This is a genomic window from Terrimonas rubra (genome assembly GCF_042686025.1).
Lineage (GTDB): Bacteria > Bacteroidota > Bacteroidia > Chitinophagales > Chitinophagaceae > Terrimonas > Terrimonas rubra.
This window is the reverse complement of record NZ_JBHUOZ010000003.1, coordinates 1787146-1844816: the sequence shown is the minus strand read 5'-3', so window position 1 is coordinate 1844816 and position 57671 is coordinate 1787146. Positions and strand designations below refer to the sequence as shown.

The following is a 57671-nucleotide window of genomic DNA, read 5'->3' as shown; positions in this document are numbered from 1 at the left end:
CTGCCAGGTAAGTAGCAGGCATTGTTACGCCGGCTTCTTCAAATGCGGCTTTTATACCGGACTCATATAGATCTTTGGCATTGCCGCCCATGGCCCAGCCACGGATTGCGCCTTCTGCTTTTAAAAAATATACTTCAGAGACACGCATCCAGGGAAGCGGGGTACCGGTTGTAACATTCAGTTCAGAGAAAGGCTGGTAATTGGGTCTTACAATATTAATACCGCTTCTTACACCTATCACTTCTGTAGTACGGCCGGTCAGTGTGGAGTTTTTAAAATAAGCACGCAAACGGGGATCATTGTAGCCTGTCAGTATACTTACAATGGAAGCGCCTGCACGGGCTTCCTGGTAGTTTTGTGTTAAGGTAACCAGGGGGTTATTAAAATTAAATTGTCCATTGCCGGCTTTTAAGCTATGTACGGCATTATCGGCACTTCCGGTTAATAACCCTGCCGGGTGTGCAACGGCTTCCTCTGCGTATTGTTTTGCTTTGGCTGCATCCACATATACAGTGCGTATGGCCAGTCTTAATATGAGTGAATTTGCATAACGTGCCCATTTTAAATAATCGCCTTCATAGATCATATCATAGGCCTGTAAGGGTTTTCCGGCAGAAGCGCCAAGGCGGAATAAGATATTGCGGGCTTTAATAAGATCGGTAAAGGCGTAGGCATAAATACTTTCCTGGCTGTCATAAGCAGGAGTGGCAGTGCCTGTTATAATAGCGGAGTAAGGAACAGGACCGTAACTATCGGTTGTCCGGATAATACCCGTTACTTTAATAATATCGGCCACTGAAAATTGCAGGGAATCCTGTGACTGGTCGGTAAAGAATTTAATACTGTTCCAGGCACGCATTAAAGCACCCGTTAAATTAAACTGTTCATTTACCCAACCTGTGTTAAAGGCATAGGTAAGGTTATTACTGTTTGTATTCCAGTCTCCGGCCTGGCCCATATAACCGGAAAAACAATCTGCTGCCAGGTTAAAAGCTACCTGGTAACTATTAGCAAAATCTGTCAAACCTGGTGCATCTCCTGCAGGCGTAACTGCATTGATCATAGCCACAAAGTTGGCACCGGTAGAATAGTTATCAGGGTTTTGCTGATCGGGTGTAGGTCGGTAAGGATTGGTATTGATCTTATCAAACCGTTTGGTACAGGCTGCTCCCAGCAACAGAACTGCCAGTAAAACAATAAGCCTTTTAACGGTATATAGTAATTTGAATTGGTACATGATGCAATAGTTTTAATTATTGTGCCGGTAATATTTTTTTCACAGTTCCTGTCCCGGCTTTGAAAATAGATAGTAATGGAAGTACGGGCCGGTCTAAAACCGGGCTCTCAGGCTAAATCCAAAACTGCGGTAACTGGGTTGACGGAAATAATCAATGCCCTGGTAATAAGTCCCGGTTGATGATGCCGATTCCGGATCAAACGGCGCTTTATTATAGAACATGAACAGGTTACGACCGGTCACACTTATTTTAATATCGTCTATACGTCCGTTAAATAAACTGCCGGGTATGGTATAACCCAGCGCCGCTTCCCGTAACCGCACATTGGTTGCGCTGTATTGGTAATAAGCGGCCATACCTACCTGTCCGCCGGAAGCACCGCCAATGGTAGCATAGTAGTTTTTGACATCGGCATACATTTTTCCATATATGGCCACACCTCCGCGGTCTCGGTCCTTTGCCGATTGTTCGGATACACCATAAGCATCCATAATGGCCTGTGTATAGGATATACCCATACCACCCACACGGGCATCTATTAAAAAGGAAAGGTCGAAGTTTTTATAACTGATGGTATTGCTCCATCCGATATTATAGTCAGGTGCTGTTCTTCCGATATAACGGGCGGGGATATTTACTTTTTCAATACCATTGGTCTGCGGGTTTACCCATAAGTTACCCTGGTTATCTTCCCGTAATACCTGGGTAATATACAGATCGCTCATACTGCCGCCTACGGCCAGTATGTTCAACAGGTCATTACCCACTGTACCGTTCCTTATACTGTCAGCTCCAAAGACCTCTTTTGTAGCAGGATTCACATAACCTTCTGAAAGTCGTTTTACAATATTCCTGTTGAGAGAGAATATGAGGTTGGAAGAAAGTCCCAGTTCGCCGAAACGATTGTTATAGCCCAGGCTGGCTTCAATACCCCGGTTGGCAATATTGCCGGCATTGTAATAGTAGTTGGTAAACAGCGTTCCGGTTACCTGGTAGTTCAGTAATTGATTATAGGTATTGGATTGGTATACGGTTGCATTAAAAGAAAGTTTATTACGCAGAAACTTTAACTCCATGCCCAGTTCGTAAGAGCGGGTGCGTTCGGCCTGGAATTCGGGAAACGGTGCCGGTGAAAAATTATTGGCACCACCCTGTACCAGCGGCAAGGTAAGTGAGGTAAGTCCCGGTTGCGGTGCATTACCTACTTCGGCATAGGAAAAACGTAGTTTGGCAAACGAAAGGATATTTTTGGGAATATTTATTGCATCTGTAAGTACCGCTGATATACCTGCTGAAGGATAAAAATAGGATTTGGTATTAGCACCGGCTAATGCAGACGACCACTCGTTACGACCGGTCAGGTTAAGGAATAACCATTTGTTATAGTCAAACTCAGCAGTAGCAAAAACGGCCTGCTCCTCATGTGGAATAATAGGACCAAAATTTGTCCGGGGAAGTGACCTTGTATTTTCAATGGCATAAAAATTAGCCAGGTTGGAAAGATTGCCACCAGCTTCGGTGAGCTCACTTTTTTCATTTACAAAACTGGCGCCGGCATTGATATTAAATTGCAGGTTGGAGGATAACTTATGCCTTACGGATGCAATGATATCTGCGTAAGTATTTTTCATACTGGTTTGTGATAAGGTATAAAAACCTAATCTGGAGGCGAACAGTCCATCTGTACCTGCAGGTCTTTTTATTTCTCCTTTGATAGCACTGTTGTCAATGCGTACCCTTCCTGTGATATCCAGCCAATCGGTAAGTTTATATTTGGCTACTGCGCTTAACATATACCGGTCGATCTTCTGCCGGTTCGATTGTGCATGTGTGATCCAATAAGGGTTCTGCATTTGTAAGCCCTGGTTACCAAATGGCCAGAACTGGTCGGGGATTCTCCTGTCAGGATCATAACGCTCATATATTTCATATTTACGGATATCATCTGCAGGAGGAAAAAGATATACCGGAACAATGGGGTTATGATACTGTCCCTGTGCAATCATATTGTTATAATCCGATTTTACATACATGGCATTAAAGTCTGCTGTAAAACGTTCAGTGAACTGTGTGGTCTGGCGTAAATAAACATTATACCGGTTGAAAGTATTTTTTGGTATAATACCTTCCGCATTGTTACTGCCTGCGGAGAAAAATGTCTGGCTTTTTTCTGTACCACCGGAAATACTGATCCCGTTAAAAATGTTGAATCCTGTCTGGAAAAAATCTTTTGGTTTATAGGAAGAAGGGGTACTGAGTTTTCTTCCCCAGCTTTGCATTTGTAAAGGATCTTCCTGGCCGTAGGTATTTTGAAAACGGGGTAGTATAAAGGGGCTGAAGAAGTCGGTGCTATGCGAAAAACTTGCCTTTAAACGACCGGCACTACCTTTTTTGGTAGTTACCATAATAACACCGTTCGCTCCCTGGTTACCATATAAAGCAGCGGCGGAAGGCCCTGTCAGTACGGAGATACTTTCAATATCTTCAGGGTTAATGCTGGAAATACCTTCACCGGTAACCGCGCCCTGGAAGGCACCGGTAGAACCTGTTCCTCCATTTATATTGGGAATAGGAATGCCATCGATCACGTACAGCGCATTATTATTGCCACTGATAGATTTTGTACCACGCATTACCACACGGGTAGCGCCACCAATACCGGAAGAGCTGGAGTTAATGGTAACACCGGCAATCTTACCGGTTAAGGCGTTCACAAAGTTGGCGTCTTTATTTCTTGTTACTTCATCACCTTTAAACTCCTGTACATGATAGGATAAAGCCTTTTCGGCACGCCTGATACCTAATGCGGTAACTACTATATTTTCAATTTCCCGGGGCTGTGATTGTAATGTTATTGCCAGAAAAGCAGCCACATCGGTTATTTTTATTTCCCTGGTGATATAACCTACTGAAGAAATAACCAGGATATCCCCCTCTTTGGCATTGATGGTAAAACTCCCGGTTTCATCCGTAGCCTGTCCGGTAGTTGTTGCTTTCACCTGCACACTGACCCCACTGATAGGGCTGCCGGTAGAATCGGTTACACGACCTTTTACGATAGCAAAAAAATGCTGCTTTTCTTCTGTCTTTAACTGTAGCTTATCCGGCAGGTATAGTTTCCTGCTTATGATAATATTCTTTTCCGTGATCTGGTAATTGAGCGCCTGCTCTTTCATGATCTCATCCAGTGCAAATGCCAGGGGAACATTACTAAGGTTTACGGCTACGGGTACGGCTTCCTTATCAGCATTATTAACATACAGGATACCATATCCCGTTTGTTTTTTTACTATCTCCATCACTGACCTTAAAGACATTTTTTTCACCCGGAGCGTCACGGTCTGGGCGGTAGTGTTGGCATTCAGCTGCGTAATGGCCGCAAAAAAAAGAATAACATAAAGCTTCATAACAAGTTTAAGTTTCTTTAAATACCTGTAGTGGATTAAGGTTGTCAAAAATGTTGAAGAGATCCATTTTTGCGCATAGTTGAAAATACCGCTGACAGCAGTCCTGGCGGGCTTTACATTTTTTTGCATAATTTGCAATCGTTTAGTTGTTCAATAAAGTGTCCTAACTTATGGCAACTGAAAATCAGGCCGGGGGTGCTCGTAACACTTCCGGTTTTTTAGTTACCATGGCTTTGTTCCTGGCAGCAGGGTATTACAGCCTGCCGTTTCTTTTTACATATTATTATTTTTTGGATATCGTTAGTTTCCGGTTTGGCATTAACTGGCAATGCAATCCTGAATATTCCAGTATTTTAATCACACTGGATAAACTGGTATTCCGGTTCATGTCCCCGGAAATATTAATATCTTTTGTGTCCACATGCTCAACCGTTATATCTATATCATACCAGCGTTCCAGTTGTTTTATTATTTCGGGAAAACTAAACAGGTCAAACCTGAAAAAATCACTTTTCCAGTTCAGGGTCTTGGCAAGATCGGCTTTTGAAATAGTCAATGCCCCGTCTCTGTTGGCAGCTATTGCCTGCAGGCCCGGCGTAAGGGTGACTGAGTGAGCACTATTGGAAACCTTTACCGAACCCTCTACTAAAGCCGTATTAATACCGGCTTCATTAGCATAAGCGTTTACATTAAATTTTGTGCCCAGTACTTTAATATCCAGGTTGCCTTTAGTAACGATAAAAGGTTTTGCCGCGTTATGGGCTACTTCAAAATAGGCTTCCCCGTCAATCGTTACACGGCGTTCATTTGCCGGGAATATTACCGGGTAAGAAACTGAAGACCCCGCATTCAACCATATTTTTGTACCGTCAGACAGGGTGATACTGAAGGCCGCACTTCCCCGGGGATTAAATAAGGTATTATGCTGTAATGCCTTTATATTTTCTCCGGAACTGGTTTGATAAATTAATTCGCCGTTGGCTCCTTTAAGCAGTTGTACATTATCAGCGGGGATCAATGTACTGCCCTGTAAAGTGTCAAGTGATACCAGTTCTCCGTTGGCCATCCGGAGAACCGGTTTGCCTGAAAGGGGAGTACTGATACCGGCTATCTGGCTGCTTTCGTCCGGGTGCGTTTTAGTTCTCAGGCTATTACGTAGTATCAGTAAGCCGCCCAGCCCCACCACCATAATCAGGGAAGCGGCTGCTAACCAATATTTCCTGTTTAACCCTTTTACCGGGCGCAATGTGTTGTTAGTAATACTTTTTTTAATTCTTTCTTCTACCCGTTCTTTCGAGGCATAAGAAGCCTGTACAATAGGTCCTAACTGTTCCGGATCCGTTAGCTCCGCGTATAATTTTTTATGACTTATATCTTCTTCCAGCCATCGCTGCAGGAAAAGGGCTTCCTCTTTTTCAAGGGTTCCCTTAAGTTGTTTAATGATCAGCTCAGCTATATAGTGATATGGCTCCACGGGAGAATTTTTTATGGTGTAACCATATAAAGACGTGGATCAGGCGATTTTGTACTCAGCAATCAGAAAAAAAAGTAATAATAAATCCTTTTTTCCCGATAAGGATAGTTTTAACAGCGCAACGGCTCTTGTTTTATGGTTGCGGACGGACTGGTTACGGATACCTAATAATGCGGCTATGGCTTCATTACTCATGCCGTCAATATAGGCCAGCTTAAAAACTTCTTTTATTTTGGGAGGGAGCGCATCAATCTCTTTGTGGATCAGGCTTATTACTTCCGCTTTTATTTCATCATAACTGTTTTCGCGAAAATCTTCCTGTTGTATCCTTAGCAGTTCCTGTAGTTTTTGTGTTTCTTTTTTTGATGCCCTTAAATTATCAATACAGGCATTGCGTGCGGCTACATGCAAAAAGCCGGATATTCTTTTTTCCGTATCCAGGTAACTGCGGTTATTCCATAATTTAAGAAAGGTTTCCGTTACAATATCTTCCGCCTGTGCGGTATCAGCAATATATTGTTGAACAAGGAAGAATACTTTTGGCTGGAACTTTCTATAAATTAAGGTAAAGGCTTCCGATCTCCCCTTATTGAATTGAGCAATCAGTTTTTCAGTCATGGTTTAGCAAAACAGCGTAACGCAAAGTAGATTTTTTTAATTTAAATAACAAAACATTGTTGTCTGCCGGAAAATACGCGGAGGATATTTTGCTGAATATAGGTTTCGCTGCTACGGCAACTTATAATATTATTAATTTAGAATATATATAAATGGCATTTAACAGGGTAATTAAAAAAGGCGGCCGAAGCCGCCCTAACTGTTAAAGATGGCAAACTGCTATGCCATACGTGGGGATCCTGTAGACACAGGCTCACCCACGGACTAAAACACACTTGCTATGATGATGAGAAATATTATTCCACCGCATTCAGTTCTCCCATGCCTGCATAACGTCCGTCAGTGGTTTTGGTAATACTAAATTTGAAATACCTGGCCGTAACCGGCTGGAAGAATTTAACTGTTTTAATATCGGGGTTGGCCGGAGAAGAGCCGGAACTGGTGGTCGTGCCATTATAGGTTCCCTGCGAAGTCCAGGTAATCCCATCGTTACTGGACAATACTTCCATTTGCAGGAAATTATCCACCCGGCCATATTCGTAGCTCGGTACTATGGGAAATCCTTTTACTGTTTTGGCTGTTCCCATATCCAGTTGTACCCAGGCAGGAAGGTTTCCATCAGAGTCCCAGGCAGTGCTATTGTTTCCATCCAGCACTCTTGATACATCATTACCGGGATAGCTTCCGCTGGTAGTAACACTCCATCCTGCGCGGCTTATTGTAGTACCCGTGAGGCCGGTATTGGAAGGATCTATATTTTGCACACTCACTGTAACCCGTATATATACATGCTTATTGGTACCTGCATCTACATTACCGCCACTCTTAATGGTTAATGGTAATAAATAAGTACTGCCTACTGAAAATGAATTGTAATTGGAAAACTGAACCCGGAAACTATCTGTAGCCGATGTAGTAGCCCCGGCCGCAATCGTTACATTATCTTTTGAAACCGTAAAACTGCCTGCGGGAAAAGCGATATAACTGGTACCATTGGCAGCGTTGTAGCTGTCAACCAGGCTGGCATCATAATTAACACCTACCTGCACCGCCGTATTGAGCACATAATTTAATGCCGCACCAAAACCGGTTTGGGCCGGGCCGGTAATATTCCCCGTTGGCGGCTTGATGAAAGCAATATTGATGACGTTGGAGCCTGATGCCGGTATAGCAGCCAGCGCCAGCCGTGGTGTAATAAGAATGTATTTCACATTATTGGTAGTAGCCGGGGCAATTTCGCCCTCGTCTTTTATTTTGACCGGCAGCAAATAGCCGGTGCCGGCAGTAAGTATGCTCAGGTCAGGCACCTGCACTTTTATACTATCGGCCGAGGTGGTAGTGCCTGCATTGATCGTTGCACTGTTTTTCACAAAAGTATAGGAGCCTGCAGGCAGTACACTATAGCTGGTGCCATTAGCTGAATTATAAGCCGCTACCAGGCTGGCATCATCTATGGCTGTTATGGTTACATTTTTTGCAATGGCAGCGTTGATCAATACCGGGAACCCGATTACCGGGCTGGCCTTAAAACCAGCAGTAAACCCTACCTGTTGCGAAAGCAGCCCGGTGGATACCCTGCTGGTTATTTTCACAATCCCGGTGCGTAAATACATTACCTGGCGGGTATTGCTCACCGGTATGTTTTGCGAAGAAGCGGTAAGCCTTACTGGCACAATATAGGTTTTTGTAAGGTCCAGTCCCACTGTATCAGCCAGCACCAGCCGAACCGAGTCGGAGGATGAAGTCTGTCCCTGCCTGATCGTTACCGTTTGGTCGGCCAGTTTAAAAGCCGAAATTTTAAACCTGGGGGATGTCACTTTATTAATGCTGTCATACACCGCCAGCAGGCTTGTATCAATCACAGCGGTTACCTGCACTTCTTTTTCAAAACTGCGGGTAAGTAATACCGGGAAAGAAAGGCCGGAGCCTGCCACTGATTCGTTGCGCAGTACGGCAATATTACCGGCACTGATATTATAAGCAGCTGTTCCCGCCGGGGCATACACCAATACCTCTTTGGTATTCAGTTCATCGTTTTTGTTGCAGCATACAAATAATATAGTGATCGATGCCATTATATAAAGCCGGTAAAAATGGCGTAGTTTGATTATGATCATAAAAAAAGTTTTGATTGTGGTGCTTTTATAAAATCTGTTTATTGCAGGTATCAATAGGGTACAGGGTTCTGGATCTGGATGCCTCTTCTCAGGTAATAATAATATCCCTGTGTAGGATTAGAAAGCGCATCTGTTTCTATGATATATGCTCCAAAGCCGCCTTTTCTTCCCTGGGTTGCATTCCAGTAAGCCATACCCAGTACCGACCCGACATTTGTTCCATTGTACACGAACGAAGTTCCGCTGGGGCCATACTGCTGCATATTTTCAGTTACAATAAATTTTTTAGCAGGTAATACGCCCCCTCCATAGGTATTAAGCCTGCTCTGAAGTTGTGCAGCAGTGGTTGAACCATAAGCCTGCTGGGCCAGGTAATTCACATAAGGCTCAATACCCCGGTCAAATTGCCCGTCGATCATCAGTATGTTATCTGTACCCGACATGGGGCCCATATATTGGGAAAGTGCTTTAAATAAACGCTGTGTATGAGGGTCGTTGGTAACGCTGCCATTGCTGTTCTGATCACCAAAAATGCTTGGATCCCCAAAATTGGGTTCATAATCCAGGTCAAAGCCGTCAATCTGGTATTTTTTTATGGTATCGTTCATGGATATGGCCAGACTGTCAATAGCGGCCAGTAAATCCCGCTGGGCAAGTTGGGGGAAGTTCTTACGTAAAAGCTGTTCGGTGCCTGAGCCGAACATACACCACACAAATTTTGTTCCCTTCCTTTTACGTACCGATTGCATTTCGTCCCAGACCGGAGTACCCGGAAAAGGAATGCCGCCCCATAAGCTTACTATATCCATACTATCCGGCAGGCCCTCATAACGGAAAGCCATATCAGGGGGAAAGTCTTTTACACCGCTTCGGCCCCACCATCCGAAACAAACAGCATGATCGCTTTTTTTATAGGCCCGTAGGGCGGCATAATACTCCTCGCTGCCAACAATAGGGTTCAACTCCTTAAAATTGAGTGGTTCCGGAATATTTTGCTTACTGCAGGATGCCAGTAATGCAACTATACCTAACCCCATACAAATACAAATTATTGACTGTTTCATAATTAATTTTTTATTTTTCATACAGCTCGTTTTAACCGGCTGCAGCAGTAGTAATCGTTTTAATTTATTACGGGGGTATCTAGTTCCCCGGACATCTTACACCGGACACAGGTGTAATCTTGGACAGGTTATCGGTGCCCAGGGTCAGGTGATTATTGTTCCCGCTCACATCTCTCAGTACGCCGCCCGGTGCATTAGGATTGAGCGGCCAGTAAGCAACCAGGTCCTTGTCGGTGGAATCAACTGCACACATGAAATTGTTGATCTGGTTACGGCTTCTTGCTGTTCTCCAAACCCTGTATTCCGCAAGGGTTAGTTTTGCAGAGCCGGAACTGTGGCCAAAATCACCTGTTCCTGTACGCGGTGCATAGCTGCTTGTCAGCATCGGCGTACCATTAATATAATAGGTAATACTTCCCGCATTATGAACAATAGCAAAATGATACCATTGCCCGAGTGTAAGTTTTTGTACCAGGGAACTTACGGGCCCGCTGTTTGGTTGCAATTTTCCGTCGGAAACAAAATGGAACCAGGTAGCGGGCTCTGCAAAAACAACGTTCTGCCACATATTACCTTCACCGTTCCCGTCAAATATGCCGGCACACATAAAACGGCCCTCCAGGGTATAGGTATTATGAGGCCCGCCGGTAGCCGCGTCAGTAAATACGGATGCCGGCACATTAAAGCCATCACTCCACCTTTTGCCGGGGGAATTGCCAATTTGTGCGGTAGTGAGGTTAATAACCGCATTCAGCTGGATCAATGCTATATCGGCACCCCCAATGGTTGCGATGCCGTTATCGGCCCTCACAATTTTTACCGGTATCACATAAAGCTTACCTGTTTGATAAGCGCTCCATTTGGTTACATCTACGGAAACCGTCAATACATTTGACAGTGCATTGCCGGTGGGGATAGTTACCGATGAGGCGGATAAGGTATAGGCCGAATCGGATAGTAAACTATAACTTGTATTGTTCACCGTATTATATTCATTTAAATAATCGGCGCCCTGTACAGCAAAGTCCACCTTCACATTCCCGTTCACGGTATAGGCCGATGAAATGGTAAGATTGCCGGTTCCAACCCCGTTCTCTATTTTTAACGGAACAATTTTAGAAGATACCGCTTCAGCAATAAATACACTATTGGTAAAGCCGGTACTCTTATTGCAATTTATATGTAGTATAAACAACATCATTAAAGGGAGGAAGAAAATGCTATTTTTTCTCATACGTTTTATAGATTGCTTCATAATTAATTTTTTATTTTCGAGCATCCATCATTGGTTTAAATTATGATCAGGATATCTAGTTCCCCGGACATTTAACACCAGGAATAGGTGTGATCTTTGACGGATTCTCCGAACCCAGTGTAAGATGATTATTGTTGCCGCTGGCATCTCTTAACACACCACCGGGTCTATCCGGATTGAGTGGCCAGTAAGCAACCAGGTCTTTGTCAGTTGAATCAACAGCACACATAAAGTTGTTGATCTGGTTGCGGTTCCTGGCTGTTTTCCATATCCTGTATTCGCCAAGCGTCAATTTTGCTGTGCCCGAGCTGCCACCAAACGAACCCATACCGGTAGCTGGAGTATAGGTGACGGTGAGTAGGGGTGAGCCGTCAATATAGTAGGTGCGGCTTCCTGCCTGATGAACCATGGCAAAATGATACCATTGCCCGAGTGTAAGTTTTTGTACCAGGGAACTTAGCGGCCCGCTGTTTGGTTGCAATTTTCCGTCGGAAACTATATGAAAGAATGCGGTAGGATCTGAGAATAGTATATTGGCCCACCTGTTACCGTCTCCATCAAATATGCCGGCACACATAAACCGCCCTTCAATTGTATAGGCAGTGAGAGGACCACCGGTAGCCGGGTTGGTTAAAATTGTTGCGGGAGTTTTAAACCCATCACCCCAATTGGTGGATGTCGAACGTCCAAGCTGAGCAGCGGTCAAATTAAGAACCGCATTCAGCTGGATCAATGCTATATCGGCGCCACTAATGGTTGCGATGCCGTTATTAGCCCTGACAATTTTTACCGGTATCACATAAAGCTTACCTGTTTGATAAGCGCTCCATTTGGTTACATCTACGGAAACCGTCAATACATTTGACAGTGCATTGCCGGTGGGGATAGTTACCGATGAGGCGGATAAGGTATAGGCCGAATCGGATAGTAAACTATAACTTGTATTGTTCACCGTATTATATTCATTTAAATAATCGGCGCCCTGTACAGCAAAGTCCACCTTCACATTCCCGTTCACGGTATGGGCCGATGAAATGGTAAGGTTGCCCGTTCCAACCCCGTTCTCTATTTTTAACGGAACAATTTTAGAAGCTACCGCTTCAGCAATAAATACACTATTGGTAAAGCCGGTGCTTTTATTGCAGTTTATATATAGTATAAACAAGGTTAGTAAAGAGAGGAAGCGAATGATATTTTTCATTTGCATAAAATTTTAACTGGTTATTATCGCTGACATCAGGGTTTTTTATCCCACCAGAGTTTGGTTCCTCCCAGGTCGGTTCCTCCCAACAGGGTAACACCCCTGATCACATTGATATTATTGTTCTGGTATTCGCTGGCAGGGTAGGGCAGGCGTTTTACCTGGATAGTGTTTAAACGCGGGTCATTACCCTTGTTGGATTTGATGGGAAAAATCTTTGGGTAGCCGGTACGCCTGAATTCGCTCCAGGCTTCCTGTCCGTTCGGGTACATGGCGATCCATTTCTGCGTGATCACCTGTTCCAGGTTTTTTTCAAAACTGCCGGCCTCGTCCCATTTGATAGTGATAGTACTTAAAATGGGATCACCGGCCGCAACATTGTTAGTACCGTTTACCGGGTCGGTATAGGCCCGTGGTTTATTGGTGCTGTTGGCTATATATGCTGCTGCACCGCTTACACCCCACTGATCAAAAGAGGCAGTGATGCCCGCTTCGTAAAACTGTTGTGCCGTGCCTCCCATATTCCAGCCGCGTAATGCTCCTTCGGCCCGTAAAAAACTGACTTCCGCCGCCGACATCCATACCAGGTTATAATTGTATTGTAACATGGAAAAGGGCTGGTAGCGGAGACCGTCCGCAATGATGCTGCCGCTCCTGATACCACGATATACACCACTGGGATCTCCGGCAATTTTTGACGGCTGGAAGTATGCAGGCAGCCGCGGATCGGCGTAACCCATGAGGAAAGATTCCATGTTCGCACTCATACGTGCTTCCTGGTATGCATCGGTAACGCCCCACAGCGGGTTGGTATAGGTAACACCCTCTGTTCCCTGCAGCGTGGCATTATCGCCCTTGGTGGTGATGAGAAATGCAGGATCACTTACAGCCGCTTCGGCATAACCCCTGGCTTTTTCCGGCTCTGCATAAACGATACGCATGGCCAGGCGTAACTTAAGCGCATTGGCAAACTGCACCCACTGGCGGTAATTGCCCCGGTAAATGGGGTCAAAGTTTTTGAGTGTATTCACCCCGAGGCTTATATATTTCTTTAATGTAGTGGTAGCTGAATCAATGTCTTTAAAGAAAGAAAAATAAATACTGTCCATAGGATCATATACTGCACCTGAACCCAGCGAACCCTGGGTTTTAAAGTAGGGCACAGGGCCGTACATATCCACCATGCGATGGGCGGCAGCTACTTTAATGATCCTGGCTACGGCAATAATATCAGGATTATTGGCCGAGTATTTACTGATGGTATCATAGTTCTTAATGATACGGGAATAAAAAATATTGTATGCAGCGCCGTTCCAGCCGATGCTGAAGTTATAAGTGGTATTATCACCGGCTGCGTTCCAGTTATGCGTTTGCCCGTTGTAGCCGCCAAATATATCACCTGCCAGGTTTTGTACTACCTGGTAATCGTTGATGCCAAGGGGAATGACATTTTCTCCCATCTGTTTAAAAAAGCCACCCAGGTATACATTATCCCAGTTGAGGCGGTCGCCGGGTAACGCATTAGGATTGGTATTCATGTCTTTAAAACCCTTGGTACAGGAGCTAAGCAGGATAATGATAATTATCCATAACCAGCCGGTTCGTTTGTTATTTTTTAAATAATGCATATCAAAAATTATTTGTTGTTCTAAAACTGTGCGTTAATGCTAAACCCGAAGCTGCGTAAACTGGGCTGCCTGAAATAGTCAAAACCCTGGTAATAGGTACCGGTTGAAGCCGTGCTTTCCGGATCAAAGGGGGCTTTGTTATAAAACATAAAGAGGTTGTTACCGGTAAGCGCTACTCTAAGGCTTTTCACAACATTGTGTAACAGTTTACCGGGAATAGTATATCCCAGTGACAGCTCTCTTAATCTTACATTGGTAGCGCTGTATACATAGTGGCTTAATGCTCCGCCGATCCCGCTGCCCATTTGTGTATAGTATTGTCTTACATCTTTATATTCCGATCCGTTTAACGGCACATAACCCCTGTCCCTGGCTTCTGCGGTAATTTGCGATACGCCATAGGCATCCATCATGGCCTGTGTGGCCGATACGCCTACACCACCTACACGGGCAAATACCAGGAAGTTAAGGCTGAAGTTTTTATAGGAAAAGCCGTTATTCCACCCGATGGTGTATTTGGGATCCGCATTTCCGGCGTAGATATAATGCTTGTCGTCAATACTAACGCCGGGGTTAAGCATGATATAACCATTCTGGTCGCGGAACAACTGTGCACTGGTATAGATAGCGCTTAAATTACCGCCTACTGCGGCTCTTTGCGAATAACTGGCCGAAGTACCGTTGGTAATCACGGTATCAACATCGATCAGGGTTTTCCCGTCCGGACCAGGCGCGGCATACAGTTTTTTTATGGTGTTTTTATTAAGGGTGAATACAGCATTCGATTGCCATTGTAAAGGCCCGATCATTCCATTGTAGCCCAGCGCCGCTTCTATACCCTTGTTATTTACCTGTCCCGCATTGATGAGGAATGTACTGTTACCGCCGCTGGTAACAGATTGTGTTACCCTGAATATCTGGTTATAGGTATCGGTATTATAAAGTGTAGCGTCCAGGTTTATTTTATTGTCAAAAAATTTAAGATTGATACCGGCTTCCCAGGATTTGGTACGTTCGGGTTCCAGCGGCAGGTGCAGCAGTGAGCCCTGGTCAATATTGCCGTTATTCAGGTTGAATACCTGTGGACCACCATCATATATACGTGGTGGGTTACCTACCTGTGAATAGTTGGCCCTTATTTTGGCAAAGGAGAGTACCGGTGATTGTAAATGAAGCAACTCACTTACAATAACAGATGCGCCTGCCGAGGGGTAAGCCAGGTATAGTGTAGACTTGTCATTGAAATATAACTGCGAATACCAGTCAATACGGTACCCACCGTCAAGGAAGAACATGTTTTTATAAGAAACGTTTGCACTTGCTATAGCCGATTGAAAGCTGGTGCGCTGCGGTTGCCGGGCATTGCCCGCACCCTGGTTACCGGAAGCGGTAGAAATATTATCGGTAGTAAATATATTAGGGGGAGAACCTTCGTTTATACCGCCACCGCCGGATATATACCGCGAAGAAGATTCTGTGCGCTGTCCACCAATATGGGCATCCAATGCATAATCGCCAAAACGTTTATTGATATTGGCAAACAGGTCGCCATATAATACTTCGGCATTGGTCTGATCAAAATTAAACTGGCCTCCGTAACCCGAGAACAGCCTGTCGGTACTGGCATATCGCCGGGTATCGTTTGATAGTTCTACTCTGTCCATCTTACCCCGGGCAGTAAGGTTCAGCCAGTTCAATACATCATATTTTAAAGAAGCGCCTATTAGTAAACGGCGGGTTGTATTCAACGTTGGTTCGCGGTTGATGATCCACCAGGGATTCTCAGTACGGAACTGGTCGCCCATATAGGGCCAGTATTGTGTAGGAAAAAGCCTGCTTGGGTTATAACGTTCAAATACCTTAAACTCCTCTATATTACCGCCGGGCGGGAACAGGTAAATAGGTACCAGTGGATTGTGATACAAACCCTGGGCAACCATATTCCGTTCCTGCTGGTACATATATGTAGTGTTTAAATCCAACGTAAGTTTATCCTGTAAGAGTTTGGTGGTATTACGGCCGTTAAAATTGTACCTGGTAAGTGTATTGTTAGGTATAATACCATTGGCCTTTACCATCGACCCTGATAAAAATGTTTGATTTTTCTCCGTGCCGGTAGATAGGGTAAGTCCTACTGTTGTGTTATTACCTGTTTGAAAAAAATCTTTTGGCTTGTAAGTAGAAGGGGTTTTGAGTTTTGCTCCCCAGCTGGCATAACTTCCTTCCTCTGTTTGTCCGTAACTATTCTGGAACTCGGGCATTACCAGGGGAGTGAAGTAGGCCGTATTATTGGACAAGCCCAGCGAAGTTTTTCCGGCCTTGCCCGATTTGGTTGTAATGAGTATGACCCCGTTTTGTCCCTGGCTGCCATATAAAGCAGCTGCAGCAGCTCCTGTAAGGGTGGAAATGCTCTCTATATTTTCCGGGTCGATCAGTGAAACGATATCGCTGGCAGTATTACCGGAAAAAATATTATCCATTTGACCGGCCGGCCCGTTTAAACTCAGATCAGTTGTATTCAGTACCGGTATGCCATCAATGACGTACAGTGCATTGTTGTTATTGGATATGGATTTGGGACCACGCATCACTACGCGGGTGCCGCCACCGATGCCCGCCGAGCTTGAGTTAATGGTTACACCCGCTATTTTGCCCACCAGGCCGTTCACAAAATTCGCATCTTTATTACGCGTTAGTTCATCGCCGGACACGCGTTGAAGATTATAACTCAGGGCCTTTTCCTGGCGTTTTATGCCAAGGGCAGTTACCACTATATTTTCATTTTCACGGGCGTTCTTTTGCAATACAATATCCATTTCGGTTTGCCCGGTATTGATGAGCACCTCTTTTGAGGCATAACCGACATAGGAGATGACCAGTATATCCCCGTCTTCAGCGTTGATAGAAAAGCGGCCATCAGTATTGCTGACCACCTGTTTTTTTGTGCCTTTAATTACAATGGTGGCTCCTTCTAAAAGGTTACCGCTGGAGTCTTTTATCACACCGGTCACTTCCCGGAAAATAGTAATCGGGTTGAACTTTAGTAAGATCGTCTTGTTGATGATCTCATAAGTTACCGGCTGATCAGTAAAACAAAGGTCCAACGCGTCTTTCAACGGAAGTTTTTTAAACTTCACGGAAATAGGGCCGATTTTGTTGATAAGGGTATTTTCATACCAGAAATAATAACCGGTCTGCGATTCAATCTTTGTCAGCACAGATTTAGGCGAGGTATTGTTTTCTGATAGTGTAACTACCTGGGCATTACCCGCTGCAAAAGCCTGCGCGACAAAAGCCAGCATAAGCAGCAACATGATCTTCATAATGAGCAGTACTTTAAAAAGACCTTTAATTTGGTTAAACTTTAAGGCCGGGATAGCCGTTAAATGCATAATTTTGATAGGTTTTGAGTGAATAATAGAGCAACCTCAGCATTTGTTTTTATTGTTTACCATAACTTTTATACACCCCGGCCTAGACTCCGGGGTGTAGTTGTTATATAGGTAAACAGTAAAACGTTAAGTATCGGGTATGGTAATGCAGGTATATCTCATAGCAATCGTTTTATAGTTAGTAATTAATTGGGTAATACATAGATGGTTCTTCCTTCCGTTCTCAGGTTGAAGCCGCTTTGTTTAATGATCTTCAGCAGGTCATCTAAAGATGTCTGTCGGCTGATATAACCTGAAAATTTTTTATCCGGCGTATTGCCTGTGTAAACTACATCAACATCATACCAGCGGCTTATTTCCAGCATGATCGTTCTGATGCCGGCGCCGTTAAAACTTAATAAATCGTTCTTCCAGGCCATGGCTTCCTGCAGATCGGCAGGGATAATGGCTATATCCTGGCCGTTTACAACAGCCTGCTGACCAGGGCGCATTATATTTTCGCCGGCCGGCTGAGCAGCAGATACTTTTACGGAACCTTCCAATAAAGTAACTTTTGAAGTAGGCTCATCTTCATAAGCTTTTACATCAAAATGGGTACCCAGCACTTCGGTTGTCAGTGCAGCGGTCTTTACAATAAATTTTTTTGCGGGGTCCCTGGTTACTTCAAAATAGGCTTCGCCCGAAACATTGACCTCTCTTTTACCGGCTGCAAAAATGACGGGGTAGGTAATGGTTGACTGGGCATTTAACCATACATGTGAACCATCGGTGAGTTGTACATGAAGCGGAGTGCTGCCCCTGGGATTATCAATTTTTATGGGAAGTGCACTAACAGCCTCGTTGCCGGTAATACTTTTGTATAATAATTCCCCGCCCGGAGCTCTTTCTATCTGTATACCGTATTGGGCAAGTGTTACTAATGTGCTGATGGTATCTATGCGCAGTTGGGTACCGTCGGGCAGGGTGATCACCGCCTGGTTGGTAACCGGGTACTCTATCTTTTCCTGTACAATAACCGGTATGTTTTTTTCGGGTTTGGTAAAAATGAAATACCCGGTAATACACAGGCCCGTGAGTACAGCCGCGGCGGTTAATCTTTTTAACCATACCAGCTTCATAACTTTTGCAGGTGATGATGCCTGGGATTGGTGAATCCCTGACATTAAAAGTGCGAGGGCTTTTGCTTTTTCTTCCTTTGTTTCAAAGTGCTCAAATTGTCCGCTCTGTAAGGAGTGCAGCATATCATCGCCTATCAGATTTTGAAACTCCTGATCCTGTAATGCCAGTAAAAACTCATCCACCTCTGCGGGGGATAATTGCTGGTTAAGCCAGCCCTGTAACAAATAGGTGTACCTGTTTTTACGCATAATTCAATCATTCATTTATATGTATTCCTGCCAATAAAAAGAGGGGGGGATGGACAATAAAAAAAGTTTCAGAAAGATCAGGGTTGCCAGTATTATTATCTCGTCCTTATGCTGTAAAAGCATTTTTCGCATGGTTTTCAAGGCGTTCACCATGTATTCTTTTACCGTATCGGGGCTTACCGCCAATGTTCTGGCAATTTCGGCATAGGTCATTCCTTCATTCCGGCTCAGTTTATAAACCTGCTGCTGGCGGGGGGATAAAGAGTTGATGATCTGTTCTATCCTTTCGCCCTTTTGTTTATTAAGCAGTTCCTGCAGCGGTGAGGCTTCTTCATAGGCAAACTGTTCTTTGATATAGGTGATATAAGTTTGCCGGGAAGATTCTTTTCGCAACAGGTTCATGGTCTGGTTACGGGTAACGGTCCATAACCAGGATTCGCCGTTTTCAATGGTGGCCAGTGAAGCCCTTTTTTCCCAGACAATGGAAAAAACCTGCTGGACTATATCTTCTGCAAGACTTCTGACCTTACAATATTGCAGTGCAGTAGAAAATATGCGGCTATAGTATTGGTGATACAGGGTGGTAAAGGATGGCTCATGTCCCGCAGCAATAGCCAGGAACAGCGCTGATATATTATCGGTTGGTGTAGGTTGCATACTTTTATTATTCCTGCTGTAAGAATAATGAAAGCAAGATAGATGTTAATTATTGAATTGAAACCTGATTTTTGTTAACTGGTTATGTTAAAATACATATTGTATTAACTTCCAAATAATTAATTTTTTTAATAGTGTATAAATGCGGTACGTATGCCTGTAACCCTTGTCAATACTGGGTTTGAACGGTTGTGAAAAACATTACATATTGAATATTTAATATTACTTATTGAACAAATTTGTATGTGTAAAGTTGTTTCCCGAACAAAAAATATGTCATTTGTTTACCGGTGTTTTATAAAGGGTTAAAGTGTTATCTGTTACTATAATTTCATAAGTACATAAGCGGTCGGTTTAGCGATGGGGAAATGCGTGTTGTACGGTGTTTAAGAAGATGTTAAATATCAGTTTAATTTATAGGGGAGTGTAAAATTCAAAATTTCTTCTAAATCTCTACTCAGCTTTGTCCTGTAATAATGAAGTAAGGACATGTTAAGAGCGAAACCTGTAAGTTTTCTTGTCTGGAGTATTCTCGTCTTTTGGAGTTTGCCTAACGTAGTAAATGCACAGCAAACCGCAGTATCTGTATCTGGTTTAATTAAAGATAAAACATCCGGCAATGTATTGGCATATGTAAATATTGGATTAAAAAAGGCAAAAGACAGTGTTTTTGTAACGGGTACTGTTACCGATGAGGAAGGAAGATTTACCCTGCTTAATATTAAACCGGATAACTATTTACTGGAGATCTCCAGTGCGGGTTATAAAACGGGCTACCAGCATTTGTATGTGGGTAGCCTTTCGGGTTTTTTGGATATTCATACCATTGAACTGGAGCCGAATGCCGGATTATTGGGCGAAGTGGTAGTAAGGTCGGCCGCTGGCAGCGATATAGCTGCTAAAATGGATAAGAAGACCTATTCGATGGCCGATAATATCAGCCAGGCCGGAGCCTCCGTTTTACAATCACTGCAAAACCTGCCAGGCATCACCATCCAGGAAGGTAAAGTGCAACTGCGGGGCAATGATAAGATCACCGTTTTAATTGATGGCAAGCAGACTGCTTTAACCGGATTTGGCAACCAGGCAGGCCTGGATAATTTACCGGCTTCGGCAATCGAGAAAATTGAGATCATCAATAACCCTTCTTCAAAGTATGATGCCAATGGCAACGCAGGTATCATCAATATTATCATGAAAAAAAACAAGCAGGAGGGATGGAACGGTAAATTGGGCATGACTACAGGGCTAGGCGCATTATGGGTAAGGAAGGAAAACCTGCCTGATATAAGACCTCAATACCAGGCTACACCAAAATTTAATCCCTCTCTTTCGCTCAACTATCGTAAAAAAAATATCAATGTTTTTTTACAGGCAGATAACCTGTACACACAGACTTTGAATAAAAATGAATTTGTAACGAGGACCTATGACGACGGCACTATTGTGCAGCAACAATTAAAAAGAAACAGGAATACCAATTTTTTTACTGCTAAAACCGGTGTGGACTGGCAGCTGAATAAACAGAATACCCTGACAGTTTCGGGTTTGTTTGGAACGGAAAAAATAATTGACAGGGGAGATCAGCCCTTTTTTAATAATACCCATTCCGAACGTTTACGCCTCTGGCAGTTTTTAGAGGATGAGTTAAAAACCACTGTGATGGCAACGGCTGCCTACCAGCATAAGTTTAAACAGCCTGGTCATTTATTCAACCTGGGCGTTAATTATACTTTTCACCGGGAAGATGAAAAATATTTCTTTACCAATATATTGCCCACTTATACCGGGAAGGACAGTTTTAAGCTGCTGTCGGATGAACATGTAATGGATATAAACGCTGATTATGTAAAACCCCTGAAATATGGCCGGTTTGAAACAGGGGTTAAACTCCGCTTGCGTAAAATACCAACAGATATGCATTTCTTACCGGGCATTAACTCCCCGCTGGATGTAAATGCAGGCGGCTGGGCCACCTACCGGGAAACGATCCCGGCCCTGTATGGAAACTATATTTTCGAGGATGAGCAATGGGAAGCGGAGCTTGGTTTGCGTATTGAATACGTCAGGCTGCAGTATGATGTAAACCCTGGTCATAATACCTATCAAAGTGATGGCTACAATTATATGCAGCCTTTTCCCAATGTTCGTTTGGCCTATAAAATAAATGACCGCAACAAAATTTCTGCTTTTTATAATCGCCGGGTAGACAGGCCGAATGAAGTGGATATTCGTATTTTCCCTAAATATGACGATGCGGAGATCATAAAAGTGGGCAATCCTGCGCTCAGGCCGCAGTTTACCAATGCATTTGAGCTTGGCTATAAAACAAACTGGTCAACCGGTTATTTTTATACCGCAGCCTATCACCGTTTTTCAGACGGCACTATTACGCGAATATCCGGTATGGTCCCCGGCAGCAACCTTATTTACGCCGTATTTCAAAATGTGAACCGCAGTTATAATACCGGTGCAGAACTTGTTGTATCGCAGGCTTTTCAATCCTGGTATTCCGCTGATGTAAATGCCAATATTTATCGTAATCAGATCAACGCTTTTACCGTACAAAACCGCTATCCTGTTCCACATGAGTTTTCTGCCGGGCGTCAGCAAATAATTTCCGGTAATGTAAAGCTGAACAACAAATTTCACCTTCCTGCAAAACTGGATGTCCAGGTTACTGCTATTTACCTGGCGCCTGATATCATCCCCCAGGGAAGGATCGGCTCACGATTTTCATTAGATATGGGTGCAAAGAAAACGATCCAGAAGGGAAGGGGAGAATTGTTTTGTAATGCTACTGATTTGTTGAATACCATGACCATTAAAAAGAGGATCAATGGAAATGGCTTTTCCTATATCAGCAGTGATTATTATGAAACACAGGTTATTCGTATCGGTTATAATTATAAATTTTAGATGAGTAATTAAACTTGTAGATCATGTTTTTAATAAACAGGTGCAGGAATTTCACATTGAGTGGAGTATTGCTTTTAATGACATATACCGCCGTAATGGCGCAGGATAGTATTACCGTAACGAAAAATGATACCTGGGCTGACAGCACTTTGATCAATGTGCAAAAAAACAGGTTGGGGTATAAAAAACTATTGGTACCGGCTGCATTTATCGGTTATGGTGTGGCCAGTTTGGGTTTTAAGGATATTAAACAGTTGAATTTTTCCACCAAAAATGAAATTGACGAGCACAAGCCGGATCATATTAAACTGGACAATTACACACAATACATGCCGGCCTTGCTGGTATACGGGTTAAATGGTATTGGTATTAAGGGTAAACACGGTTTTGCAGACCGTTCTTTTATTTATGCTACATCGCAATTGATATCTGCGGGTTTTGTTGTTCCTTTAAAAAGGCTGGTAAAGGAAGAGCGGCCCGATGGTTCTAACAGACAATCCTTCCCCTCAGGACATACGGCTACCGCCTTTTCTACGGCCCATTTTATGTTTAAGGAGTACAAGGACGATCACTTTTGGCTGGGGTTGTCGGGGTATTCCTTTGCCGTATTTACCGGCGTATACCGGACTTTGAATGATAAACATTGGGTAGGGGATGTGGCGGCCGGGGCCGGTATTGGTATTTTATCTACTGAACTGGCTTATTGGCTTTATCCCAAAATAAACAGTTTATTCAAGCGGAAAAAAGAACAATCATCAACAATGGTGATGCCTTTTTATCAAAACAAAGCGGTAGGCCTTAGCTTTGTAAGAAATTTTCGGTGAAACATGTTTTACAAATGCTTTGTTATATAACTACTATCAGCGAAATTACACTCCGGATCGGCAGGTATCCTGCCGCTAAGGTTCAATATCAATGTTATAAACTTAATTATCAGTATAATACAACCAGATGGAAGAAGAGACAAACGGCTTTGAGTTAACCATTATTATCCCGGTTTACAATGAAGAAGGTAACCTGGAACGGGTAAAAGAGGAAATCACCAGCTTTTTTCAAAAGTTTCCTAAAAAAGCAAAAGTATTATTTGTAAACGATGGCTCTGCTGATAACAGCCTCTCCATTATACAGCGGATATGTACCGGTACCGACCGCTTTCAATACCTCTCATTTGATCAGAATTATGGCCTAAGTGCTGCGATCAAAGCTGGCTTCGATGCGGCAGATACACCCTGGGTGGGTTATATAGATGCCGATCTGCAAACCACTCCCGATGATTTTATTACCCTTTTTGAATATACCGGTGACTACGACCTTATAACCGGTGTCCGTACCGGCAGGAAGGATTCCTTTGTGAAAAATATGTCGTCAAAGATTGCCAACGGGATAAGACGGATGTTTACCCATGATGGTATGGACGATACAGGATGTCCGATGAAGCTGATACGTACCGACATGGCAAAAAAGATACCGATGTTTAACGGCTTACACCGGTTTTTACCGGCCATGATCCTGCTGCAAAAAGGAAAAATAAAACAAGTGCCTGTAAAACACTTTCCCAGGATAGCTGGCAAATCCAAATTTAACTTATGGAACAGGTTATTAGGGCCATTGCAGGATTGTTTTGCTTACCTGTGGATGAAAAAAAAATATATCAATTATAAGATTGGGGAAAGAGGATGAAAGATTGGATGATATATAGTATGGGCTTCCTGGCACAAATACTGTTTTCCAGCAGGCTGATCTTACAGTGGATCATATCGGAAAAAAACAAAAAAATACTGACCCCTACGCTTTTCTGGGAACTTAGCTTATTGGCCTCTTTCCTGCTTTTTGTATACGGTTACTGCAGGGACGATTTTGCTATTATGCTGGGACAGGTGATCACCTATTATATTTACATAAGAAACCTGCAGCTTCAGCAGGAATGGAAAAAGTTTCATGTTATCCTGCGTTATTTTATTGTTTTCTTTCCTGTCATTGTGATGATATATGGTTATAACAACAATATTTATGACCTCGATAATTTACTCAGGAACCAGCACATCCCGCTATGGTTATTACTATTGGGCATTTTTTCGCAGTTATTATTTACGCTGCGGTTCGTGTACCAGTGGATCTATTCTGAAAGACGAAAACAATCCAGTTTGCCACTGGGCTTCTGGATCATCAGCTTTTGCGGCTCATTACTGATATTGGTCTATGCTGTTATCCGAAAAGATCCCGTTTTGTTTATTGGTCATATAGTGGGAATTGTTATTTATGCCCGGAGTATTATGATAGCTTTAAAAAAATGAAAACAACACAAAAGTTTGGTTACGGTCATGTATTGGTATTAATAAGTATTTTATTATTATTACCACATTTACAGGTGCTGCCTGTGAATATTATGGAGGCCCGTAATTTTATTACTGCCAGGGAGATGGGTGTTGATGGTCATTGGATCATGACAACATTAAATGGTTTGCCAAGATATGAGAAACCCCCGCTGCCTACCTGGCTCACAGCATTTTCGGGTTTGCTGTTCGGCTTTGACTCCCTGGTGGCAATGCGTCTTCCTGTAACGCTGATCACTTTGTTACTGGTAGGTTCGGTGTATTGGTTATCTCAAAAAACAGGCTTATCTAAACGGCAAAGTTTTCACAACAGTTTGATCCTTATCACTTCTTTTTATATCTTTTTTGCCGGCAGGGATAACCAGTGGGATATGTATTGCCATAGTTTTATGATGGCAGGTATATTTTTTCTATGGCGGTTGATAAAAGGCCAGGGACATTTATATACCCAGGCATTACTGGCAGGGGTGTTTATCGGTTGCTCGGTTTTAAGTAAAGGCCCCGTGTCCGTATATACACTACTGCTTCCATTTTTAATAGCCTATGCATTTATTTATAAATTCTCTTTTAAGCAATGGAAACAATACCTGTTCCCGGTGCTGCTGATCGTGCTGCTGATGCTGGTTATTGGCGGAAGCTGGTGGGTATACGTACGATATATGGACCCCATTACTTTCAACAGTGTGGCCGGTAGGGAAGTGTCGCGCTGGTCGGGCTATAATATCAGGCCATTTTACTATTACTGGAACTTTTTTACACAGACCGGTATCTGGACCATTCCTGCCTTTGTGGCATTACTCTATCCTTATATGAAAAAAAGGGTAAAGGACTTGAAGGCCTACCAGTTTACACTGGTCTGGACACTGGTTTCCTTACTGCTTTTGAGTATTATTCCGGAAAAAAAGACCAGGTACCTGTTGCCGGTATTAATTCCCCTGGCCATGAATACCGGTTTTTACGTGGAGTACTTATGGTCGAACTTTACAACACTGACACGTAAGGAAAAATGGATCCCTGTTTTCGCTTTTGGTTTATTAGGCGGAATAGCTGTTCTTTTCCCGGTGGCACAATATTTCGTGGTTAAAAATGTAAGAAGCGGGTTAATGATATGGCTGATAATAGCTTCAACCGGTTTATTTATTTGTGGTTGCCTGCTGATAAGAGCCTTGTTCAAAAATAACTTTAAAATGCTTTTTTACGCTACGGTAGCCTTACAGGTTATGGTAATAGCAGGCGCTTTCCCGTTGGCCCAAAGTTTTCTTTACAACCCTGATTATGCGAATACGCAGCAGGTAAAAAATAGGTTGGCCGGTACTGATACCCCTCTTTATGCTTTCAATGATATTTCCCCGGAAATAGTATGGGATTATGGTACCGTTATACCAACACTTACGCAGGCGGGTAAACCGGCGGGCCCGATGGGAATATTGGTGGCAGCAGCTGATACCGCTTTATTTAAACAAAAATTTGCCGGTTACCATATTCAAAAACAAGGGTACATCGATTTAACGAGCGGCAAAAGTGGTTTGGCAAGCGGTACCTCCAGGTTGTACGTGGATTTTTACCTGGTTACTGACAGATAGCGTTTTCTGTACTGCCTGCAGGACGTAATAACAAATGAATAAACTATATTTTAATACATTTTAGTATGGATAGCGTTGACAAACAAGGACCACTGAAAATACTGGTAACAGGCGCGGCCGGCTTTATAGGGTCGCACCTGGCAGATAAATTATCAACACTGGGACATGAAGTGACAGGGATAGATAACTTTTCTGATTATTACGACCCGGTACTGAAGCAATTAAATGTGGCTGATTTTGTAAACAATAGAGGTACTATTGAAAAGATAGATCTGCGTAATGCTGAAGCATTACAAACACTTCCTGCCGATTTTGATTATATTTTTCACCTGGCGGCACAGTCAGGTATTTCGGCAACATCTACTTTCGAAGACTATTTTTCCAATAATGTAGTGGCTACCAAAAACCTGCTTGATTTTTCTGAGAAAAATAAAGGACTGAAACTGTTGGTGAATATTTCCACCTCCTCCGTGTATGGATTTAATGCTTCTTTTGATGAAAACAAAGTGCCCCAGCCCGTTTCGTACTATGGGGTATCAAAATTGACCGCGGAGCAATTGGTATTAAGTTATAGCCGGAAAAATAGTATTAAAGCCTGTTCACTACGGCTGTTTTCAGTGTATGGCCCCAGGGAAAGACCCGAAAAATTATATAGTTTGCTGATAAGGTCGGGTTTTAACAATACCGCTTTCCCATTATACGAGAACAGCGAAAAACACAGCCGTAGCTTCACTTATGTGGGCGATATTATCAATGGATTGATCAGCGTGATAGGTAAAGAAGAACTTGTCAATAATGAAGTGATTAATATCGGTTCTCCTTATGAAACCACCACACAGGAAGGGATTGATGTGGTGGAGAAATTATTAAATAAAAAAATTACGATCCATAAAATTCCTCCCAGGAACGGAGATCAGTTGTTTACCAGAGCCCTTATTGATAAAGCCAGGAGTTTATTACAGTATGAGCCGCTGACAAGACTGGAAGAAGGAATAAAAGCGCAAATAGAGTGGTATAAGCAATATTTTGAAAGCAGGTAAGAGCTCATAGTGATTTTACGGCTTGTGAAAATATTAGCTGTGGCGTTTATTTCCATACTAAAACCAGTGCTCCGGCAACAATTAAACCCGCCCCCAGAACCGTTTTCAGATTAACAGTTTCGCCTAAAAATAAAACGGATAAAATAATTACCAGTACCACACTAAGTTTGTCAATAAGTGCTACATGGGATACATTACCCAGTTGTAATGCCTTAAAATAAAATAACCAGGACAGGCCGGTTGCAATGCCCGATATAACCAGGAAGAAAATATTTTGCCTGGACAAAGTGCTGATGCCTTTCGTTTCACCGGTGGAAAGAATGATCATCCAGATCATTACCATAATAACAATGGTCCTTATTCCTGTAGCAAGGTTAGTGTTTATATTACTGATACCAACTTTGGCAAAAACAGCTGTGAGTGCAGCAAATAAAGCAGAGAAAAAAGCGTATACCCACCACATAGAATGTTTATCATTTAAAAATAATGGAAAATTGATGCATGTTGTCCCTGAATTGGTAGACAAGCTCCCATTGATGAAGATGACAGATCTCTTTTACAATAGCCAGCCCCAGACCACTTCCGCTATTGTCCTCCGAATGTTTATGAAACCTTTTAAATAAAGCATCGGACGGTAAGGCTTTTGTTCCGGAATTGGAAATAGTAAGCCCCGAGGCTGTTAAACTGAACCGGATCGTTCCGGCCATAGCGGTATGACGGATGGCATTAATAAGCAGGTTATTGATGAGTGTTTCCAGCAGCGCAGGGTTACAGTTAATATTTACAGGGGAACTGATGGCTGCTTCCAGCCTGATCTGTTTATTGTCCATATGTTCCTGCAGGGCTGTGATACATTGCTCACACACTTCGCTGCTGTTAATGGTGATATTCTCCGGGAATTGTTTGTTTTCAATTTTAGCGAGCAATAAAAGATTTTTGTTAATACGGGTGCTGCGTACCAGGGCTTTATGAATATCTTCTATGATCTCGTACTGCCGGGTTGACAATACTTCCTGCTGTAATAAAATATCCAGTTTGCCTTTTATAATTGCCAGGGGTGTTTGTAATTCATGAGAGGCGTTTTCCGTAAACTCTTTTTGGCTTTTATAAGTGGCAATATTATGTTCTATGAGTTTGTTTAATACCTGGTTTAACTCTTCAAATTCCAGTGTATCTGTTTTCTCAAAAGTAATATTTGACTGAGCGTTGAGATTGAATGTTTTTAATTTGGCAAGTGTACTTTGAAATGGCTTCCATAGTTTTACCGACAGCCGTTTATTTAATAACAAAAACCCAATGACCAGTATCAGGAAAAAGACGAAGGTGAGAATGGCAAGGGCGGCAGCCGTCTCTTCCGTTTCTTCCACATTGGTCTCTATATTCAACTGGTAGGTTTTTCCATTGACAGCAATGATTTTTTGTAATCCCCTGAAACGGTCTACCTCATCATGACCGGGGTAGGTGTTGCGATGCATGATGGTGTAAGTACTATCCGGAGAATCCAATGGTCTTTCGCTTTGCTCCAGCCTGGATCCCGGTTGTGTTTTATTCCATAAGGCAATACTTTGGTGTAACTCGTCGTCGGTTAACTGTAACTGGTCTAAACCTCTCCTGATCTTATTGGCCAGGATCTCATTGTGTTCGTCCAGTTCAGAAAGCCAGATAGAGTCTACCAGGTAGAAATAAACGGGAACACTGGCCGCCAGTACAACCAGTGCGTAAATGGTAAACGCGGTCAGCGTTTTATTCAGTAATTTTTTCATCCTTCCCATTTATACCCTGTTCCGTATACGGTTTTTAAAAAATTATCACAACCGGCATCGGTTAATTTTCGTTTAAGATTTTTAATATGTGCGTACACAAAATCATGATTGTCCAACATGTCGGCAAAATCTCCTGACAAGTGTTCCGCTAAAGTGCTCTTTGAAATGACCTTATTTTTATTGCCCATAAAAAAGAGAAGCAGATCGAGCTCTTTTTTGGTAAGTATTACCTGTTGTTTGTTTACAGTTACCGTTTTGGCCAGCAGGTCTATCTGTAATTCATCCTGTTGTATAATATTGGCATTGGCAAATTGTTTTCGGCGAATGACAGAATAAATACGTGCCGATAGTTCAGAAAGATGAAAAGGTTTGGTGAGGTAATCATCAGCGCCTATTTGTAACCCGGCTATCTTATCGTCCAGGGAATCCTTGGCCGATACAATAATGACACCGTCTTGTTTCCCTTCTTTTTTCAGCGCTTCCAGGATCTTCATACCGCTGCCGTCCGGGAGCATAATATCGAGCAGGATACAATCATATTGATGAACGGAAATTTTTTCCAGGGCTTTTTGATAGGTATTGGCAAACTCGCATAAATAATGTTCCCCTGCCAGGTACTCGGCAATGTTCTTAGCTAATTCTTTCTCGTCCTCAATAATTAAAATTTTCATCTCACCGTAAAGATACCATTTGAATTTTGAAGAAATTTTGAATGCCCTTATCCCGGTGTCAGTGGGTTACAACATTTTTACCCTTTCCTCTTCCAGGTCCAGCTGGTATAATTGTGTGCGTATCAGTTCCTCATCAATGGCCGGGTTTTTATTCAGCTCTGCAAGATAGGCCCGCTGGCTTTCCAGCATTTCCAGGAATATCTCTTTGGTTTTCCCTTTCATCCAGTCATCATCGGCCGCTTTCGATTTTTCCTCCCAGTGTTGCAGCATTTTTTGCATGCCGGCATGGTCATGCGGACTGTTATCATATTTTGTTTTCAGGAACTGGTAAATATGTTGGCGGAGATCACGCTTCAACTGTTGTTTTGCCTCGGCATGACCACTTTCTTTGAAAGCATCAAACAAACCACTGCGTTTAATAATATAGGGCAGGGTAAGGCCCTGTACCACTAAGGTAAGTAAGATCACCACGAAAGTGATAAATAAAATAAGGTTGCGGTAGGGGAAATGGGTGCCGTCATCAAGGGTTACGGGGATGGATAAAGCCGCTGCGAGGGATACTACACCGCGCATGCCCGTCCAGCCCAGTAAAAGCGGCATCTGTAAACGTCTTTTGAGAGAAGAGGCATGCGGCACTACCGAGCGCCGGAAAATAAGCGTGGCCACCAGGGCTGCATAAGAGCTGATGATCCGGGCAATGATCAGTACCGCTGTTACCAGTACCCCATAGCCAATGGCCGTGCTTAAAGGAATGCCTTTTGCGTGCAGGCCCTCAACGATCTCCGGGAGGTCAAGGCCGATGATCAGAAATACAATACCATTGAGTATAAATACAAAACTTTCCCACACACTATAACCTTTGATACGGCTGGAGCTGTTTAAAAAGAATAAGCGCCGGTTAGACATATACAGTCCCCCGCTTACTACGGCCAATACACCCGAGCTGTGTAACTGTTCTGCAGCCCAATACATAAAATAGGGTTCAATAAGGGTGAGGGCAATATCAGAAGGCGCATCGGTAGGCAGCCGTTTATGTGCCTGCACAAATATCCATGCCAGTATTAAACCTATACCAATGCCGCCGATAACCATCCACAAAAAGCTCAGGGTAGCTTCCTGCCAGATAAATTGCCCGGTGCTCACGGTTACCAGGGCAAAACGGAAAATAATAAGGGAAGACGCATCATTCAGCAGGCTTTCGCCTTCCAGGATAGTGGATGTAGACCTGGGGATCTTGACAAATTTGGTGATGGCTCCTGTGCTCACCGCATCGGGTGGCGATACAATACCCCCTAAAAGAAAACCGAGTGCAAGGCCAAAACCAGGGATAAAATAATTGGTAACAATGGCAACGGATAATGCCGTAAATAAAACCACCAGGAAAGCAAAGCTGCCGATGATCCGCCACCACTTTTTCATTTCCTTGAAAGAAATAGACCAGGCCGCTTCAAAGAGCAGGGGTGGCAGGAACAGAAAAAAGATCATGTCGGGGTCAATATGTATACGGGGCAGGCCGGGAATAAAACTGATAAGCAGTCCCGCTACTACCAGTAATATAGGATAAGCGATCTTTAATTTGGTGGCCCACATTTGTAACAGCACAATAGCTGCTATCATAGCGAGGAAAAAAGGTAACAGGCTATGCATGAATAAGTGTTTAGTCGGTGTTTAATACCAGATAAAAATAAGTGTTTGTAGTTGAAATTTGTTTGCCGGCTAAAAAATGAGCTTTATTGTATGCCCGGGGAACACAAACGATTGATAAAAACTCATCGTGAAATTTAGTGTTTTACAGGCTTTTTAAGCTGTATCTTGTTTTTTAAAAAGAAAAAGAATATATGAAAAGCCTGGCGTTTTTAGTCAGTTCACTCTTGCTGGTAACAGGCGTTTATGCGCAGGATAAGGGTTATCGTGATACCTATTACCCCGATCCTTATATATCTTCCAAGGGGCCGGTTGAAAACTGGAAGCTGATGAGACAGCTGGTGATGACCGGTTTCGGCAGCAGCAGTGTGCGGTATGAAAAAGATAAAATACCAGTAGGTGTAAAGCCTGCATGGCAGGGTACTGCCTGGAAGGGGGAGAAAGTACATACACAGGTGCTGTTATGGACCAATAAGCCGCTTGCGGAACTTTCTGTTACTGTGTCCACATTAATCTCTGCAAACAAGGATATTATTGCGGGGGACAATATAGAAGCAGGTTTTGTACGTTATGTGAAGACGGATGAATTTGGCCAGGGTTGCGGTCACCGGAAACCACAGGATTTTGATTCCTCCATTGTAGCGGATGCTATTGACCGGATAAAAGTGATACCCGTAGCCGCTAATACGGTACAACCTGTCTGGATAAGTATCCGGGTACCGGCTACTGCTAAACCCGGAAAATACAATGGCTATATAATGATAAAGGCGGATAAAAATTACCGCCTGTCTTACTCGGTTAAAGTGGTTGACAAAACCCTGCCGCCGGCATCGGATTGGAGTTATCATCTTGATCTCTGGCAACACCCTGCCGCCGTTGCCAGGGTGCATAATGTGCCTTTATGGAGTAAGGAGCATTATGCATACATGCGTCCTTATTATGAAATGCTGGCAAAGGCCGGTCAAAAGTGTATTACCACCAGTATTATGAATGAGCCATGGGGGCACCAGACTTATGATGATTTTCCATCGCTGATAAAATGGATCAAACATGCGGATGGTTCCTGGAGTTATGACTATACATTGTTTGATGAGTATGTGAGTTTTGTGATGAGTTGCGGTATAACCAGGCAGATCAACTGTTATAGTATGGTGCCCTGGAGCCTTTCCTTTGGTTACTATGATGAAAAAACAGGCAGGGACACCGTGTTAAAAGCGGCTATCGGCTCTGCGGCCTATTATAATCACTGGATACCGATGTTGCAAAGTTTTGCCCTGCACCTGAAAAAGAAAGGCTGGTTTGGTATTACGACTATTGCCATGGATGAAAGACCGATGAAAGATATGCAGGTGGTGATTGATTTATTAAAAGCGGCAGACCCTGAATGGAAAATTACGTTGGCAGGTAATTATCATCCTGAAATTGAAAAGGATATTTATGATTATTGTGTTGCGTCCAGTCTGGAGTTTCCAAAAGAAGTGCTGCAGGAGCGCATTACCAATAAAAAGCCCAGTACGTATTATACCTGTTGTACGGAAAACTATCCCAACGGCTTTACTTTTTCACCACCGGATGAACATGTATGGTTAGGCTGGTATGCTGCGGCCAAAGGGTTTACCGGTTACCTGCGCTGGGCATATAATAGCTGGGTGGCTTCGCCATTAACTGATTCCCGTTTCAGAACCTGGCCCGCAGGCGACACCTACCAGGTATATCCTGGTCCACGCACCTCCATACGTTTCGAAAAATTAATTGAAGGCATCCAGGATTTTGAAAAAATCCGTTTACTGCGTGAATTGTATACAAAGAATGGTGATATGGCCCGTTTAAAAAAGCTGAATGCCGCATTGGCCGTATTTGATATCCGTAAACTAAAAACGATTACTGCCACGGCAATGCTGGCAGACGTTAAAAAGTTGCTGGAGGAATAACAGCTATTTTCTTTAACGATATTATTAGCGGCACCGGCTTTATCTTTGCCCTAACAATGAAAACATTTTTTTTAGCTGCATGTATAATGCTGCTGGCAAGTAAGGGTATGACACAAACAGACAAAGAAAGGTATAAACAATTAAGTGGCCGTTATGGCAATAATGATGGTATTTGCCTTTTTGAAGATGGTAGTTTTATGTTATACGGTTATGCCACCATGGTTCCCGGTAAATATAGGTTTGAAAAAGAGTTGCTGCATTTTTATCCTGACAGGCCCGAACTGTTTGAGTTATATGCTGCCCAAAATAAAAGTATAGGCGAAAAAACAAGAATGAATTTCCTGGGCTTTGAACAAGGAAAGACCTATGTACGGTTTAACCGGGACAAGGCTAAAAGAGTGTTTAATGATCTTGCCAATTGTTTCAGTGCTCCTTATGTGTATGAATCGGAGAATGTACCGGCACAAATTACTTTGTCGCATGTAAGCGAAAATGAATGGGAAGAAAAAGAGGCCGGGACAAGATCCTCGGTTTTTGATATAGAAAAAGGCTGGAACGATTTTATCCTTATTTACAATGAACCACAAAGGTATTACGAGCCTTTTGTCGCAATAGTGGAAAAGTCCGGAGATGAGCAGGTTTTAAAATTATCCGAAAACTTTGGCGACCGGGGTATTGTAAAACAGGTAATGGATGAGGATGAACAAAAACAATGGCAGGAGATACTGGCCATGAAAGCGGAATATGCCCTCATGCAGACTGCCCGGCAAAAAGAAATTTTTGCCAACCGGCATTATAAAATATTCTACCAGGCTGATCCGCCGGCTTATACCTACGATAAAAATAAAAACCTGTATGTGAGTGCCTGGGCCAAGGATAATGAAGACTACTACCGGAACAATCAATACAACGACGACCGGTACCTGCATAAGTACAGCAAACTGGCCCCGGTAAAAACAACGACCGATCCCCTGGATAAGGAAATAGCTGCCGGCAGCATTTTTTATTCTGCCTGCGAAGGAGACCTGCCTGTTTATAAATACAACGGATTTACAGAGGACACAAAGCGTGATGCAGGCAGTGAAACACTGGTTACCATACCTGATGTAGTACCGGATATGGAGGCTTTGACGCCGGAGAAAGACAATACAACGGGTACTGTTGTTCCTTTTGCCGTTAAAAGGGGAGATGGTTTTTACACTATTGTGGAAACAGAAAAATCAGCTGACGTTTTACCGGTACTGGCGCCAAAGCCTTTTTTGACAAAAACCGATATCAGTAAAACCAGTGTGCAGGTGAGTGAGAGGGGAGAGCCGGTAGTGCAAATTACATTTACGAAAACGGGGGCTCATAAATTGAAACAACTGGCTGCTGCCAATACAGGTAAGCCCATTGCCATAGTAGTAAACAAAAAAGTAATAGCCATGCCGGTGATCGTATCAGCTGTTATGAGTAACCCTATAAATATTGAAGGCGGCTTTTCCCTGGAAGAGGCAAGGACCATTGCCGATTCGTTAAAAACGAAAAAATAAAACCTGTCCGGTGGCTGTTAAATATAAAAGTGTAGCCCCTATAGGCTACACTTTTACAGAACAGAATAGTAAATACTTATAACTGAAACTTAACACCTAACTCTAAGCCCAGGCTGCTGTTCAATGTTGTTGCCCTGTTTGAAGGGTAGCTAATATGATCTTCATTCTCGGCATTGGTAAAGTCCATATCAAAACGCACACCGCTGGTTAAAAACAGTTTTTTAGTTAATTGAAACTGTGCACCAAGATTACTTACGCCACCAAAGGTTACTTTTTCGTACAGGCTATTCATATTCCCCATCACTTTATCACCATCATCGTCGGTCAGTTTGGAGCTGGTAAGAAAACTTACCTGGGGACCTATTTTACCGGTAAAGGAAACAATACCGATAGAAGGGGAGGTATAGGTGAACATAGGGGCTACTTTAATATAGTGTACCTGCTGGTAAAGATCATTATTATTGGTTTCAAACTTACGGCCCTGTATGGCGTATAGACCATCTAACTGTATACCCAGGTTTTTGGTAAAGCCATAACCGATACCCACACCAAAGGAGGCACTGGGCATGGGTTTCATATCCAGCGAATTGTCGTCATTGTCATCTTCATTGTGCATCCAGCTCAATTGGGGTGCACCTTTAACGGAAAGGGAAAGTCCCTTCTGGGCCTGGGCCTGGTTAACAGTAGTAAAGCTGATGAGTGCTAAGGCTGCAACGAATAATTGTTTCATAATGTAAATTTTAAATGTTGATTGTGTTTTTTATTAGTAATCAATAATATTCCCGGAGGCATATTATCTATTAAATTCATTTAGTGTTGTTTTTATTAGTTTGTTTAGTATTTAGTGAACTATTAATACAAAAAAAATTATTTTTTTTCCGGCGTTGTTTTTAACGCTGGTATGGTCATTTTATGCAGGGAGGATAAAAAGTTATTCATATCTGCCAGGTCCCTGTTAAAAGCTTTTGTAGCAGCAGGACGTATCTTCAATATCTTGTTGGTAGTAGCCACACTTTTCCCTAAAACACTGAACATCTCCGCTACCTGCTCTCTCCAGTCTTCAATACGCAGGTGGAAATAACGTTTTCTATCGTTCATTTTTGTTCTATAGGCAATGCGTTTGGTCAGCTCCAGTTGTTTCAAGGCTTGGCTAACACCGCTCTTGCTGATATCAAGCGTTTCCATGATCTGTTCAAAGGTCAGCTCCGTTTCATCCGATACCGTTAACAAGGCCAGGATCTTTCCCCAGGCTGGTTGCAGTCCCATCATTACATGCACATGCACCAGCTCTTCGATGAGTTGTACCTGTACTTTACTTAATGGTATTTTGTTTGACATGGGGGTTGTTTATGGGTATCAATTCAGTTTGACGATGCAAAGATAGATAGTTTTTTTAGTTCACAAAAAAATGAACTAACTTTTTTTGTTAAAATATTTTGAAGCGGTGAGGGTCGTGTATATATTTGCATAACCAGTTATGTAATTAATTATATAAGTATGAATTTTTTTGAGAAAACAGGTAAGATGGCTATTGGCAGCCGGTTGAGGCTGCTCACTGCAAGAATGACCGATGATGCGGCCAAAGTGTATGAATTATATGGCGTTACGTTCTCACCCAAATGTTTCCCGGTGTTTTTTATTTTGTCCGAAGAAGGTGAAAAGACCATTACAGAAATAGCCGAAGCAATAGGCCACTCACAGCCTTCGGTTACTAAGATCATAAAGGAAATGATCAAAGATGGACTGGTAAAACAAAACCTGCAGTCCGGTGATAAACGCCGTAACGTGGTGGGGTTAACCAAGAAGGGATCGGCCCTGGCCGAAAAAATACAAATGCAGTACGCCGATATTACCGTAGCGGTGGAAGGTATTATCCGCGAAGCCAGTCATAACCTTTGGGAAGCAATTGCGGAATGGGAGTTTTTGCTGGACCAGAAATCCTTATTAAAAAGAGTACAGGAACAAAAAAAACTGCGGGAAAGCAAAGCTGTACAGATCGTTCCTTATGAGTCAAAATATAAGACTGCTTTTAAATCCCTGAACGAAGCGTGGATATCGGCTTATTTTGAAATGGAGGAGGCTGATTATAAAGCGCTGGACAACCCGGAAGGGTATATCATCAACAAAGGCGGTAGCATATTAGTGGCATTATATGAAGGAGAACCGGTGGGCATTTGTGCGCTTATAAAAATGGATGATCCTGATTACGATTATGAAATGGCCAAGATGGCCGTGTCGCCTGAAGCACAGGGTAAAAGTATCGGCTGGTTACTGGGCCAGGCCATCATCAGCGAAGCCAAAAGGCTGGGTGCATCCAAATTATACCTCGAGAGTAATACCGTGCTAAAACCCGCCATCAATCTGTATTACAAAATGGGCTTTCAGAAAGTGGCCGGTAAGTCAACCCCTTATAAACGTTGCAATATACAGATGGAACTGGACCTGGATAATCACCCGTAAGCTGTAAGTATATGATACCAACTATAATAAAAAATGGGTTCAGAAAACTGAACCCATTTTTACTGTTATTCCTTCCTGCTATCAGAACGCTCTTTTTTCCAGGTGTTCGTCCAGTTTTAATTTATCAATACCATCTTTCAGCCAGTCAGGCGCGGGCTTGCCTTTTAAATGATGATCAAAAAACTCCATCATCCTTACGGCATAGTCCTTCCTGTTCTCCAGTTTATTGATGCCATGGTTCTCCCCTTTATAAGTGATCATCACTACCGGCTTTTTTAAACGGCGTAAGGCATTATAAAACTCAATACCCTGTGTAAAATCAACCGCACCATCTTTATCGTTATGTAATAATAAAATAGGTGTTGTTACATTTTTTACATGGTAAATAGGAGAGTTGCGCTGGTAGGAATCCCAGTTTTCCCATGGTCCTCCTTTAAAACGTCCCTGCGAGGATTCAAAGATGGACATATTACCACCACCACTGTTCCAGTAAATCAAGTCATACATACTGATCATATTGGTGAGGGCTGCGCCGGGAGCGGCGGCTTTGAACATATTGGTCTGGGTAACCAGGAAAGCGGTTTGGTAACCACCCCAGCTATGCCCCTGTAAGCCCATCCTGTTCTCGTCAATTACACCGGTTTTAATAGCAGCTTTTACACCGGGCAATACGCACCATACGGCACTCATACCGGGGTCGTCCATTTTATATACAATATCCGGCATAAATACCGCATAACCATTGCTGGTATACATACCGGGGTTCCAGCCACCACCCGGGAAATCGGGGTTGCTGTAGGCATGTAATGACTGCGACATTTTTTCATAGTAGTACACCACGGTCGGGTATTTCTTTCCTTTCTCATAACCGGCAGGGAGGAATAATGCACCCTGTAAACTATCGCCTTTATCCGATACATAATCTACCAGCTGTACACCGGCGCTCCAGGTATATTTATTTTTATCCGGTGCATTAGCCGTTGCTTTTTCCGCTGTGGTCAGCTGTTCATTACTGGTATAAAATTCGGTAGGCTCATTAAACTTTTCTTTGGCATACATATACACACCGGTATTTTTTGCTTTGGAAAGTGAGTGTATCCTTGCATCCTCCCATACCAGTTGTTTAATACCGGGTTGCAGGCCGTTTTTGCCGCCTTCTAACCTGCCAATGCCTGATTTTTTATTCCACTCACCATATAAACTGATGTATACAGGTTTTGACAGGTCAATTCCTTTTTCATCAGGGTCAAGTGAGTACCGGCCGGCATACCTTGTTTTGGTAAGGGCACCGTTTTTAGTGAGGTTAACGGCCGCTGTTTTATTGTTCAGCGATAACTGCCAGATATCCCAAAGGTCCCGGATCAATATGGTTTTGCTGTCACTGCTCCATCCCACTACCGGGGTCAGTGGTTTTTCCACATTATGATCATCTTCGGTATTTACAAAAGAAGCAGGAACCGCCGCCGTTATATTGGTGCTGGTTTTGGCCACCAGGTCGTATACATAATAATGACCGTCTTTACCATACACAAACTTGGTTCCATCCGGTGAAGGCTGAGGCCTGGAGGTGAATGAAGGCATATAAAACTTCTTCTCCAATAAGGTTTTGCTGCCGTCTTTCAGGTCCACCACATAAAGGTCGCTGTAGTTCTGACCATCCAGGTTAATATCCAGTTCATAATCCCTGTCGTCCAGTACCACGGCATATTTTTGTTTGGGTAAAATGGTAAGGGAGCGGGAGCTGCTATCATTCAGCTGTTTAAACTTACCGGTAGCCACATCATACATGCCGCTATAAGTAAAATTCTTATCGCCCATTTCCATTACCTGCTGGCGGCTTTGTAAACGTTTATCCTGCCAATGCCAGATGATCATATCGGGTTTGGTGGCATTGTTTTTTGTTACAGCCGGTGCGGCCTTGGGCTTGGCCGTATCTAATTTGGCCAGAGCATTCTTCAGGTCACTGATCGATTTAATGGCCGTATCCTTTCTCAGGTTTTCCAGCTTCTGCGCTTCGGTAAGTTTGGGTGCAGCATCAACTGTTTTCTTTGCCGAATCTGCAGCGGGTTTATCTTCTTTTTTGGTTAACTCCAGCGGTGCAATACCAAAGAAAAGCCTTGACAGGTCCTCACTCCAGTAAGGCCTCCTGTTTTTACTGATGGTTTGCCCTGCGGGGAAGTTCAATGAATCTTTAGCGGGATCGTAGCTGGTGAGTGCCGGTGATTTGCCGATGTTTTTTACACCCATCACCACGCCTTTCTCTGTTTTATATTTTTCATCACTGGTCAGCTTAAGCAATGCGAAAGCGGTACCTTCTTCATTCCAGCCTAATGATTTGTATACGGCTTTGTCATTATCCAGTACAGTGGTTTGCTGGCTGGCCAGGTCTTTAATATATAAGCCATTGCCCGATTTATTGGTCGCATCAATGGTATAAGCTAAATAATTACCTTCCTTGTTAAAACTGAACTCACCGGTATTACCTATGTTCAGTATCTTACCTGTAGCCAGTTCAACGATCAGCAGGTCGGTACCGCCTGCATCATCCGGCTTGGGCATGCCGCTGCGTTCCTTTACTATGGATACGGCCAGGTGGCTGGATTTTTTATTATTAAAGGAAAAGCTGCCGGCTCTTTCAATGGTGGTCTGTTTGCCTGTTGCCAGGTCAACCAGTATTAATTTATCAAATAACTGTTTGCCGGGTGTTTTGGCGGCTGCCTGTATCTCGCTGTATTTGGAAGCTTCTTTATAAGCAAGCCATTTGCCATCATCCGAAAAAGAGAAGTTAACAAAGGAAGCGCCACCGGTTGGATATTTCCGGATGGTGGTATCGTTTACTTTTTTAACTACCAGTTCGCCGTCACCTTCGCGGGTAGTGATGGGATAAGCAACCCATTTTCCGTCGTTGGACAGGCTAACACTAAAAGTACTGATGGAACGCCAGGAAGAAATATCCTTCCAGTTCATTGGCGCCGGCGCTTTGGCCGGGCTTGTTTTCTCCTGGGCATAAGTGCCGTACGCACTTAACAGGAATACCAGGGGGAGTATTTTTTTTATCATCATGCTGGTTTGGTTTAGAATGTTAAATATAGGTCGTGTATAATATTGTATATGGATTGAGCCACCGTTTACAGGCTACCAAAAATAATGTACAATTGCCTAATCTGCTTCATATTTGCAAAACAAAAGAAAGAATCGGTCCTTATGCATATTACTAATCCCGTTATATATTTTGAAATACCGGTTACCGACCTGGCAAGAGCTAAAAAATTTTATACGGCCGTATTCGGCTTTAGTTTTGATGAAGAAGTGATGGACGGTTACGATATGGCTTTCTTCCCTTTTAATGATTCCATGAGCGGTATTACCGGCGCCCTGGCCAAAGGTGATGTGTACAGGCCGTCGAAGGAGGGCGTTATCCTTTATTTCAGAACCGGGGGTATGCAGGCGTGTTTGCAAAAAGTACTGGAACAGGGCGGTAAAATATTATACCCGGCAACGGTAAATGAAAAATATGGTTTTATTGTGGCGGAGTTTGAGGACAGTGAGGGCAACCGGATCGCTTTGCAGCAAATAACAACGAGGGGTGGTCAGTAGTTTTTATTGCCGGCTGCAGTAACCCTGATCAGCAGGCCTTGCGACGCTCCGTTCATCGTCCGGTTCTTTGTGCAGCAGTGCGGGAGATATTATCACGGAGGTGCATATGGTTATCATAGGGAAATACAGAACGATTGTTGATCCTGCAGTTGGTGTTAATGATAAACATGCTGTTGCCGGGAACAAGGGTATGATAAAACCTATTGTCACACCCGAAGCAATAAACATGCGACCCCGCTGGGGTCGTGTGTTAAGGACTTGGCTTTCTTTCTACAATGATATTATCACGGAGTTGCACGGAGGTTTTTCACAGCGTAACACAGAGGGGGTAATTTAACAGTGCCTCACAGATTTCTTACGTCATAATTATAGAGCAGGTTGCGTTCAATGCCAGTCTCTTTGTGCAGAAGAAAGAGAGATATTATCACGGAGTTGCACGGAGGTTTTTCACAGAGGAGCACCGAGGGTAATGTGGCAGTTGTTTAACGTGGACTGATGCCGGCGGCATCAAAGATTATAGCTATTACCGCAAAAGGATTTCCGACCCCGGAGGGGTCGCATGTTGATTATCAGCGTGGATCAGGGGCGCTCTTACATTTTACATACGGAACATCATTTACAAGGGAGCATATTAACGGTAACACTTCATACCCGGATTTTATTTTTCTTTGCATCAACTTCTTTATTATTTTTTTGTTGTTGCCATATACATGCTTACCATATGTTGCAGGAGTATCTATTGGACAGCATAGATGCTGTTGCTTTACACCTGCCTGCGTGAGGGATGGCAGCGGATACCCCGCTGAGGGCCTGTGGGAGGAATGGTGGCGGAGTAGCAGCGAACAGCCCGGCCCCGTTTGTATCATGCTTGCGACGCAGGCGCTGTAGGAAGCGGGTGCAGGGGACACGCCCTGCTGATAACATTGCTATTTATTGTTAATCATTACTATTAGTTTTATAAAAATAAAGACAATAATATTTACCATGAATAATATGAAAGCGATCGGGTTTACCACATCCCTACCTATAATGGAGGAAGATAGTTTTGTACTGTTTGAAAAACCGGTACCGGTGCCGGCAGGAAGGGAGCTATTGGTGAAAATAGCTGCTGTATCCGTTAACCCGGTGGATTATAAAATACGCCAGAACAGTTTAAAAGATAAAGTGCAGGACATACCTAAAGTGATTGGTTGGGATGCTGTGGGAATAGTGGAAGCAACAGGAGAGGGGGTTACCTTATTTAAAAAGGGCGACCGGGTGTTTTATGCCGGAGATATTACAAAAGACGGAACCAACCAGGAGTATCAGCTGGTGGATGAAAGGATTGTGGGTTTTGCACCCGAAGGCATATCCATTGCAGCTGCGGCTGCCATGCCCCTTACCGCACTTACCGCTTATGAGTTGTTGTTTGACAGGATGCGGTTGAGTGCAGAAAGAGATAAAGGGAAATCGATATTAATTATCGGTGGCGCGGGTGGAGTAGGATCTGTTGCCATACAGATAGCTAAAAAGATACTGGGCTTAACGGTAATAGCTACGGCATCGAGAGAAAGCTCGGTTGACTGGTGTAAAAAGATGGGTGCTGATCATGTAGTGGATCATAAAGACCTGCTGACAAATATGAAAACCATTGGCTTTGAGCAGGTAGATTTTATTATTGACCTGGTAGATGTGAACCAGTATTGGGAGGCTTTTGTACAACTGATAAAACCGCAGGGGCAGATCGGATCGATCAGTGATCCCACACAACCCGTAAACCTGCGCCAGTTAAAGAGTAAAAGCGTGAGCTTTCACTGGGAGCTGATGTTTACGCGGGCTATGTTCCATACTGATGATATGATAGCGCAACACCATATTTTAAATACCGTAGCGGAATGGTTAAAAAAGGGCGAGATACTGTCTACCGTGAACACCGTTTTAAATGGCTTTACCGTTGCTAATGTACAGGAAGCACATCGCCAGTTAGAATCTGGCACTACCATTGGTAAGCTGGTGATCAGGTATTAAGTGAAACGATAAGAAATACTTAAAATATATTGTTTTCATCGGTAAACAGCAGTCTTGTTGCTGGTAGGGTTTATATTTGCCCGGTTACCTATTATGACAATGAACAGCAGGCTGTATGATATATTTACCCGGTGTATCCTTATATGGATAATGGTACTGGTATGCCTGCCCTGTACGGCCAGGCGGGCTTTTAAACAGGCACTGGATATTCCTGTTGCTGTTGTGGCGCCGGAAGACAAAGCCAATCAAACGCAGCACTGCGCTGTTATTAATGATAATGATGTTACCGTTAAACAAAGCATCAACGGTAAACAGAAGCTGCTGTTACAAAAAGGCGGCTCTGTTATTGACCGGGGTATACCGGTTTTATTTGTACCCTATTTTACCTCTTTTACGCAGCTGTCAGCTGCAGCTGCGGTTCCCCTGTATATACTTCACCGGCAATACCTGATATGATTGCCTGATAATTTTTTAACCCCTCACTGTTATAAGCAATGGTAGCAGTGGGGTATATTTTATTATCAAACAATTAAACAGTGTATAATGCATACGCAAACATACCAGGTGGCCGGTATGTTTACAACGGGCTTGCGTTGGGTAACCGGCTGGACCTATTTTTCGGCCTTCTGGAGAAGGCTTGTCCTGGAAAATAAATTAAATCCCGATGAGGCGGGTTATATCGGAGAAAAATTCAATCATTTTTTACCTAATGCCTTAGGCATAAAACCACTAATAGAAAACCTGGTGAGTAATCCTGAAAGTCTTTGGTGGGCCATGCTGGTATTTACTATTATGGAAGGTGTGGTTGGGTTATTGTTTATGCTGGGCTTATGGACAAGATTAATGAGTATAGGTGTATTTGGACTGGCCCTGGGTATTTTATTGGGAGCCGGGTGGCTGGGTACCACCTGCCTGGATGAATGGCAGATTGGTGTATTAGGTGTGGCAGCTGGCTTTACTATTTTTCTTACGGGTGGCGGAAAGTATTCGGTTGACAACTGTTTACAGCGGAAAAACAGGATGAACAAGAACTGGGGCATATGGATCGGTTCCGGTGCATTGCTGTTAAAGGAAAAACAGTTGTCACGCGTTGTGCTCATTGGCTCTGTAATCATCATCACACTTACCTTGTTTACCAACCAGTATTTTCATGGCGGGGTGTATGGCCGTTTGCATAACCCGTCAGTAAAGCCACATGTAAACATTAGTGATGGCCGTATGGTAAATGATAGTTTGCTGTTTACGGTGTTCAGGGACGAAGGGGCGGATGTATACGGTTCTTTCCTGATTGGTATAAAGCTGAAAGATGAAAAAGGGAATATTGTTTTTGAACAGACGCAGGAACAACTGGCCGCATTGACTGAAGCGCAGATTAAAAATGAATATGTAGCAAAGGTGAAAGCCGGTAAACACAGTCTGGTATTGCCTTTGGGCGCAAAGGCTGAACTTGTTTTTAAGAATGATATTTTGCGGCCATTAAAAGGCGTTTATAGAGTGGAGCTGCTGGATATAAGCGGGGCGATATGGACACACAAAATTGTTCGGTAAACCAAAAGGATATACGCGAACTTCGCGGCCTGGTAATTAACCTGTAAACCTAAGGTACAATATGACTACAGTTAAAAGAAAAGGAGCCCGGTCTGCAAAAGATATTACACCGGCCATTAAACAACAACTGGATAGCGGCCTGATAGAAACGGCCAACCTGGTGGAGTGGCTGGCAGTAGACCAGCGGGTGCTGTTAAAGCACCTGTTGCAGCAAAACGACAGGGCCGCATATTTAGCGCCGGTGTTGGAAAAGATTGACCAGCTGCCCAAACAAACGGTGAACACCATTAATGAGGCCATCGGTACGGGCTTGTTTGAGCTGGCAATAAAACAGAAGGACAATATTTTTTTACAATCACTGGGGAATCATCCTGCCGACCTGGTGCGTTGCTGGGCAACTTATACCATTGGAAAAAATGAAAAACTTGGTATTGAAAAAGTACTGGCACAGATACAACCCTTTGCGGCTGATAAACATTTTGGGGTAAGGGAGATCAGCTGGCTGGCGGTGAGGCCTAAGATAGCGGCTGATATTGAAAAGAGTATCGCATTGCTTAAAGCGTGGGCCAGTCATCCGGATGAAAATGTACGCAGATTTGCCACTGAATCTACGAGGCCCCGTGGGGTATGGTGCGAACATATTGAAATATTAAAACAATCACCTGAACTCGGCCTGCCGCTATTGGAGCCTTTGAAAAATGACCCGGCCAAATATGTACAGGATAGTGTGGGCAACTGGCTGAACGATGCCAGTAAAACAAAACCTGTATTTGTGCAGCAGCTCTGTGATAAGTGGAGAAAGGAAAGTGATACGAAAGCTACTACATACATTATTAAAAAAGCCTTGCGTACGCTGCAGCAGTAATTATGAGGTTATAGTACGGTTAAAAAGGGGCAGGTTGCAAACACCGGCCCCTCTTTATTTATTCTTCCTGTTTCATATTATTGCTCTTGTTCCGCCTCCCAGTTAATACTGTTCTCGGCAATAACCGTTAAATCTTCATCCGTTTGTTTTTCTTCTTCCAGTGTCTCTGCCAGGATATCGCTGATCTCCTGGTAACCCAGGGTATTGGCAAGACTGACCAGTCCGCCATAAGTTGCTATCTCATAATGTTCTACTTTTTGTGCGGCCATAATGATACCTACGTCACGGGTCATGCTGCCTGCTTCTGTTTCTTCAATAACAGCAGCGCCTTCTTTGGTAAGGCCTTCCATTGCCTCACATTTCTTGCCCTGGGCCTTTTTACCCAGCATCTCAAATACCTGTTCCAGGCGGCTTACATGTTCTTCCGTTTGTGCCAGGTGTTCTTCAATGGCGCCCTGTAACGCTTCCGTTGTTGCGGCCTTTTGCATTTTCGGAAGTTCCTTCGTTAAATGTTTCTCTGCCCAGTATATATCTTTTAATGCATCTTCAAAATATTTTTCCAGTTGTGTATTGCCCTGGGCCGAACTTCCTTTAGAAGCTGATTCTTTGGTTGATTTTTTTACCGTTGCCATAAAAAAGTTTTAATGTTACTGGTACATGTACACAAAACAGTGCCAATACCGGGTATTCAAGCGATATGTTATTAACTATTTAAAGAAGTGGTTGATCCTTATATGTTTCATGTTTAGTTCCGCTTTACTATCAGCAACTTCCTGCAATAGGATATATTAGTTTGCCACTTGCTTAAGACCAGATGAAAAAACAGGAACCTGCCAGTGAATAAAGGCGGCGTTATTATTCATAATGCTCCCTTGGCACACTAATTGTTTTTTAATGAATATTCTTCAACTATAAAATATAAATATTATGGCACACGAAGCATGTATTGAAGCACTCAATGATCTTATACAAATTAATAATGACCGGATTGCAGGTTATGAAAAAGCAATTGATGAGTTGGGCGATAACCTTGACGGTGATCTGAAAATACTGTTTACAAAAATGATCGCTGAAAGTGGTAAGTATAAGGCCGATCTGGCGGCCATGGTGGCCTCTTACGGTGGCAAAGTAGCAGAAGGGTCTACTTTAGCCGGTAAGTTATACAGGGCCTGGATGGATGTAAAAGCAGTGTTTACCGGTGGTGACAGGAAAACCGTATTAAGCAATTGCGAAGCTGGTGAAGATGCGGCACAACGAGCTTACCAGATGGCTTTGAATGATGAGGAGGTGATGCCGGAAACAAAAGTATTGATCGCAAAACAAAAGCAGGAATTACTGAGCTCACACAATGAAATAAAAGCCTTAAGGGATGCAGCGCGGTAAATGATTTTCTTTTCAGGTATATTGATAAAAAAGCATGACAATATTGTCATGCTTTTAAATTAAGGGTATTATATACGCCCCGTAAATAATAACCGATAATTTATGCTTTATGGCAGTTCATTGCGGATTGTTTCTGCCTGCACCAGGTGGACCTGTAGCTGTGGTAATACTTCGGTAATCAATATCTTAATATCCAGGTCAATATTTTCTCCTGTTGCACCTACCAGCAACTCAATGGCTTTTTTATGGTTAGTAATAACGGCGTCCATAAAAGCCCTGTCAAAACCTGTACGTTTTTTAGTGTTAAATGCTATGGGAACAGGTTTATTGTCGGGGGATGGCAAGGCTGCTATATTGATCTGTATTTGTTGTTCCAGTTGTTTGACTGCAGCGTTAACGCCACGTTGGGAATGTACCATCTCCGCAGCAAAATCTTTGACCGAATTCCGCGTAGCCCGTTTTTCGGCCAGTTGTCCTACTTTCATTTCGCTGGCACTGTAAGCGGCTATCTGTGCTAAAAATTTACTGGTATTTACTGCTGCCTCTGTTTCGTTGTTACTGAACTCGTGCTCAGTAGCAACATCACCATTTTTATTTTTGCTCCAGTCGGGCAACTCACTGCAGGCAGGCAAAACTAGCAGGGTAAATCCCAGGAAGAGTATTGATCCTTGCATACACCGGATTTTAAATGAACAAAAATTAAAGTACAAGGGAATTTTATTATCCCCTGAGCGGAACCAATTGTACAATAAGATAAAAATGTGGAATACAAACAAGGTACGAAGAATCGGTTGAGAATATTTTAAAGAGGGTGGTTATTTGAGTTTTTCCAAAAAATATTATGTAAAAGTGTAGTAAATGCTGTATAACTAAGTGTAACCACGTATTATGATTGACGTTTGATGTTGTAACAATGAAAATCTATCACGACTTTTCTGCTACTTCCTGTATTGTTTCTTTACCTGCTTCAACCGTTATTTCTTTAGTGGTCACTGCATAATCGTTGGGATGAATGGCATCACCATATTTTATAGCGTAGGCCTTTGTAAACTCAGCACCAATATACAGGATGATAGAGGAATAGTACACCCATACCAGCAGCACAACCAGGGAGCCGGCAGCGCCGTATGTACTGCCTACTTTTGTTTGTGAAATATACAGGGAGATGGCAAACTTACCGATCATGAACAGTACCGTTGTGATCAGGGCCCCGGCAAGCACATCCTTCCATTTAATGCGGGCATCCGGTAATACTTTAAATATGACACCAAAGATCAGTGTACAGATACATATAGTAAGCACCAGGTTGATGATATAAAATACGGTGACAGCTATATCGGGGAACCTCGCCTGTAAACGGGTGCTCAGGCTTTCGATGATACCGGTAACAGCCAGTGACACGAGTAAGAGAAACCCCAGGCTGATGATCACGGAAAAGGACAGGAAACGGTTACGCAGCATTTTCAACAGGCCGCGTTTGGGTTTGGGCTTCAACCCCCAGATAGCATTAATGGAATCCTGTATCTCTGCAAAGACCGTGGTAGCGCCCACCAGTAAAATCACAACACCTGTTATTGCGGCAATGGTACCTTTGTCCCCAACCCCCGCATTCCGGATGATCTCCTGTAACTGGATGGCTGTATCACTGCCTACAAAGTCCTCCAGTATAAAATATATTTTGTTTTCAATGGCTTCTTTCTGCAGGAATAGCCCGCATAAGGCAATAATGACCACCAGCAAAGGACCCATGGAAAAAACAGTATAATAGGCCAGTGAGCCGCTTAACTTGGTCACCTTGTCTTTGGAAAACCCTTTAAATGTTTCTTTAATGACTTCCCAGATACCCCTGAATGTTATTTTTTCGCGACCCATACCGGAAGATTTTTCAAAAATGAGGATTGGTAAAGTGCCTGTTCCCAAAAGACCATTGATCTGCCGGGTATTGCAATGTTCATGTGGTTCAAATAATATACCAAAGAGATGGGAGTATAGGGTATAAGGTATAGGGTAGGAGGTGTAAGGTAGCGTTAGGGGTTAACAAAAAAAGCACGGGATTGCTGTATCTCGTGCTTTCTGTTCATTTGTTTGGGTTATTGCTTTTCGTCCAGGTAATAGGTTAAGAAACCCATCCTTGACAGCGTTAACAGGTATTCCTTAAAAGATTGTTTCAGTGAGTCGAGACAAACAGGCTCATCGCTGTTTTCATGGTGGAAGAATTGTGGGTGAGACAGGCGGAATGAACGGAACAATAAAATATCACGGATGTCCAGGGCCTCTCTTAGCTCTTCACTTTCATCCGATAATTCTTTGATCAATCTGGCTACGAGTACTTTTTTTTGTTCAAGGGTAGAGGAGGCTTGCATGCTTATTAGTTTTTGGGTTGATAACGTTAGTCCGGTTGGCGAAATTCATCACTTAAATCAGCAATGTTACCAAATATAAAAAAACAACCTCATGTATAAAAACATATAGGTGATTTATTGATTTTTGTAGGGGTTTTTACTAAAGGGCTGAATGAAACTTCACTTTTTCTAATGGTAATCGGAATAAACGCATAACATTCAGCCTAAGCATCAAAGATTATGTAGATGATGCTGATCCAAGGTGATCATGAGTATCTTGCAAACCTAAAACCTTCCTGTATTTTGGTATAACAAGGTTGCTGAAAACACAGGCATCCTTGTTGTATATTTGCATCTTTGTTATGTAAATACAAGATACAAAATGACTATTACCGCAGGCGGACAAAGTTTTCCCATTGAAAATGTCCTGTTTACTTTTGCCCTGGCCTCAGAAGCCGCAGATGTATTTGAACCCTATAACACTTTAATTACCGGCATTGGAAAAGTGAATGCTGCTTATGAGCTGACCAAAAGCATTGCGGCGCAAAGGCCTGCTCTTATTGTAAACCTTGGTTCTGCCGGCAGTAATTATTTTCAAAGAGGTGAGGTGGTCTGCTGTAACAAATTTATACAGCGTGATATGGACGTAAGGGGACTGGGCTTTGCCTTATACGAAACACCTTTGTCCGGTTTACCGGTACTGCTGGAATATGGTTTGGAACTGGAAGGCCTGCGACAGGGAATTTGTGGTACCGGCGATAGTTTTGAAATGGCGCATGTTAATAGTATTTACAACGTAGTGGATATGGAAGGGTATGCCCTGGCGATGATCGCCATGAAAGAAAATATTCCTTTTCTCAGTTTAAAATATATATCGGACGGGGCTGATGATAATGCAGCAGAGGACTGGAATGTACAGGTACACCTGGCAGCATTGGCCTATGGCCGTATTTTGAAGGTAAGTTCCGGCGTTTGTTTGTAAACTTTGCTTTTTCGCTTCAACAACAGTATATAAAATAAAATACCCCGGTAGCTGGAACTGCCGGGGTATTTTATCCTTGAACTGATCCCATCCTGAGGATTAACCCCAACAGCATAGGATGTTTGGTTGGTTATTTTTGGGGCTCATCGGAAAAAGTAAAGCCTGTATAGGTGGTGATCTTTTCTTTCAGACTTCCTTCTCCATAACCGGTCCAGCTTGCTTTTACCGTACCTTCCGGATCAATTAATACATAATTGGGAATGCCGTCTACACCGTATTGTGCATAGATACCCCGGTCTTCATTACCATCAGTCAGGTTATACCAGGTCATTTTAAAAGCCTCGGTAGCTTTTTCCCATATTTTCCTGGTATCGCTGCTCAGGCCAACAATGGCCAGCCGGTCCTTTAGCTTTTCATGTATCTCTTTCATTTCCGGAACAGAGGCATGGCAGGGACCACAACCAAAACTCCAGAAGTCCAGTAAAATATATTTGCCTTTAAAATCGGCCAGGCGATAGGATTTTCCTGCCATGTCTTTTAGTAAAGTATCATACATGGGTTGACCTACCTTTATTACTTTTGGCGGATTCAGCACCAGGGAGATCTTCTGGCCGTCAGGGCTATTCTTCAGGTCTGCCCCAAGGCTGCTGTACATTTTTTGTACGGCAGGCCTGAATTCTTCGGTACCATTCCATTTAATACCATTCGCTATTGATGTCAGTACTTCTAAACGGACCGGCGTTATATTACCTTTTTGTAAAAAGGCCAGGTTGTTTTTTTGTATTTTGTAATCAACAATGTTAGAAAGGCTGTCTATGGCATCCATTCTTTTTTTTAAGGTTTTACGTTCGTCTTTGGACGTTTTATCATCCCTGTATTGATCAATAAGGGCGCTTCTCTGTGTGGAAAGTTGCTGGTACTCCGTCCAGTCTTTTTTATTGGCATTGATAAAATAGGCCCATTCTTTTTGTTCGGGAATATTACTTTTTACTTTCCAGGTATATATTAATTTGTCGTTGCCTTCAACGGTAACGGTGGTGCCGGCCTTGGCCCATATTTTTAGGCTCATCGAGGGAAACCCTGTGCCTGACGCCATCAGGGCGTATTGCTCTGTTCCTTCTTCCTCAGGTGTATACTCGATCCGGAAACGGCCATTTATTACACTATCTTTTGATACGCCAATGCCTACATTACCATCCTGTTTCATTAAAAAAAACTTAGTGTTTTCTTCCACGCCTTTTACCTGACCATTGATGATGATTTTCTTTTGAGCAGAAACGCTGGCAGCAAACAAAAGAATACTTATAACAGCAAGTGTGTAATATCTCATAAATAGTTATTTGCCGATAAATTTACCGGATTAAACGTTTAGCCGGTTGTTAAATTTTTGAGAATCCGCAACAGGTTTTATACTTCACAGGTACCTATTCAATATTAGCTGGTATTTTATGAAGCGCTTATTGTAAATTAGATCAATGAAATATTTACTCATTATCCTTATATCGGTATTACCTTTTAGCCTGGTGAATGGTCAGAGGGTTATGTCACCAGATACAGCCCGTAATATAAAACCGGAAGGTACCTTGACCCTGGACCGTCGTTTTGATGATGAAGTTTTTGCTGTGGGCGGAGACGATAAACTATTGCGTATTTATAGTGCGGGCAATATGCAATTGTTAAAGGCCTATGCCTTTACTGCGATGATCCGTAATATCAGCTGGCATCCGCAAAACAAAAATATATTGGCTGTGACCACAGGCGGTAATGTGAACGGGATATTGCATATTGAAGACAATGCGTTCACCCAATTGGATATTCCGGATGGAGCCAGGGCAGTGAGTTGGAATTTTAACGGACAGTTATTGGCTACGGCGGATAATGCAGGACTGATAAAAATATGGAATGCGAAAGGCGCATTGTTGAGAACCATTAAAAAACAGGATGAGAACAGTTATTTTTCTTTGGACTGGCATCCGTTCAAAAACCTGCTGGTGGTCAGTGGCGATGATATTCGTATAGCTGATACTACCGGTATTACGCATAAAGTCATAAAGCATAGAAAAGAAAATACCGGTGTATTGGCCGTAAGATGGCACCCTTCAGGGGATTTTTTTGTCAGTGGTGATTATGGACAGGCCGAGGAGGGTATTGCTACCCTGTTACAGTTCTGGAAAACAGATGGTACGCTGATTAAAACAGTAAAGGGCAGTAAAGGCGAGATCAGGAACCTGGAATGGGACCTAAGCGGTCAATACCTTGCCACCGCCAGTGACCGCTTTCGCATCTGGGACAGAAACGGGAAATTATTAAACGAGACAAAAGAGGAAAATAGTTGGTGGGGTATAGACTGGGATCATAAAAGCAATATGATCCTTACAGCAGGGTTTTCGGGTGACATCATGCTTTGGAATAAAGAAGGAAAACTGCTGCAGGTGATTCGGGGTAAGGCAAAATAATTATTCGCAATTATATTTTTTAAAGCAGGTTGAATGCAACAGTCCGGGAGGATGATTGCTGACTGATGAACTATCTTTGCCGGTAAATATTTCCTGTACAATTCAGCGTATCATGACTGCAGCACAATTAGTAAAACAAATAACTTTTATCAAGGAAATTGATAAGCTAAAGTATATCCAGCGTAAAACAAAACTGTTCAACAGTGACCGGAATGAGAACGATGCGGAACATAGCTGGCACCTGGCTTTAATGGCTATTGTACTGGCAGAACATGCCAATGAACCGGTTGACATTTTAAAAGTAGTGAAGATGGTACTGATCCATGATATTGTGGAGATTGACGCAGGCGATACCTTTATTTACGATACGCAGAAGGATCATACCAATACGGAGGAGGAAAGGTTAGCGGCCGGCAGGATCTTTGGATTGCTACCCAAAGAACAGGCAGAAGAACTGATCGCTAGGAGTTTGAGGCAGGTGAAACAAAAGAAGCCCGTTTCGCAAAAGCCATGGACCGGCTGGAGCCATTGTTGCAAAATAGTTCCAATAACGGTGGTACCTGGAATGAGCCCGGTGTAAATTATGAAAAGGTATATGCTAAAAAAAGCGCCATTAATAAAGGCTCTGCTGTAATATGGGAATATGCCGAGGGCCTTATCAATGAAGGAGTGGCAAAAGGTATTTTAAGGAAAGAATAGGATATAAGGTATAAGACGCTGTTCAGCGTAAAGCCGCCGGTTCTGCCGCGGCTTTATTATTTCTGTCGCTTGGTGCCTGTAAAAAAAGCTGCCTCTTACGAGACAGCTTTTACTATTATCATGAATGATATGAGGGTTAAAAATATTTGGTCTTGCCCGGCATTGCGATGGGGTAACTGCCATCATCATTTGGTAAAACGGGTGGGGCGGCAGTAAAACTGTATTCTTTGGGCATGATGTCCAGGCCGCTGGTTAATGCTTTCTCAAAATCGATCACCTGGCCACTGTAAGTGGCCATGCGGCCTATGATGCCGGTAAGGGTGCTTTTGGCGCCATGTTCTGCATCGGCAAATTTGTATTCGCCTTTGGCAATAGCGGCAAACAGCTCATCATGTTCCGCCTGGTAAGGATTATTCTCGCCTTTTTTATCAAAGGCAAAAATGGTATTGCCCTTATTGTCTTTAATAACTGCAGCATCGCCGTAAATTTTTCCTTTGGTGCCAATGATCAGCTCATCTACCTTACTCATGGTACGTGGTATATGACGGCACTGGCTGTTCATGATAGAACCATCGGCATAATGGAACTCTACGTAATGGTGATCGTATATCTCGCCATATTTTTTATCGGTACGTACCTGGCGGCCGCCCATGCCCTGGGCTTTAACCGGGTATCCGCCCTTGAACCAGTTGATCACATCAATATTATGTACATGCTGTTCTACAATATGATCGCCGCAAAGCCAGTTAAAATAATACCAGTTACGCATCTGGTATTCCATTTCGGTTTGCCCGGGCTGACGTTCTTTTACCCATACGCCGTCATTATTCCACCAGGCCTGCGCAGAAGTAATATCACCGATCAGGTCTTTTCTTTTATACAATTCCAGGTAAGAGTTTTGGTAACGTCTCTGCAAGCCTACCACTACGTTCAGTTTTTTTTGTTTGGCTATTGCCGCGGTGTCCAATACTTTTTTTATACCCGCCGGATCAGTCGCTACCGGCTTTTCCATAAACACATGTTTGCCCAGTTTGATGGCCGTTTCAAAATGAATGGGACGAAAACCCGGAGGGGTGGTCAGAATAACCACATCGGCCAGGGGTATGGCTTTTTCATACGCATCAAAGCCGGTAAACTTCCGGTCTTCCGGTACATTTACTTTGTTTTTGTCAATGCCTGATTCGGCAAGGTTGCCTGTAATAGCTTTATAACAGCTGTCCAGGCGGTCTTTGAAGGCATCGGCCATGGCTACCAGCTGTACATTCTGTTTGGTGCTTAAAGCCTGTATGGCTGCACCGGTACCACGTCCGCCACAACCGATCAACGCCACTTTAATGGTTCCGGCTGCACCGGAAAAGAAATTGGCATTTCCTAAAAAAGGTGCGGCGATCAGTCCGCCGGCTATCAGTGATGTTTGCTGTACAAATTTTCTGCGGGATGTTTTATTGTCCATTTTGGGAGTTTTGGTATTTGTATTTTATGATGATTGTTTTTAGATGGCCAGGGTAATAACAGTGTTTACAGGTTTAAATACTTCTCAAAAAATTGCTCGGCTTCCTCTTTGGTAGGTTGTTTAAGCGGGCATACCAGCCTGAAGCCAACAAAGGGTGCATCGGCATTCCACCATTTACTTTTAGGTATCTGCGGATCGCGGCGGTTCCATATAAGATCGGACTGCTCACGGTTGGCGCTGCGTAGCATGTCCGCAGCATCGTTATAATCACCGCCACGTACTACCAGCGGATGTTTGCTGGTGGGAACACGAACGGGATCGATATTGTTTTTCTGTTGTTCCTGGTAAGTATTGGCATCATACTGATCCAATACCCATTCCTGCACATTGCCCAGCATATCATATAAGCCCCAGGCATTGGGTTTTTTGAGACCAACTTTATGGTAACGGTCGCCACTGTTGGCAGCATACCAGGCGTAATCCTTTAACTGTGCACTGTCATTCCCGAAAGGATAAACCGTGGTAGAACCTGCTTTGCAGGCATATTCCCATTCGGCCTCCGTAGGCAGGCGGTAAAACACACCGGTTTTTTCATACAGCCATTTACAATACATAATAGCCCCGCGTTGTTTCATACTGTTGGCAGGGAAGCCGCCTTCTTTTCCCATACCCAATGTCATTTCAATATAAGGACGGGAAGGGCGGGAGATGGCATCCACATCACTGTTCTCGGCATAGGTCTCATCGTTAAGGTATAAGGCAAATTCATCGTGCGTTACTTCTTTGGCGCCCATCCAGAAAGCGCTGAGCTGAACGGGGTGCTCAGGTTTTTCATCGGCCTGTTTGGAAGGCTTACTGCCCATTATAAAACTGCCGGCTTTCACAGGAACCATTTCAAATTTTACGGAACTACCCGGAATAACCTGTTCATATTTCTCAAATGCACGGTTTTGACTACTGGCTGTTATTGTTATGAAAACACCGGTAAAAAGCAACACGTTTTTATACATGGTTTAAAGATATATAAAAATGAATGAGAACGGTTTTTACACAAACGATTGCTCAGGCATGTTGGGGAAATTTTGTTATTTTCCCTGAAAATATTCAACCATGCAACGCAGATCATTCTTAAAAAATACGCTGTTCGGAACAGGTGCGCTGGCCCTCGCCACCGGTACCGGAGCAACGGTCAATACTTTTTCGCAGGCTAAAGGACAACCTTTTCACCTGGATTATGCACCGCACGATGGCATGTTTGCAACCAGCGGCGGAAAAGATTTTATTGACCAGATCAGGTATATGTATGACCTGGGTTTCCGGTCAATTGAAGATAACGGGATGGCCGGCCGCTCCGTGGAACAACAAACTAAAATTGGGGAGACCCTTGCTAAGCTGGGCATGCGGATGGGTGTATTTGTGGTACCTAAAGGTGGTAACGGGGCTAATACGCTGGCTGCAAAAAAGAAGGAGCATGTGGATATTTTTTTAGAAGGCTGCCGCAAGTCGGTTGAAGTGGCCAAACGGTGTAATGCCAAATGGGTAACCGTAGTACCGGGTGATTTTGATAAAAGCCTGCCGCTGGCTATCCAGACCGCGAACGTGGTGGAAGCCCTGCGCCGTGGTGCGGAGATATTGGAACCCCATGGTATTGTTATGGTACTGGAACCTTTGAGTGACACGCCTGATCTTTTCCTGCGGTACTCAACGCAGACCTATGAGATCTGTAAAGCGGTGAATAGTCCCAGCTGTAAAATATTATACGATGCCTATCACCTGCAAAAGAATGAAGGCAACCTGATTAAAAATCTTGAAATGTGCTGGGATGAAATTCCCTATATACAGGTGGGTGATAACCCGGGTCGTAAAGAGCCCACTACGGGCGAGGTAAATTATAAAAACGTATTTAAGTTTTTATATGAGAAAGGGTATAAAGGTATTATCGGTATGGAGCATGGTATGTCCAAACAAGGTAAAGAAGGAGAGGAAAGATTAGTACAGGCCTATCGCGAAGTGGATAGTTTTGTATAGTACCAAGCTGTTATATTAAACCGGCAGGTTTGCGTTACTTTTTTTATGATAAAATGTTAAGTGTTATAATGAATAAAGAGTTGATACAATGCGTATCAACTCTTTATTGAAACTGTTATTTATTATTTATAACCCAATCCGATATTGTATTGCACACCAACACCAATATTACCCAGGTTATATTTTTGAACCTCATTGTTCAGGGTAATATTGTGATCGCTGGGGGTGAATAATTTGGAATAGTGTACAAAAAAGTTCCAGTTCCTGTTGTGATAACCTACCTGTGGCCTGATATAAAAACCACCGTCGGGCCGGCTTACATTAATACCTTCGGCCACCCTGTCATCGCCTACTACAAAACCGTAACCAAGGTCGGCACCGGCATAAATACCCGCTGCTTTAGGATAGTAACGCAATAATGCTGCAACCGGTATTACGCCTGCGCTGTTATTATCGATCGTTGTACTGCCTAATTTATTTTCTTTGCCAAAATAATGCTGGTAACCAGAGGCCACACCCACACCAAAATGGTTAGTCACCAGGTACTGGTAGTTCAGGTCAAGGCCTACTGTTCCGCCCACGTTATTGTTGGGAACAGCCACACCACCGGATACACCTACTTTTAACGTGTTTTTGTACAACCCGCCTGTCTGACCAATTGAATCTTTACCCGCAAATAAAACTGCTGCTAATACTGAGCCTGCTAATAAGTACTTTTTCATAATTAAAAGTTTTTAGATACAGAGGATTAATCTAAAACTATACCAAACTGTTGCCGGACAAAATAGTGTTAAGTGTATCAATGAGTTAGATAGCTGTTTTCTACTGTCATTTATAACCTGCCGGATTCTTTTTACAGCAACTTGCTGTGGAAAAAATTATGCTCCCGACATCAACAGCATGCAAAAAAATATTCTCTACTTATCAGGCCCGTATCAATTAATATATAACAGGTAATAAAAAAATGCTGCGTTGGGGTTGTTCTATCGCAGTGTTGAATTTCTCCTATGCTTTTTT

The 57671-nt window shown here is 43.1% G+C and carries 47 protein-coding genes (1 of these 47 running past the window's edge); 20 read left to right on the top strand and 27 right to left on the bottom strand.

Annotated elements, in window-relative coordinates:
* From ACFS6H_RS17000 to ACFS6H_RS16945, 12 genes are all read right to left on the bottom strand, one after another.
* Positions 1 to 1237, bottom strand: partial view of a SusD/RagB family nutrient-binding outer membrane lipoprotein gene (locus ACFS6H_RS17000; RefSeq protein WP_386101711.1) — the 5' portion only. Its footprint begins 425 nt before the window's first position; 1237 of the gene's 1662 nt are visible here — the first part of the coding sequence; it begins with the start codon at positions 1235 to 1237; the stop codon falls past the left edge of the window.
* A gap of 93 nt (positions 1238 to 1330) precedes the next feature.
* Positions 1331 to 4645 carry a SusC/RagA family TonB-linked outer membrane protein gene (locus tag ACFS6H_RS16995; RefSeq protein WP_386101708.1) on the bottom strand — a complete coding sequence of 1105 codons (3315 nt, stop codon included), beginning with the start codon at positions 4643 to 4645 and terminating at the stop codon, positions 1331 to 1333.
* 283 nt (positions 4646 to 4928) lie between these two features.
* Positions 4929 to 6119, bottom strand: a complete 1191-nt coding sequence (locus ACFS6H_RS16990) for a FecR domain-containing protein (RefSeq protein ID WP_386101706.1) — start codon at positions 6117 to 6119, stop codon at positions 4929 to 4931.
* A gap of 39 nt (positions 6120 to 6158) precedes the next feature.
* Entirely contained in the window at positions 6159 to 6737 is a 579-nt protein-coding gene (locus ACFS6H_RS16985; RefSeq protein ID WP_386101703.1) for an RNA polymerase sigma factor, read from the bottom strand.
* Between the two features lie 296 nt (positions 6738 to 7033).
* Entirely contained in the window at positions 7034 to 8854 is a 1821-nt protein-coding gene (locus tag ACFS6H_RS16980) for a BT_3987 domain-containing protein (RefSeq protein ID WP_386101700.1), read from the bottom strand.
* Between the two features lie 50 nt (positions 8855 to 8904).
* Positions 8905 to 9918: a glycoside hydrolase family 18 gene (locus ACFS6H_RS16975; protein WP_386101697.1), complete on the bottom strand. Its 1014-nt coding sequence runs from the start codon at positions 9916 to 9918 to the stop codon at positions 8905 to 8907.
* Positions 9919 to 9997: 79 nt separating this feature from the next.
* Positions 9998 to 11173 (bottom strand): BT_3987 domain-containing protein, encoded by a 1176-nt coding sequence (locus tag ACFS6H_RS16970; protein WP_386101694.1) that lies wholly within the window; start codon positions 11171 to 11173, stop codon positions 9998 to 10000.
* Positions 11174 to 11228: 55 nt separating this feature from the next.
* Positions 11229 to 12374 carry a BT_3987 domain-containing protein gene (locus tag ACFS6H_RS16965; RefSeq protein ID WP_386101691.1) on the bottom strand — a complete coding sequence of 382 codons (1146 nt, stop codon included), beginning with the start codon at positions 12372 to 12374 and terminating at the stop codon, positions 11229 to 11231.
* Positions 12375 to 12409: 35 nt separating this feature from the next.
* Positions 12410 to 14002: a SusD/RagB family nutrient-binding outer membrane lipoprotein gene (locus ACFS6H_RS16960; RefSeq protein WP_386101688.1), complete on the bottom strand. Its 1593-nt coding sequence runs from the start codon at positions 14000 to 14002 to the stop codon at positions 12410 to 12412.
* Between the two features lie 20 nt (positions 14003 to 14022).
* The gene (locus ACFS6H_RS16955) at positions 14023 to 17394 is read right to left on the bottom strand and encodes a SusC/RagA family TonB-linked outer membrane protein (protein WP_386101685.1); all 3372 of its coding nucleotides are present in this window, start codon (positions 17392 to 17394) and stop codon (positions 14023 to 14025) included.
* Between the two features lie 185 nt (positions 17395 to 17579).
* Complete coding sequence (locus ACFS6H_RS16950) at positions 17580 to 18761, bottom strand: FecR family protein (protein ID WP_386101682.1); 1182 nt, start codon at positions 18759 to 18761, stop codon at positions 17580 to 17582.
* 15 nt (positions 18762 to 18776) lie between these two features.
* Entirely contained in the window at positions 18777 to 19418 is a 642-nt protein-coding gene (locus ACFS6H_RS16945) for an RNA polymerase sigma factor (protein ID WP_386101679.1), read from the bottom strand.
* Positions 19419 to 19907: 489 nt separating this feature from the next.
* Here ACFS6H_RS16945 and ACFS6H_RS16940 point away from each other — a divergent pair, with 489 nt between their 5' ends.
* The 6 genes from ACFS6H_RS16940 to ACFS6H_RS16915 all read left to right on the top strand — a co-directional run bounded on the left by ACFS6H_RS16940 (position 19908) and on the right by ACFS6H_RS16915 (position 27293).
* The gene (locus tag ACFS6H_RS16940; RefSeq protein ID WP_386101676.1) at positions 19908 to 22337 is read left to right on the top strand and encodes a TonB-dependent receptor domain-containing protein; all 2430 of its coding nucleotides are present in this window, start codon (positions 19908 to 19910) and stop codon (positions 22335 to 22337) included.
* Between the two features lie 77 nt (positions 22338 to 22414).
* Positions 22415 to 23161, top strand: a complete 747-nt coding sequence (locus ACFS6H_RS16935) for a phosphatase PAP2 family protein (RefSeq protein ID WP_386101673.1) — start codon at positions 22415 to 22417, stop codon at positions 23159 to 23161.
* Between the two features lie 127 nt (positions 23162 to 23288).
* Entirely contained in the window at positions 23289 to 24017 is a 729-nt protein-coding gene (locus tag ACFS6H_RS16930) for a glycosyltransferase family 2 protein (protein WP_386101670.1), read from the top strand.
* Positions 24014 to 24631 carry a lipid-A-disaccharide synthase N-terminal domain-containing protein gene (locus ACFS6H_RS16925; protein WP_386101667.1) on the top strand — a complete coding sequence of 206 codons (618 nt, stop codon included), beginning with the start codon at positions 24014 to 24016 and terminating at the stop codon, positions 24629 to 24631. Before ACFS6H_RS16930 ends, ACFS6H_RS16925 begins: the two co-directional genes overlap by 4 nt.
* Positions 24628 to 26253 (top strand): ArnT family glycosyltransferase, encoded by a 1626-nt coding sequence (locus ACFS6H_RS16920; RefSeq protein WP_386101664.1) that lies wholly within the window; start codon positions 24628 to 24630, stop codon positions 26251 to 26253. The genes ACFS6H_RS16925 and ACFS6H_RS16920 overlap by 4 nt, the downstream gene beginning before the upstream one ends.
* A 65-nt stretch (positions 26254 to 26318) precedes the next feature.
* Entirely contained in the window at positions 26319 to 27293 is a 975-nt protein-coding gene (locus ACFS6H_RS16915; protein WP_386101661.1) for an NAD-dependent epimerase/dehydratase family protein, read from the top strand.
* Between the two features lie 46 nt (positions 27294 to 27339).
* On the opposite strand, the gene ACFS6H_RS16910 is transcribed toward ACFS6H_RS16915, so the two are convergent.
* The 4 genes from ACFS6H_RS16910 to ACFS6H_RS16895 all read right to left on the bottom strand — a co-directional run bounded on the left by ACFS6H_RS16910 (position 27340) and on the right by ACFS6H_RS16895 (position 31374).
* Entirely contained in the window at positions 27340 to 27756 is a 417-nt protein-coding gene (locus ACFS6H_RS16910; protein WP_386101658.1) for an EamA family transporter, read from the bottom strand.
* A 10-nt stretch (positions 27757 to 27766) separates the two neighbouring features.
* Positions 27767 to 29056 carry a sensor histidine kinase gene (locus ACFS6H_RS16905; protein ID WP_386101655.1) on the bottom strand — a complete coding sequence of 430 codons (1290 nt, stop codon included), beginning with the start codon at positions 29054 to 29056 and terminating at the stop codon, positions 27767 to 27769.
* Positions 29053 to 29727 carry a response regulator transcription factor gene (locus ACFS6H_RS16900; RefSeq protein WP_386101652.1) on the bottom strand — a complete coding sequence of 225 codons (675 nt, stop codon included), beginning with the start codon at positions 29725 to 29727 and terminating at the stop codon, positions 29053 to 29055. The genes ACFS6H_RS16905 and ACFS6H_RS16900 overlap by 4 nt, the downstream gene beginning before the upstream one ends.
* A gap of 66 nt (positions 29728 to 29793) precedes the next feature.
* Positions 29794 to 31374, bottom strand: a complete 1581-nt coding sequence (locus tag ACFS6H_RS16895; RefSeq protein WP_386101649.1) for a Na+/H+ antiporter — start codon at positions 31372 to 31374, stop codon at positions 29794 to 29796.
* A gap of 191 nt (positions 31375 to 31565) precedes the next feature.
* On the opposite strand from ACFS6H_RS16895, the gene ACFS6H_RS16890 reads away from it, so the two are divergent.
* Both ACFS6H_RS16890 and ACFS6H_RS16885 read left to right on the top strand, forming a co-directional pair.
* Positions 31566 to 33302 carry a DUF4091 domain-containing protein gene (locus ACFS6H_RS16890; RefSeq protein ID WP_386101646.1) on the top strand — a complete coding sequence of 579 codons (1737 nt, stop codon included), beginning with the start codon at positions 31566 to 31568 and terminating at the stop codon, positions 33300 to 33302.
* A 56-nt stretch (positions 33303 to 33358) separates the two neighbouring features.
* Complete coding sequence (locus ACFS6H_RS16885) at positions 33359 to 34834, top strand: SecDF P1 head subdomain-containing protein (RefSeq protein ID WP_386101643.1); 1476 nt, start codon at positions 33359 to 33361, stop codon at positions 34832 to 34834.
* Between the two features lie 76 nt (positions 34835 to 34910).
* On the opposite strand, the gene ACFS6H_RS16880 is transcribed toward ACFS6H_RS16885, so the two are convergent.
* Positions 34911 to 35564 carry an outer membrane beta-barrel protein gene (locus ACFS6H_RS16880; RefSeq protein ID WP_386101640.1) on the bottom strand — a complete coding sequence of 218 codons (654 nt, stop codon included), beginning with the start codon at positions 35562 to 35564 and terminating at the stop codon, positions 34911 to 34913.
* A 137-nt stretch (positions 35565 to 35701) separates the two neighbouring features.
* A complete protein-coding gene (locus ACFS6H_RS16875) occupies positions 35702 to 36172 on the bottom strand; it encodes a GbsR/MarR family transcriptional regulator (RefSeq protein ID WP_386101637.1) in 471 nt (156 codons plus the stop codon).
* 159 nt (positions 36173 to 36331) lie between these two features.
* On the opposite strand from ACFS6H_RS16875, the gene ACFS6H_RS16870 reads away from it, so the two are divergent.
* Positions 36332 to 37294 (top strand): bifunctional helix-turn-helix transcriptional regulator/GNAT family N-acetyltransferase, encoded by a 963-nt coding sequence (locus ACFS6H_RS16870; protein WP_386101634.1) that lies wholly within the window; start codon positions 36332 to 36334, stop codon positions 37292 to 37294.
* An 81-nt stretch (positions 37295 to 37375) separates the two neighbouring features.
* On the opposite strand, the gene ACFS6H_RS16865 is transcribed toward ACFS6H_RS16870, so the two are convergent.
* Positions 37376 to 40357 (bottom strand): S9 family peptidase, encoded by a 2982-nt coding sequence (locus ACFS6H_RS16865; RefSeq protein ID WP_386101631.1) that lies wholly within the window; start codon positions 40355 to 40357, stop codon positions 37376 to 37378.
* Positions 40358 to 40498: 141 nt separating this feature from the next.
* Between ACFS6H_RS16865 and ACFS6H_RS16860 the strand changes: the two genes are divergently transcribed.
* From ACFS6H_RS16860 to ACFS6H_RS16840, 5 genes are all read left to right on the top strand, one after another.
* Positions 40499 to 40891, top strand: a complete 393-nt coding sequence (locus tag ACFS6H_RS16860) for a VOC family protein (RefSeq protein WP_386101628.1) — start codon at positions 40499 to 40501, stop codon at positions 40889 to 40891.
* 984 nt (positions 40892 to 41875) lie between these two features.
* Positions 41876 to 42898 (top strand): zinc-binding alcohol dehydrogenase family protein, encoded by a 1023-nt coding sequence (locus tag ACFS6H_RS16855; protein WP_386101625.1) that lies wholly within the window; start codon positions 41876 to 41878, stop codon positions 42896 to 42898.
* A gap of 99 nt (positions 42899 to 42997) precedes the next feature.
* Entirely contained in the window at positions 42998 to 43354 is a 357-nt protein-coding gene (locus ACFS6H_RS16850) for a hypothetical protein (protein ID WP_386101622.1), read from the top strand.
* Positions 43355 to 43441: 87 nt separating this feature from the next.
* The gene (locus tag ACFS6H_RS16845; RefSeq protein WP_386101619.1) at positions 43442 to 44446 is read left to right on the top strand and encodes a TQO small subunit DoxD; all 1005 of its coding nucleotides are present in this window, start codon (positions 43442 to 43444) and stop codon (positions 44444 to 44446) included.
* Positions 44447 to 44507: 61 nt separating this feature from the next.
* A complete protein-coding gene (locus ACFS6H_RS16840) occupies positions 44508 to 45311 on the top strand; it encodes a DNA alkylation repair protein (RefSeq protein WP_386101616.1) in 804 nt (267 codons plus the stop codon).
* A 77-nt stretch (positions 45312 to 45388) separates the two neighbouring features.
* Here the strand turns inward: ACFS6H_RS16840 and ACFS6H_RS16835 are convergent, their stop codons facing one another.
* On the bottom strand, positions 45389 to 45943 hold the full coding sequence (locus ACFS6H_RS16835) for a YciE/YciF ferroxidase family protein (RefSeq protein ID WP_386101613.1): 555 nt from the start codon (positions 45941 to 45943) through the stop codon (positions 45389 to 45391).
* A 295-nt stretch (positions 45944 to 46238) separates the two neighbouring features.
* Between ACFS6H_RS16835 and ACFS6H_RS16830 the strand changes: the two genes are divergently transcribed.
* Entirely contained in the window at positions 46239 to 46694 is a 456-nt protein-coding gene (locus ACFS6H_RS16830) for a PA2169 family four-helix-bundle protein (RefSeq protein ID WP_386101610.1), read from the top strand.
* A 107-nt stretch (positions 46695 to 46801) separates the two neighbouring features.
* Here ACFS6H_RS16830 and ACFS6H_RS16825 read toward each other — a convergent pair whose 3' ends face one another.
* The 3 genes from ACFS6H_RS16825 to ACFS6H_RS16815 all read right to left on the bottom strand — a co-directional run bounded on the left by ACFS6H_RS16825 (position 46802) and on the right by ACFS6H_RS16815 (position 49057).
* A complete protein-coding gene (locus ACFS6H_RS16825) occupies positions 46802 to 47368 on the bottom strand; it encodes a DUF4142 domain-containing protein (protein WP_386101607.1) in 567 nt (188 codons plus the stop codon).
* 250 nt (positions 47369 to 47618) lie between these two features.
* Positions 47619 to 48566 (bottom strand): YihY/virulence factor BrkB family protein, encoded by a 948-nt coding sequence (locus tag ACFS6H_RS16820; RefSeq protein ID WP_386101604.1) that lies wholly within the window; start codon positions 48564 to 48566, stop codon positions 47619 to 47621.
* A gap of 218 nt (positions 48567 to 48784) precedes the next feature.
* Positions 48785 to 49057: a hypothetical protein gene (locus tag ACFS6H_RS16815; protein WP_386101601.1), complete on the bottom strand. Its 273-nt coding sequence runs from the start codon at positions 49055 to 49057 to the stop codon at positions 48785 to 48787.
* A gap of 361 nt (positions 49058 to 49418) precedes the next feature.
* Between ACFS6H_RS16815 and ACFS6H_RS16810 the strand changes: the two genes are divergently transcribed.
* Entirely contained in the window at positions 49419 to 50018 is a 600-nt protein-coding gene (locus ACFS6H_RS16810; protein WP_386101598.1) for a 5'-methylthioadenosine/S-adenosylhomocysteine nucleosidase family protein, read from the top strand.
* Between the two features lie 130 nt (positions 50019 to 50148).
* Here ACFS6H_RS16810 and ACFS6H_RS16805 read toward each other — a convergent pair whose 3' ends face one another.
* Positions 50149 to 51348, bottom strand: coding sequence for a TlpA family protein disulfide reductase (locus ACFS6H_RS16805; protein ID WP_386101595.1), 1200 nt, complete (start codon positions 51346 to 51348; stop codon positions 50149 to 50151).
* Positions 51349 to 51493: 145 nt separating this feature from the next.
* Between ACFS6H_RS16805 and ACFS6H_RS16800 the strand changes: the two genes are divergently transcribed.
* The 3 genes from ACFS6H_RS16800 (at position 51494) to ACFS6H_RS16790 (ending at position 53173) form a co-directional block, all read left to right on the top strand.
* Positions 51494 to 52474: a WD40 repeat domain-containing protein gene (locus ACFS6H_RS16800; RefSeq protein ID WP_386101592.1), complete on the top strand. Its 981-nt coding sequence runs from the start codon at positions 51494 to 51496 to the stop codon at positions 52472 to 52474.
* A 112-nt stretch (positions 52475 to 52586) separates the two neighbouring features.
* Complete coding sequence (locus ACFS6H_RS16795) at positions 52587 to 53054, top strand: HD domain-containing protein (protein WP_386101589.1); 468 nt, start codon at positions 52587 to 52589, stop codon at positions 53052 to 53054.
* A complete protein-coding gene (locus ACFS6H_RS16790; protein WP_386101586.1) occupies positions 52985 to 53173 on the top strand; it encodes a hypothetical protein in 189 nt (62 codons plus the stop codon). Before ACFS6H_RS16795 ends, ACFS6H_RS16790 begins: the two co-directional genes overlap by 70 nt.
* 136 nt (positions 53174 to 53309) lie before the next feature.
* On the opposite strand, the gene ACFS6H_RS16785 is transcribed toward ACFS6H_RS16790, so the two are convergent.
* The gene (locus tag ACFS6H_RS16785) at positions 53310 to 54626 is read right to left on the bottom strand and encodes a Gfo/Idh/MocA family protein (protein ID WP_386101583.1); all 1317 of its coding nucleotides are present in this window, start codon (positions 54624 to 54626) and stop codon (positions 53310 to 53312) included.
* Positions 54627 to 54691: 65 nt separating this feature from the next.
* A complete protein-coding gene (locus ACFS6H_RS16780; protein WP_386101580.1) occupies positions 54692 to 55636 on the bottom strand; it encodes a formylglycine-generating enzyme family protein in 945 nt (314 codons plus the stop codon).
* Between the two features lie 100 nt (positions 55637 to 55736).
* Between ACFS6H_RS16780 and ACFS6H_RS16775 the strand changes: the two genes are divergently transcribed.
* On the top strand, positions 55737 to 56654 hold the full coding sequence (locus tag ACFS6H_RS16775; RefSeq protein WP_386101577.1) for a hydroxypyruvate isomerase family protein: 918 nt from the start codon (positions 55737 to 55739) through the stop codon (positions 56652 to 56654).
* A 122-nt stretch (positions 56655 to 56776) separates the two neighbouring features.
* Here the strand turns inward: ACFS6H_RS16775 and ACFS6H_RS16770 are convergent, their stop codons facing one another.
* Positions 56777 to 57376 (bottom strand): hypothetical protein, encoded by a 600-nt coding sequence (locus ACFS6H_RS16770; RefSeq protein ID WP_386101574.1) that lies wholly within the window; start codon positions 57374 to 57376, stop codon positions 56777 to 56779.
* Between the last annotated feature and the right edge of the window lie 295 nt (positions 57377 to 57671).

Coding starts and splice junctions, on each gene's coding strand:
- ACFS6H_RS16810 (WP_386101598.1), top strand. CDS start 49,419: ATGACTATTACCGCAGGCGGACAAAGTTTTCCCATTGAAAATGTCCTG.
- ACFS6H_RS16955 (WP_386101685.1), bottom strand. CDS start 17,394: ATGCATTTAACGGCTATCCCGGCCTTAAAGTTTAACCAAATTAAAGGT.
- ACFS6H_RS16930 (WP_386101670.1), top strand. CDS start 23,289: ATGGAAGAAGAGACAAACGGCTTTGAGTTAACCATTATTATCCCGGTT.
- ACFS6H_RS16840 (WP_386101616.1), top strand. CDS start 44,508: ATGACTACAGTTAAAAGAAAAGGAGCCCGGTCTGCAAAAGATATTACA.
- ACFS6H_RS16880 (WP_386101640.1), bottom strand. CDS start 35,564: ATGAAACAATTATTCGTTGCAGCCTTAGCACTCATCAGCTTTACTACT.
- ACFS6H_RS16945 (WP_386101679.1), bottom strand. CDS start 19,418: ATGCAACCTACACCAACCGATAATATATCAGCGCTGTTCCTGGCTATT.
- ACFS6H_RS16920 (WP_386101664.1), top strand. CDS start 24,628: ATGAAAACAACACAAAAGTTTGGTTACGGTCATGTATTGGTATTAATA.
- ACFS6H_RS16975 (WP_386101697.1), bottom strand. CDS start 9,918: ATGAAACAGTCAATAATTTGTATTTGTATGGGGTTAGGTATAGTTGCA.
- ACFS6H_RS16935 (WP_386101673.1), top strand. CDS start 22,415: ATGACATATACCGCCGTAATGGCGCAGGATAGTATTACCGTAACGAAA.
- ACFS6H_RS16980 (WP_386101700.1), bottom strand. CDS start 8,854: ATGATCATAATCAAACTACGCCATTTTTACCGGCTTTATATAATGGCA.
- ACFS6H_RS16835 (WP_386101613.1), bottom strand. CDS start 45,943: ATGGCAACGGTAAAAAAATCAACCAAAGAATCAGCTTCTAAAGGAAGT.
- ACFS6H_RS16845 (WP_386101619.1), top strand. CDS start 43,442: ATGCATACGCAAACATACCAGGTGGCCGGTATGTTTACAACGGGCTTG.
- ACFS6H_RS16855 (WP_386101625.1), top strand. CDS start 41,876: ATGAATAATATGAAAGCGATCGGGTTTACCACATCCCTACCTATAATG.
- ACFS6H_RS16950 (WP_386101682.1), bottom strand. CDS start 18,761: ATGCGTAAAAACAGGTACACCTATTTGTTACAGGGCTGGCTTAACCAG.
- ACFS6H_RS16960 (WP_386101688.1), bottom strand. CDS start 14,002: ATGCATTATTTAAAAAATAACAAACGAACCGGCTGGTTATGGATAATT.
- ACFS6H_RS16860 (WP_386101628.1), top strand. CDS start 40,499: ATGCATATTACTAATCCCGTTATATATTTTGAAATACCGGTTACCGAC.
- ACFS6H_RS16940 (WP_386101676.1), top strand. CDS start 19,908: ATGTTAAGAGCGAAACCTGTAAGTTTTCTTGTCTGGAGTATTCTCGTC.
- ACFS6H_RS16825 (WP_386101607.1), bottom strand. CDS start 47,368: ATGCAAGGATCAATACTCTTCCTGGGATTTACCCTGCTAGTTTTGCCT.
- ACFS6H_RS16915 (WP_386101661.1), top strand. CDS start 26,319: ATGGATAGCGTTGACAAACAAGGACCACTGAAAATACTGGTAACAGGC.
- ACFS6H_RS16785 (WP_386101583.1), bottom strand. CDS start 54,626: ATGGACAATAAAACATCCCGCAGAAAATTTGTACAGCAAACATCACTG.
- ACFS6H_RS16820 (WP_386101604.1), bottom strand. CDS start 48,566: ATGGGTCGCGAAAAAATAACATTCAGGGGTATCTGGGAAGTCATTAAA.
- ACFS6H_RS16910 (WP_386101658.1), bottom strand. CDS start 27,756: ATGTGGTGGGTATACGCTTTTTTCTCTGCTTTATTTGCTGCACTCACA.
- ACFS6H_RS16900 (WP_386101652.1), bottom strand. CDS start 29,727: ATGAAAATTTTAATTATTGAGGACGAGAAAGAATTAGCTAAGAACATT.
- ACFS6H_RS16775 (WP_386101577.1), top strand. CDS start 55,737: ATGCAACGCAGATCATTCTTAAAAAATACGCTGTTCGGAACAGGTGCG.
- ACFS6H_RS16770 (WP_386101574.1), bottom strand. CDS start 57,376: ATGAAAAAGTACTTATTAGCAGGCTCAGTATTAGCAGCAGTTTTATTT.
- ACFS6H_RS16815 (WP_386101601.1), bottom strand. CDS start 49,057: ATGCAAGCCTCCTCTACCCTTGAACAAAAAAAAGTACTCGTAGCCAGA.
- ACFS6H_RS16870 (WP_386101634.1), top strand. CDS start 36,332: ATGAATTTTTTTGAGAAAACAGGTAAGATGGCTATTGGCAGCCGGTTG.
- ACFS6H_RS16865 (WP_386101631.1), bottom strand. CDS start 40,357: ATGATGATAAAAAAAATACTCCCCCTGGTATTCCTGTTAAGTGCGTAC.
- ACFS6H_RS16830 (WP_386101610.1), top strand. CDS start 46,239: ATGGCACACGAAGCATGTATTGAAGCACTCAATGATCTTATACAAATT.
- ACFS6H_RS16985 (WP_386101703.1), bottom strand. CDS start 6,737: ATGACTGAAAAACTGATTGCTCAATTCAATAAGGGGAGATCGGAAGCC.
- ACFS6H_RS16850 (WP_386101622.1), top strand. CDS start 42,998: ATGAACAGCAGGCTGTATGATATATTTACCCGGTGTATCCTTATATGG.
- ACFS6H_RS16805 (WP_386101595.1), bottom strand. CDS start 51,348: ATGAGATATTACACACTTGCTGTTATAAGTATTCTTTTGTTTGCTGCC.
- ACFS6H_RS16800 (WP_386101592.1), top strand. CDS start 51,494: ATGAAATATTTACTCATTATCCTTATATCGGTATTACCTTTTAGCCTG.
- ACFS6H_RS16925 (WP_386101667.1), top strand. CDS start 24,014: ATGAAAGATTGGATGATATATAGTATGGGCTTCCTGGCACAAATACTG.
- ACFS6H_RS16970 (WP_386101694.1), bottom strand. CDS start 11,173: ATGAAGCAATCTATAAAACGTATGAGAAAAAATAGCATTTTCTTCCTC.
- ACFS6H_RS16895 (WP_386101649.1), bottom strand. CDS start 31,374: ATGCATAGCCTGTTACCTTTTTTCCTCGCTATGATAGCAGCTATTGTG.
- ACFS6H_RS16905 (WP_386101655.1), bottom strand. CDS start 29,056: ATGAAAAAATTACTGAATAAAACGCTGACCGCGTTTACCATTTACGCA.
- ACFS6H_RS16875 (WP_386101637.1), bottom strand. CDS start 36,172: ATGTCAAACAAAATACCATTAAGTAAAGTACAGGTACAACTCATCGAA.
- ACFS6H_RS16965 (WP_386101691.1), bottom strand. CDS start 12,374: ATGAAAAATATCATTCGCTTCCTCTCTTTACTAACCTTGTTTATACTA.
- ACFS6H_RS16795 (WP_386101589.1), top strand. CDS start 52,587: ATGACTGCAGCACAATTAGTAAAACAAATAACTTTTATCAAGGAAATT.
- ACFS6H_RS16995 (WP_386101708.1), bottom strand. CDS start 4,645: ATGAAGCTTTATGTTATTCTTTTTTTTGCGGCCATTACGCAGCTGAAT.
- ACFS6H_RS16790 (WP_386101586.1), top strand. CDS start 52,985: ATGGACCGGCTGGAGCCATTGTTGCAAAATAGTTCCAATAACGGTGGT.
- ACFS6H_RS16885 (WP_386101643.1), top strand. CDS start 33,359: ATGAAAACATTTTTTTTAGCTGCATGTATAATGCTGCTGGCAAGTAAG.
- ACFS6H_RS16780 (WP_386101580.1), bottom strand. CDS start 55,636: ATGTATAAAAACGTGTTGCTTTTTACCGGTGTTTTCATAACAATAACA.
- ACFS6H_RS16890 (WP_386101646.1), top strand. CDS start 31,566: ATGAAAAGCCTGGCGTTTTTAGTCAGTTCACTCTTGCTGGTAACAGGC.